Annotated in this window: 54 protein-coding genes (1 of these 54 only partly in view); 41 read left to right on the top strand and 13 right to left on the bottom strand. The window is 72.7% G+C overall.

What is annotated here, in order from left to right:
- Positions 1-402, bottom strand: partial view of a nucleoside deaminase gene (locus tag ACIBG4_RS02850; RefSeq protein WP_397200396.1) — the 5' portion only. It extends 78 nt beyond the left edge of the window; only the first 402 of its 480 coding nucleotides appear in the window; the start codon lies at positions 400-402; its stop codon lies off the left edge, out of view.
- Between the two features lie 151 nt (positions 403-553).
- On the opposite strand from ACIBG4_RS02850, the gene hisD reads away from it, so the two are divergent.
- From hisD to hisF, 9 genes are all read left to right on the top strand, one after another.
- Positions 554-1,861: a histidinol dehydrogenase gene (hisD, locus tag ACIBG4_RS02845; RefSeq protein ID WP_397200395.1), complete on the top strand. Its 1,308-nt coding sequence runs from the start codon at positions 554-556 to the stop codon at positions 1,859-1,861.
- Positions 1,858-2,943 carry a histidinol-phosphate transaminase gene (locus ACIBG4_RS02840; RefSeq protein ID WP_397200394.1) on the top strand — a complete coding sequence of 362 codons (1,086 nt, stop codon included), beginning with the start codon at positions 1,858-1,860 and terminating at the stop codon, positions 2,941-2,943. Before hisD ends, ACIBG4_RS02840 begins: the two co-directional genes overlap by 4 nt.
- Positions 2,940-3,533, top strand: coding sequence for an imidazoleglycerol-phosphate dehydratase HisB (gene hisB / locus ACIBG4_RS02835; RefSeq protein ID WP_397200393.1), 594 nt, complete (start codon positions 2,940-2,942; stop codon positions 3,531-3,533). Before ACIBG4_RS02840 ends, hisB begins: the two co-directional genes overlap by 4 nt.
- Positions 3,530-3,685 (top strand): hypothetical protein, encoded by a 156-nt coding sequence (locus ACIBG4_RS02830; RefSeq protein ID WP_355436853.1) that lies wholly within the window; start codon positions 3,530-3,532, stop codon positions 3,683-3,685. Before hisB ends, ACIBG4_RS02830 begins: the two co-directional genes overlap by 4 nt.
- Positions 3,679-4,311 (top strand): imidazole glycerol phosphate synthase subunit HisH, encoded by a 633-nt coding sequence (gene hisH, locus ACIBG4_RS02825; protein ID WP_310709295.1) that lies wholly within the window; start codon positions 3,679-3,681, stop codon positions 4,309-4,311. Before ACIBG4_RS02830 ends, hisH begins: the two co-directional genes overlap by 7 nt.
- Before the next feature lie 167 nt (positions 4,312-4,478).
- On the top strand, positions 4,479-4,808 hold the full coding sequence (locus ACIBG4_RS02820; RefSeq protein WP_397200392.1) for a hypothetical protein: 330 nt from the start codon (positions 4,479-4,481) through the stop codon (positions 4,806-4,808).
- Positions 4,808-5,536: a bifunctional 1-(5-phosphoribosyl)-5-((5-phosphoribosylamino)methylideneamino)imidazole-4-carboxamide isomerase/phosphoribosylanthranilate isomerase PriA gene (gene priA, locus ACIBG4_RS02815; protein ID WP_310709293.1), complete on the top strand. Its 729-nt coding sequence runs from the start codon at positions 4,808-4,810 to the stop codon at positions 5,534-5,536. Before ACIBG4_RS02820 ends, priA begins: the two co-directional genes overlap by 1 nt.
- A gap of 20 nt (positions 5,537-5,556) precedes the next feature.
- Complete coding sequence (locus ACIBG4_RS02810) at positions 5,557-5,952, top strand: Rid family hydrolase (RefSeq protein WP_310709491.1); 396 nt, start codon at positions 5,557-5,559, stop codon at positions 5,950-5,952.
- Positions 5,949-6,710: an imidazole glycerol phosphate synthase subunit HisF gene (gene hisF / locus ACIBG4_RS02805; RefSeq protein WP_397200391.1), complete on the top strand. Its 762-nt coding sequence runs from the start codon at positions 5,949-5,951 to the stop codon at positions 6,708-6,710. Before ACIBG4_RS02810 ends, hisF begins: the two co-directional genes overlap by 4 nt.
- Before the next feature lie 135 nt (positions 6,711-6,845).
- Here hisF and ACIBG4_RS02800 read toward each other — a convergent pair whose 3' ends face one another.
- The 4 genes from ACIBG4_RS02800 to ACIBG4_RS02785 form a co-directional block, all read right to left on the bottom strand.
- On the bottom strand, positions 6,846-8,207 hold the full coding sequence (locus ACIBG4_RS02800; RefSeq protein ID WP_310709291.1) for a glutamine synthetase family protein: 1,362 nt from the start codon (positions 8,205-8,207) through the stop codon (positions 6,846-6,848).
- Positions 8,208-8,268: 61 nt separating this feature from the next.
- Positions 8,269-8,430, bottom strand: a complete 162-nt coding sequence (locus ACIBG4_RS02795; protein WP_175588658.1) for a hypothetical protein — start codon at positions 8,428-8,430, stop codon at positions 8,269-8,271.
- A 103-nt stretch (positions 8,431-8,533) separates the two neighbouring features.
- A complete protein-coding gene (locus ACIBG4_RS02790) occupies positions 8,534-9,001 on the bottom strand; it encodes an ABA4-like family protein (protein WP_397200390.1) in 468 nt (155 codons plus the stop codon).
- The gene (locus ACIBG4_RS02785; RefSeq protein ID WP_397200389.1) at positions 8,998-9,966 is read right to left on the bottom strand and encodes a hypothetical protein; all 969 of its coding nucleotides are present in this window, start codon (positions 9,964-9,966) and stop codon (positions 8,998-9,000) included. The genes ACIBG4_RS02790 and ACIBG4_RS02785 overlap by 4 nt, the downstream gene beginning before the upstream one ends.
- Positions 9,967-10,060: 94 nt before the next feature.
- On the opposite strand from ACIBG4_RS02785, the gene ACIBG4_RS02780 reads away from it, so the two are divergent.
- Complete coding sequence (locus tag ACIBG4_RS02780; RefSeq protein ID WP_397200694.1) at positions 10,061-10,684, top strand: MerR family transcriptional regulator; 624 nt, start codon at positions 10,061-10,063, stop codon at positions 10,682-10,684.
- A gap of 27 nt (positions 10,685-10,711) precedes the next feature.
- Here ACIBG4_RS02780 and ACIBG4_RS02775 read toward each other — a convergent pair whose 3' ends face one another.
- Complete coding sequence (locus ACIBG4_RS02775) at positions 10,712-11,341, bottom strand: TIGR03085 family metal-binding protein (RefSeq protein WP_310709288.1); 630 nt, start codon at positions 11,339-11,341, stop codon at positions 10,712-10,714.
- Between the two features lie 117 nt (positions 11,342-11,458).
- Between ACIBG4_RS02775 and ACIBG4_RS02770 the strand changes: the two genes are divergently transcribed.
- The 17 genes from ACIBG4_RS02770 (at position 11,459) to ACIBG4_RS02690 (ending at position 29,826) form a co-directional block, all read left to right on the top strand.
- Positions 11,459-13,315, top strand: a complete 1,857-nt coding sequence (locus ACIBG4_RS02770; protein WP_397200693.1) for an ABC transporter ATP-binding protein — start codon at positions 11,459-11,461, stop codon at positions 13,313-13,315.
- A complete protein-coding gene (locus ACIBG4_RS02765; protein WP_397200388.1) occupies positions 13,312-15,099 on the top strand; it encodes an ABC transporter ATP-binding protein in 1,788 nt (595 codons plus the stop codon). The genes ACIBG4_RS02770 and ACIBG4_RS02765 overlap by 4 nt, the downstream gene beginning before the upstream one ends.
- 82 nt (positions 15,100-15,181) lie before the next feature.
- Positions 15,182-15,532: a phosphoribosyl-AMP cyclohydrolase gene (hisI, locus tag ACIBG4_RS02760; RefSeq protein ID WP_310709286.1), complete on the top strand. Its 351-nt coding sequence runs from the start codon at positions 15,182-15,184 to the stop codon at positions 15,530-15,532.
- Positions 15,529-16,302, top strand: a complete 774-nt coding sequence (locus ACIBG4_RS02755) for a Trp biosynthesis-associated membrane protein (RefSeq protein ID WP_397200387.1) — start codon at positions 15,529-15,531, stop codon at positions 16,300-16,302. Before hisI ends, ACIBG4_RS02755 begins: the two co-directional genes overlap by 4 nt.
- 181 nt (positions 16,303-16,483) lie before the next feature.
- Positions 16,484-17,215, top strand: a complete 732-nt coding sequence (locus tag ACIBG4_RS02750) for a DUF4190 domain-containing protein (RefSeq protein WP_397200386.1) — start codon at positions 16,484-16,486, stop codon at positions 17,213-17,215.
- Positions 17,216-17,373: 158 nt separating this feature from the next.
- Entirely contained in the window at positions 17,374-17,925 is a 552-nt protein-coding gene (locus ACIBG4_RS02745) for a CD225/dispanin family protein (protein WP_397200385.1), read from the top strand.
- Between the two features lie 5 nt (positions 17,926-17,930).
- Positions 17,931-18,356 carry a DUF2752 domain-containing protein gene (locus ACIBG4_RS02740; protein ID WP_310709282.1) on the top strand — a complete coding sequence of 142 codons (426 nt, stop codon included), beginning with the start codon at positions 17,931-17,933 and terminating at the stop codon, positions 18,354-18,356.
- Positions 18,357-18,475: 119 nt separating this feature from the next.
- On the top strand, positions 18,476-19,321 hold the full coding sequence (trpC, locus tag ACIBG4_RS02735; protein ID WP_310709281.1) for an indole-3-glycerol phosphate synthase TrpC: 846 nt from the start codon (positions 18,476-18,478) through the stop codon (positions 19,319-19,321).
- 17 nt (positions 19,322-19,338) lie between these two features.
- Complete coding sequence (trpB, locus tag ACIBG4_RS02730; protein WP_397200692.1) at positions 19,339-20,559, top strand: tryptophan synthase subunit beta; 1,221 nt, start codon at positions 19,339-19,341, stop codon at positions 20,557-20,559.
- 167 nt (positions 20,560-20,726) lie between these two features.
- Entirely contained in the window at positions 20,727-21,527 is an 801-nt protein-coding gene (gene trpA / locus ACIBG4_RS02725; protein WP_397200384.1) for a tryptophan synthase subunit alpha, read from the top strand.
- A gap of 175 nt (positions 21,528-21,702) precedes the next feature.
- Entirely contained in the window at positions 21,703-24,897 is a 3,195-nt protein-coding gene (locus tag ACIBG4_RS02720) for an endo-alpha-N-acetylgalactosaminidase family protein (RefSeq protein WP_397200383.1), read from the top strand.
- A gap of 420 nt (positions 24,898-25,317) precedes the next feature.
- Positions 25,318-25,821 (top strand): MauE/DoxX family redox-associated membrane protein, encoded by a 504-nt coding sequence (locus tag ACIBG4_RS02715; RefSeq protein WP_397200382.1) that lies wholly within the window; start codon positions 25,318-25,320, stop codon positions 25,819-25,821.
- On the top strand, positions 25,818-26,579 hold the full coding sequence (locus ACIBG4_RS02710; protein ID WP_397200381.1) for a DsbA family protein: 762 nt from the start codon (positions 25,818-25,820) through the stop codon (positions 26,577-26,579). The genes ACIBG4_RS02715 and ACIBG4_RS02710 overlap by 4 nt, the downstream gene beginning before the upstream one ends.
- 25 nt (positions 26,580-26,604) lie before the next feature.
- Complete coding sequence (lgt, locus tag ACIBG4_RS02705; RefSeq protein ID WP_397200380.1) at positions 26,605-27,711, top strand: prolipoprotein diacylglyceryl transferase; 1,107 nt, start codon at positions 26,605-26,607, stop codon at positions 27,709-27,711.
- Positions 27,708-28,412, top strand: a complete 705-nt coding sequence (locus ACIBG4_RS02700; protein ID WP_397200379.1) for a VIT1/CCC1 transporter family protein — start codon at positions 27,708-27,710, stop codon at positions 28,410-28,412. The genes lgt and ACIBG4_RS02700 overlap by 4 nt, the downstream gene beginning before the upstream one ends.
- Positions 28,409-29,227 carry a hypothetical protein gene (locus ACIBG4_RS02695; protein WP_397200378.1) on the top strand — a complete coding sequence of 273 codons (819 nt, stop codon included), beginning with the start codon at positions 28,409-28,411 and terminating at the stop codon, positions 29,225-29,227. Before ACIBG4_RS02700 ends, ACIBG4_RS02695 begins: the two co-directional genes overlap by 4 nt.
- On the top strand, positions 29,227-29,826 hold the full coding sequence (locus tag ACIBG4_RS02690; protein ID WP_397200377.1) for a hypothetical protein: 600 nt from the start codon (positions 29,227-29,229) through the stop codon (positions 29,824-29,826). The genes ACIBG4_RS02695 and ACIBG4_RS02690 overlap by 1 nt, the downstream gene beginning before the upstream one ends.
- Positions 29,827-29,858: 32 nt before the next feature.
- Here the strand turns inward: ACIBG4_RS02690 and ACIBG4_RS02685 are convergent, their stop codons facing one another.
- On the bottom strand, positions 29,859-30,692 hold the full coding sequence (locus ACIBG4_RS02685) for a MurR/RpiR family transcriptional regulator (RefSeq protein WP_397200376.1): 834 nt from the start codon (positions 30,690-30,692) through the stop codon (positions 29,859-29,861).
- A 65-nt stretch (positions 30,693-30,757) separates the two neighbouring features.
- Here ACIBG4_RS02685 and thrC point away from each other — a divergent pair, with 65 nt between their 5' ends.
- The 4 genes from thrC (at position 30,758) to ACIBG4_RS02665 (ending at position 34,516) form a co-directional block, all read left to right on the top strand.
- Positions 30,758-31,822, top strand: a complete 1,065-nt coding sequence (gene thrC / locus ACIBG4_RS02680) for a threonine synthase (protein WP_397200375.1) — start codon at positions 30,758-30,760, stop codon at positions 31,820-31,822.
- A 135-nt stretch (positions 31,823-31,957) separates the two neighbouring features.
- Positions 31,958-32,512 carry a hypothetical protein gene (locus ACIBG4_RS02675; protein WP_397200374.1) on the top strand — a complete coding sequence of 185 codons (555 nt, stop codon included), beginning with the start codon at positions 31,958-31,960 and terminating at the stop codon, positions 32,510-32,512.
- Positions 32,513-32,543: 31 nt separating this feature from the next.
- Positions 32,544-34,070, top strand: a complete 1,527-nt coding sequence (locus tag ACIBG4_RS02670) for a helicase HerA-like domain-containing protein (RefSeq protein WP_397200373.1) — start codon at positions 32,544-32,546, stop codon at positions 34,068-34,070.
- 23 nt (positions 34,071-34,093) lie between these two features.
- Positions 34,094-34,516, top strand: a complete 423-nt coding sequence (locus ACIBG4_RS02665; protein ID WP_397200372.1) for an SDR family oxidoreductase — start codon at positions 34,094-34,096, stop codon at positions 34,514-34,516.
- A 127-nt stretch (positions 34,517-34,643) separates the two neighbouring features.
- On the opposite strand, the gene ACIBG4_RS02660 is transcribed toward ACIBG4_RS02665, so the two are convergent.
- Both ACIBG4_RS02660 and ACIBG4_RS02655 read right to left on the bottom strand, forming a co-directional pair.
- Positions 34,644-35,111: a PaaI family thioesterase gene (locus ACIBG4_RS02660; RefSeq protein WP_397200370.1), complete on the bottom strand. Its 468-nt coding sequence runs from the start codon at positions 35,109-35,111 to the stop codon at positions 34,644-34,646.
- A gap of 123 nt (positions 35,112-35,234) precedes the next feature.
- On the bottom strand, positions 35,235-35,927 hold the full coding sequence (locus ACIBG4_RS02655) for an MBL fold metallo-hydrolase (RefSeq protein ID WP_397200369.1): 693 nt from the start codon (positions 35,925-35,927) through the stop codon (positions 35,235-35,237).
- A 112-nt stretch (positions 35,928-36,039) separates the two neighbouring features.
- Between ACIBG4_RS02655 and ACIBG4_RS02650 the strand changes: the two genes are divergently transcribed.
- Positions 36,040-36,987 carry a LysR family transcriptional regulator gene (locus tag ACIBG4_RS02650; protein ID WP_397200368.1) on the top strand — a complete coding sequence of 316 codons (948 nt, stop codon included), beginning with the start codon at positions 36,040-36,042 and terminating at the stop codon, positions 36,985-36,987.
- Between the two features lie 50 nt (positions 36,988-37,037).
- On the opposite strand, the gene ACIBG4_RS02645 is transcribed toward ACIBG4_RS02650, so the two are convergent.
- Positions 37,038-37,655 (bottom strand): TetR family transcriptional regulator, encoded by a 618-nt coding sequence (locus ACIBG4_RS02645; RefSeq protein ID WP_397200367.1) that lies wholly within the window; start codon positions 37,653-37,655, stop codon positions 37,038-37,040.
- 88 nt (positions 37,656-37,743) lie between these two features.
- On the opposite strand from ACIBG4_RS02645, the gene ACIBG4_RS02640 reads away from it, so the two are divergent.
- Positions 37,744-38,670, top strand: coding sequence for an SDR family NAD(P)-dependent oxidoreductase (locus tag ACIBG4_RS02640; protein ID WP_397200365.1), 927 nt, complete (start codon positions 37,744-37,746; stop codon positions 38,668-38,670).
- 21 nt (positions 38,671-38,691) lie between these two features.
- On the opposite strand, the gene ACIBG4_RS02635 is transcribed toward ACIBG4_RS02640, so the two are convergent.
- Positions 38,692-39,177: an inorganic diphosphatase gene (locus ACIBG4_RS02635; protein WP_397200364.1), complete on the bottom strand. Its 486-nt coding sequence runs from the start codon at positions 39,175-39,177 to the stop codon at positions 38,692-38,694.
- A gap of 142 nt (positions 39,178-39,319) precedes the next feature.
- On the opposite strand from ACIBG4_RS02635, the gene ACIBG4_RS02630 reads away from it, so the two are divergent.
- Together ACIBG4_RS02630 and ACIBG4_RS02625 are read left to right on the top strand one after the other, a co-directional pair.
- The gene (locus tag ACIBG4_RS02630) at positions 39,320-40,600 is read left to right on the top strand and encodes an RNA-guided endonuclease InsQ/TnpB family protein (RefSeq protein ID WP_397200363.1); all 1,281 of its coding nucleotides are present in this window, start codon (positions 39,320-39,322) and stop codon (positions 40,598-40,600) included.
- Between the two features lie 86 nt (positions 40,601-40,686).
- A complete protein-coding gene (locus ACIBG4_RS02625) occupies positions 40,687-41,355 on the top strand; it encodes a hypothetical protein (protein ID WP_310709261.1) in 669 nt (222 codons plus the stop codon).
- 30 nt (positions 41,356-41,385) lie between these two features.
- Here the strand turns inward: ACIBG4_RS02625 and ACIBG4_RS02620 are convergent, their stop codons facing one another.
- Positions 41,386-42,936, bottom strand: coding sequence for a bis-aminopropyl spermidine synthase family protein (locus ACIBG4_RS02620; RefSeq protein WP_397200362.1), 1,551 nt, complete (start codon positions 42,934-42,936; stop codon positions 41,386-41,388).
- Positions 42,937-43,158: 222 nt separating this feature from the next.
- Here ACIBG4_RS02620 and gltB point away from each other — a divergent pair, with 222 nt between their 5' ends.
- Entirely contained in the window at positions 43,159-47,667 is a 4,509-nt protein-coding gene (gene gltB, locus ACIBG4_RS02615) for a glutamate synthase large subunit (RefSeq protein ID WP_397200361.1), read from the top strand.
- Between the two features lie 14 nt (positions 47,668-47,681).
- Entirely contained in the window at positions 47,682-49,160 is a 1,479-nt protein-coding gene (locus ACIBG4_RS02610) for a glutamate synthase subunit beta (RefSeq protein ID WP_397200360.1), read from the top strand.
- A 224-nt stretch (positions 49,161-49,384) separates the two neighbouring features.
- Here ACIBG4_RS02610 and ACIBG4_RS02605 read toward each other — a convergent pair whose 3' ends face one another.
- Positions 49,385-50,422 (bottom strand): polysaccharide lyase family 1 protein, encoded by a 1,038-nt coding sequence (locus ACIBG4_RS02605; RefSeq protein WP_397200359.1) that lies wholly within the window; start codon positions 50,420-50,422, stop codon positions 49,385-49,387.
- A 297-nt stretch (positions 50,423-50,719) separates the two neighbouring features.
- Here ACIBG4_RS02605 and ACIBG4_RS02600 point away from each other — a divergent pair, with 297 nt between their 5' ends.
- The 4 genes from ACIBG4_RS02600 to pyk all read left to right on the top strand — a co-directional run bounded on the left by ACIBG4_RS02600 (position 50,720) and on the right by pyk (position 55,622).
- A complete protein-coding gene (locus ACIBG4_RS02600; protein WP_397200358.1) occupies positions 50,720-51,919 on the top strand; it encodes a cytochrome P450 in 1,200 nt (399 codons plus the stop codon).
- A gap of 65 nt (positions 51,920-51,984) precedes the next feature.
- Positions 51,985-53,775: a S8 family serine peptidase gene (locus ACIBG4_RS02595; protein ID WP_397200356.1), complete on the top strand. Its 1,791-nt coding sequence runs from the start codon at positions 51,985-51,987 to the stop codon at positions 53,773-53,775.
- 30 nt (positions 53,776-53,805) lie between these two features.
- Positions 53,806-54,156 carry a DUF2784 domain-containing protein gene (locus ACIBG4_RS02590; RefSeq protein ID WP_397200355.1) on the top strand — a complete coding sequence of 117 codons (351 nt, stop codon included), beginning with the start codon at positions 53,806-53,808 and terminating at the stop codon, positions 54,154-54,156.
- 35 nt (positions 54,157-54,191) lie between these two features.
- On the top strand, positions 54,192-55,622 hold the full coding sequence (gene pyk, locus ACIBG4_RS02585) for a pyruvate kinase (RefSeq protein ID WP_310709249.1): 1,431 nt from the start codon (positions 54,192-54,194) through the stop codon (positions 55,620-55,622).
- The last annotated feature ends 607 nt before the right edge of the window (positions 55,623-56,229 follow it).

The following is a 56,229-nucleotide window of genomic DNA, read 5'->3' as shown; positions in this document are numbered from 1 at the left end:
CCGCGGCGCGACCTCGGACACCGGCAGGGGACGCACCGGCGGCTCCGGCACGCCCAGCTCGCTCAGCCAGTCCACGAGCTGCGCCGACGAGGCGACGTACACGATGCGGCCGAGCCCGACCCAGCCGTGCGCGGCGGCGCACATGGGGCAGTGCTCGCCGGAGGTGTAGACGGTCGCGGCGGCGCGCTCCTCCGGGGTCAGGTGGGCGGCCGACCAGCGCGCCAGCTCGAACTCCGGATGCCTCGTGTGGTCGCCCCCGGCCACCCGGTTGTGGTCCTCGGCGAGCACCTCGCCGTCGCCGGACACGAGCACGGAGCCGAACGGCTCGTCGCCCACGGCCAGGGCCTCGGCGGCCAGCTCCACACAGCGGCGCAGGTGCCGCAGCTCGTTCTCCATCACCATGAGAGCTCCATCACCATGACCGGCCTCTTGCATTCCCGGCCTCCCGAATTCGGGGGTCATGGTATCGGCCGGTCCGAGGCTTGACGTGATCTGGATGTCCGGATGGTGGACGGAAGAGGATCCACGGGTGGGACTCCGTAGACTGGGGTGCGTGATTTCCCGTATCGACTTGCGCGGTTCCCTGCCGGGAGACCTGCGCGACGTGCTGCCCCGCGCCGAGCTCGACGTCGAGGCCGCCCTGGACAAGGTGCGGCTCATCTGCGACGAGGTCCGCCATCGCGGGGCCGCGGCCGTGCGGGAGCTGACCGCCAGGTTCGACGGCGTGGAGATCGAGCACGCGCGGGTTCCGCGTGAGGCGCTGCGTGCGGCGCTCGCCGGGCTACGGCCCGAGGTGCGGGCGGCGCTGGAGGAGTCGATCCGCCGGACCCGGCTGGTCCACCGCGACCAGCGGCGCGCCGACGTGACGACGCAGGTGGTGCCGGGCGGCACGGTCACCGAGCGGTGGGTGCCGGTCGAGCGCGTGGGCCTGTACGTGCCGGGCGGCCGGGCGGTCTACCCGTCCAGCGTGGTGATGAACGTCGTGCCCGCGCAGGAGGCCGGGGTGCCGTCGCTGGCGGTGACGAGCCCGGCGCAGAAGGACTTCGGCGGGCTGCCGCACCCGACGATCCTGGCGGCGTGCGAGCTGCTGGGCGTGGACGAGGTGTACGCGGTGGGCGGCGCCCAGGCGGTGGCCATGTTCGCGTACGGCACGGAGGAGTGCCCGTCGGCCACCCTGGTGACCGGGCCGGGCAACATCTGGGTGGCGGCGGCCAAGCGGCTGCTCAAGGGCCGCATCGGCATCGACTCCGAGGCCGGGCCGACGGAGATCGCGATCCTGGCCGACGAGACGGCCGATCCGGTGCACGTGGCGGCCGACCTGATCAGCCAGGCCGAGCACGACGTGATCGCGGCCGCGGTGCTGGTGACCGACAGCGTGGAGCTGGCCGAGGCGGTGGAGAGGGAGCTGCCGGGCCAGGTGGAGGCGACCAAGCACTCCGAGCGGATCGCCGAGGCGCTGCGCGGCCGGCAGTCCGGGATCGTGCTGGTGGACGGCCTCGACGAGGGCGTGGAGGTGGTCAACGCCTACGCGGCCGAGCACCTGGAGATCCACACGGCCGACGCGGCGGCGGTGGCGGCGCGGATCCGCAACGCCGGCGCGATCTTCGTGGGCACGTACGCGCCGGTGTCGCTGGGCGACTACCTGGCGGGGTCCAACCACGTGCTGCCGACCGGCGGCTGCGCCTGTCACTCCAGCGGGCTGTCGGTGCAGACGTTCCTGCGCGGCATCCACGTGGTCGACTACACGCGCGAGGCGCTGGCCGGCGCGGCCGCGCACGTGTCGGTGCTGGCCGACGCCGAGGACCTGCCGGCGCACGGCGCGGCCGTGCGGGCGCGCTTCGGTTGGGGGATCCCCTCATGACGCCGCACGACATGACGTTGAAGGACCTGCCGATCAGGGACGATCTCCGGGGCAGGACGCCGTACGGCGCGCCCCAGATCGACGTGCCGGTGCGGCTCAACACCAACGAGAATCCGTATCCGCCCTCCCCGGAGCTGGTCGAGGACCTGGCCGGGGAGGTGCGCGGCGGGGCGGGCGCGCTCAACCGCTACCCCGACCGTGACGCGCTGGAGCTGCGCGCCGACCTGGCGGGTTATCTGGGGCACGGGCTCGACGCGAGCCGGGTGTGGGCGGCCAACGGCTCCAACGAGGTGCTCCAGCAGATCCTGCAGGCGTTCGGCGGTTACGGCCGGACGGCGCTGGGGTTCGAGCCGTCGTACTCGATGCACCCGATCATCACGACGGGCACGAGCACGGAGTGGATCGGGGGCGCGCGGGAGGACGACTTCTCGCTCGACCCGGCCAAGGCGGCTGCCGCGGTGGAGGAGCACCGGCCGGACATCGTGTTCCTGACCTCGCCGAACAACCCGACCGGCACCGCCCTGCCGCTGGAGACGATCGCCAGGGTGCTGGAGGCGGCTCCGGGCATGGTGGTGGTGGACGAGGCGTACGCGGAGTTCGCGCGGGAGGGCACGCCGTCGGCGCTGAGCCTGCTGCCGTCGCACCCGCGGCTGATCGTGACCAGGACCATGTCGAAGGCGTTCGCGATGGCGGGCACCCGGCTCGGTTACCTGGCGGCCCACCCGGCTGTGGTGGAGGCGCTGCTGCTGGTGCGCCTGCCGTACCACCTGTCGACGCTGACGCAGGCGGCGGCGCGGGTGGCGCTGCGGCATCGCGCGGAGCTGCTGGGCACGGTGGACGCGCTGCGCCGCGAGCGTGACGCCACGGTGGAGTGGCTGCGCGGCAAGGGCTTGACGGTGGCCGACTCCGACGCCAACTTCGTGTTGTTCGGGAGATTTCCCGAGCGCCGCGCGGTCTGGGAGGGCCTGCTGGCGAGGGGCGTGCTCATCCGTGAGGTGGGGCCGCCCGAGTGGCTTCGCGTGTCGATCGGCACCGGCGAGGAGATGGCGGCGTTCCGTGCCGCTCTGGAGGGGGTTCTGTGAGTCGGGTCGGCCGCGTGGAGCGTGTGACGAAGGAGACGTCGGTCCTGGTCGAGGTGGGTCTCGACGGTACCGGGCGGGTGGACGTGGCGACCGGCGTGGGGTTCTTCGACCACATGCTGGCGCAGCTCGGCAAGCACGGGCTGTTCGACCTGACGGTCAAGACCGAGGGTGACCTGCACATCGACGCGCACCACACCATCGAGGACACGGCGCTGGCGCTGGGTGCGGCGTTCCGCGAGGCGTTGGGCGACAAGTCGGGCATCAGGCGGTTCGGTAGCGCGTCGTGTCCGCTGGACGAGTCGCTCGCCCAGGTGACGGTCGACCTGTCCGGCCGGCCGTACCTCGTGCACTCCGAGCCCGACGGCATGGCGCCGATGATCGGCCCCGAGTACGACACGACGATGACCCGCCACATCCTGGAGTCCCTGGTCGCGCAGGCGGCGATCTGCCTGCACGTCCACGTCCCGTACGGGCGCAACGCCCATCACATCGTCGAGGCCCAGTTCAAGGCCCTGGCCAGGGCGCTGCGCGAGGCGTCCGAGCTGGACCCGCGCGCGACGGGGGTGCCGAGCACCAAGGGCGTCCTGTGAGTGAGAACACGCTGGCCATCGTGATGGTGTTCATCGGGCTGTTCCTGGTCGGCGGTGTGTTCTCGCTGTTCAGGCAGGGGCTCAAGGTGGGCGCGGCCGTCTGCGCGGTCGGTGCGGTGCTGGCGATCACGGCGGGGGTGATGTGGTGGTGAAGCGCGTGGTGGTGCTCGACTACGGGTCGGGCAATCTGCGCTCGGCCGAGCGGGCGCTGGCCCGGGTCGGCGCGGACGTGACCGTGACGTCCGACCTGGACGCGGCGATGGAGGCCGACGGCCTGGTCGTGCCCGGGGTCGGGGCGTTCGCGGCGTGCATGGCGGGGCTGCGGGGGGTGCGCGGCGAGCGCGCCGTCGGCCGTCGCCTGGCCGGCGGGCGGCCGGTGCTGGGCATCTGCGTGGGCATGCAGATCCTGTTCGCCAAGGGGGTCGAGCACGGCGTCGAGACCGAGGGCTGCGGCGAGTGGCCGGGCACGGTCGAGCCGCTGGAGGCCCCGGTGCTGCCGCACATGGGGTGGAACACGGTCAAGGCGCCCGAGGGCAGCGTGCTGTTCCGCGGGCTGGACGCCGACACGCGGTTCTACTTCGTCCACTCCTACGGCGTGCGCGAGTGGGAGCTGCGGCCCGGCGACGGGTTCGCCGAGCCGTTGGTGACGTGGGCCGAGCACGGCGTGCCGTTCGTGGCCGCCGCCGAGAACGGTCCGCTCATGGCCACCCAGTTCCACCCGGAGAAGTCCGGTGACGCGGGCGCCGCGTTGCTGACCAACTGGCTCGGCGTCCTGTGAGCGACGGCCGCGCACCTTCCCGGGTGAGAGGCCCCGGTCCATGAGTGCCGTGATTCGTCGGTGCTGTGCCCTGAGTCCTGGTCCCGTGAGTGCTGATCTCGTGAGTCGTGGTGCCGTGAGTCGTGGTGCCGTGAGTCGTGGTGCCGTGAGTCGTGGTGCCGTGAGTCGTGAGTAAGGAGCGGGCGCGCCGCCGCGCCGAGCGCGAGGCCGAGCGGGAGCGCGCCGCGCGGCGCAACGAGGAGCGCCAGTCCCGCGCCTCCCGCCGCCGCGCCCTCGCGGCCCGCCTCACGCCCCGCCCGGTGCGGATCGCCCGTCAGGGCGGCCTGCTCGCCCGCCGCCGCCGCGTCCAGAACACTGTCGTGGCGATCGCGTTCGCGCTCGTCCAAGTGGTGGTATGGGTCGTGTGGGGGTCCCCGGCCGTCAGCTTCGGCGCCCTCGTCCTGTCCCTGTTGCTCGTCCCTGTTGTCGTGACCCTTGCCTTCGACCGGAGGATCTGATGTCGCTCGTACTCCTTCCCGCCGTGGACGTCGCGGACGGCCAGGCCGTACGCCTGGTCCAGGGTGAGGCCGGGACCGAGACCGGCTACGGCGAGCCGCTGGCCGCCGCGCTGGCCTGGCAGGAGGCCGGGGCGGAGTGGATCCATCTGGTCGACCTCGACGCCGCGTTCGGCCGGGGCTCCAACCGGGAGCTGATCACCGACCTGATCGGCCGGCTGGACGTGAACGTGGAGCTGTCCGGCGGCATCCGCGACGACGAGTCGCTGGCCGCCGCCCTGGCCACCGGGTGCCGCCGGGTGAACATCGGCACGGCCGCCCTGGAGAACCCCGAATGGTGCCGCAAGATCATCGCCGAGCACGGCGACCGGATCGCGGTCGGCCTGGACGTGCGCGGCACCACGCTGGCGGCGCGCGGCTGGACCGAGGAGGGCGGCGACCTGTGGGAGGTGCTGGACCGGCTGGAGGCCGACGGCTGCCCCCGCTACGTCGTCACCGACGTCACCAAGGACGGCACGCTGCGCGGACCCAACCTCGACCTGCTGCGCCAGGTGTGCGCCCGCACCGACAGGCCGGTCGTCGCCAGTGGAGGCGTCTCCTCCCTGGAGGACCTCGTCGCGCTGTCGGGCCTCGTGCCTGACGGCGTGGAGGGTGCGATCGTAGGCAGGGCGCTGTACGCCCAGGCGTTCACACTGGAGAGCGCCTTGGCCGCGGTGCGCGGTAGAGGGTAGGAGGGGCCGTGGTGAGCAGCATGAGCATGGAGAGCACCGGTTCGCGGGTGTTTTCGGGCGGCGTGTGGGAGGAGCGTTACGGCTATTCCCGGGCGGTCGTCGTCGGGGACCGGGTCATCGTGTCGGGCTGCACCGCCACGATCGACGGCGAGGTGCGGTACGTGGGCGACGCCTACCGGCAGAGCCTGACGGCCATCGGCATCGCGGTGGACGCGGTGGAGCTGGCCGGACTGACCAAGGAGGACGTGGTGATGGTGCGCTACTACGTGGTGGACCAGCGCCACTTCGACCTGGTCGGCCAGGCGATCGGGGAGGTGTTCGGCGAGGTCCGCCCCGCCTGCACGGGCGTGCGGGTCGCCGGGCTGGTGGACCCGCGGATGCTCGTCGAGGTCGAGATCGAGGCGGTGCGCGCATGACCGTGGCCGTCAGGGTGATCCCCTGCCTGGACGTCGACGCGGGCCGGGTGGTCAAGGGCGTCAACTTCGCCAACCTGCGCGACGCGGGCGACCCCGTCGAGCTGGCCAGGCGCTACGACGCCGAGGGCGCCGACGAGCTGACCTTCCTCGACATCACCGCCTCCTCCGGCGAGCGGGACACGATGCTGGACGTCGTCCGCCGGACGGCCGAGCAGGTGTTCATCCCGCTGACCGTGGGCGGCGGCATCCGCGCGGTCGAGGACGTCGACCGGCTGCTGCGGGCGGGGGCCGACAAGGTTTCGCTCAACACCGCGGCCATCGCCCGGCCGGAGCTGCTGACCGAGGCGTCGCGGCGGTTCGGCGCGCAGTGCGTGGTGCTGTCGGTCGACGCGCGCCGCGCGCCCGGCACGCCGAGCGGGTTCGAGGTGACCACGCACGGCGGGCGGCGCGGCACGGGCATCGACGCGGTGGAGTGGTCGGCGCGCGGCGAGGAGCTGGGCGTGGGCGAGATCCTGCTCAACTCGATGGACGGTGACGGCACCCGCGAGGGCTACGACCTGGAGATGCTGCGGGCGGTGCGGGCCGTGGTGCGCGTGCCGGTGATCGCCAGCGGCGGCGCGGGCCGGCTGGAGGACTTCCCGCCGGCGGTGGAGGCGGGCGCGGACGCGGTGCTGGCCGCGTCGGTCTTCCACTTCGGCACCCTCAAGATCGCGGATGTGAAGGAGACGCTCCGCACGGCGGGCCATCCGGTGCGCTAGACGCGGGCCGTCCGGCCGGGCGTTCCGGGGTGAGCCCCCGGGGCCCCGGCGCGGGCGTCGGCGTGCGGGCACGACGCCATCGCGGTGCGCGGGGGAGAGGCCGCGACGCCTCACAGGGACCGGGGGTGGGGCGCCTCAGAAGACCTTCATGTGCTGGAACAGCTCGTACGCCTCGTCCATGGCCGCGAACGCGGCCGCCTCGGAGCGTTTGACCGCCAGGTAGGCGCTGCCCCGCAGCGGGCCGAGCGCCTCCATGAGCACCTCGTCGGCCTCCAGCGCGTCCAGCGCCTCGTCCAGCGACGCCGGCAGCCGCGGGTAGCGTCCCGGCCGGGTGTCGGGGTCCACGTCTACCGACTCGCCCGGGTCGAGCCTGCGGCGCAGCCCGTCGAGGCCGGCGTGGATGACGGCCCCGAGCGACAGGTAGGGGTTGGCCGAGGAGTCGGACGGCTTGAGCTCCAGGTTGGGCTCGCCGGTCTCGCCCAGGGGTGAGCAGATCCGTACGGCCGCCTCCCGGTTGTCGGGCCCGTGGACGGCGTACGCGCCGGCCCAGGAGCGCGGCGCCAGGCGGCGGAAGCCGTTGACGGTGCCGCAGGTGAGGGCGGTCAGGGCGGGCAGGTGGGCGAGCAGCCCGCCGACGAAGGACTCCAGCTCCCCGCCGTCGCCGGCGAACACGTTGGTGGTCCCCCGCCACAGGGACAGGTGCAGGTGGGCGCCGTTGCCCGCCTGCTCGGCGAGGGGCTTGGGAGCCAGCGTGGCCCACATGGACATGCGCAGCGCCACGCCGCGCACGGTCTCGCGGTAGAGGACGTGGTTGTCGGCGGCGCGCAGCGCGGGGGCATGCCTGATCGACAGCTCCTGCTGGCCCGGGCCGAGCTCGGGGTGGTAGTGCTCGACCCGGAGGCCCTGCGTCTCCAGGGCCCGGATGAGCTTGATCGTGTAGTCGTGGGCCGTGTCGAACCCGGTGCCGGCGTAGCAGAGGGTGTCGTCGATCGGCACGATCCGGTCGGGGCCGCCGGCGGGGTCGGGCAGGCGCCGCCCGAGTGTGAACTCCGGCTCGAACGCGGCCATCAGGGTGTAGCCCTCGGCGGCCAGGGCGTCGATCGCGTCCTTGAGGAACGTGCGCGGGCAGGCCTCCCACGGGGAGCCGTCCTGCCGCCGCAGATCGGAGAGCATCGCGGCGGCGCCCGGTGCGTAGGGGAGCGGGACGTACGTCGTGGGGTCGGGGACGATGCGCACCTCGCCCACCGGACCCATGTGCTCGACGTCCTGCAACTGGTCGAGCATGTTCATCGCCATCATGGCCACCGTGTGCCCGATGCCCGTGGTGAGGCGCTCGGCCAGCCGCGACCGGGACGCCGCCTTGCCGCGGATCACCCCGCCGTGGTCGGCGTACAGGAAGCGGACGAGCTCGACACCTTCGAGCTCGGCCCGCTCCAGGACGCGCCGCACGTGGGGATCAGGCTGGATGATCTTGGTGGCGGTCGGGCGATCTCTCATCCTGCCTGCGTAACACGTTCCGCCGGTACGGGGAAGCGTCCAACGCAGACAGGTGTCCCGCTCACGCTAGAACATTGGTAAAGAAGACGGCCAACTGGTTGGCACCATGGACAATTCCGTCGAACACGCCGTTGACCGCGGACGCGGCCTGGGCCGGCCGGGTGAACAGGTAGAAGATCACGAACGCCACGAGCACGTAAGTGGCTACCTTCTTGACCTGCATGGGGGCCTCCTGCAGTCCATTCCCAGCCGTATATACCCGGATCTGGGCGATCACTGGCATCTTCTATGAAGATGTTCTTGATCCTAACCGGGGGGCTTCCTTCTCACGCCATGCTAGTGATCTCGGGCCCTGTCGCGGAGGTCTCAGAGTTGTTGCCCCCGAACGGCAGGCGCAGCAGGAGGTAGACCGGCAGCCCGATCGGCGACAGCAGGATGGTCAGGATCATGACCGGGGCCATGAGCAGCGGGTGCACGCCCCGCTCCCTGCTGTCCAGGTAGATCCAGCGGCCGAGGAACAGGTCCCAGGCGATGATCTGGGCCCACAGCGCGGCCAGGACCTCGGGGGTGGCGACGAGGGCCGTGAGACCCGCCAGGGACGGCCTGGTCACGACCGGCCAGACGGCGCCGAGCACGGGCACCAGCAGGACCAGGTTCACCGCCAGGGCGGGCAGCACGATGAGCGGGGAGGCGGCCACCCTCCGGGTGAGCGACCAGGCGGGGGCGAGGATCATCAGCGCCCAGAACGGCGCGGCGGCGTAGAAGCTGAGGTCGAACAGGGTCGCGGTGCTCATCGCGCGGCCTCCACGGTGGCTGTGGTGGCGGTGGTGGCGGTGCCGGTGGTGGCGGTTCGCGTCGTGGACCGGCCGGGGGCACGGGTCGAGGCTGCCACTCCGGCGAGCCCCAGCACGACCAGGACGCCCGCCGCGGCCAGGGTCGGCCCGTCGGGGCGCACCAGCGACTGGCCGCGCAGCGCCTGCCACAGGACGAGCGCGAACACACCGGCGTACAGGCCGCCCGCCGTGAGCGTCAGACCCTGCCGTACGCGCTCGGGGGCGAGGACGGGGAAGCGGCGGGACAGGGCCGCGAGCGCGAGCGGCAGCAGCGGGAGGAGCTGGAGGGCGTGCATGCCGACGAAGTGCGGCACGCGCAGGTCGCCGGCGACGGTGCTCCAGCCGAGGAGGGGCAGGCCGGGCCCGCCGTCGGGCGCGCTGACGGTGTGGGCGCCGATGACGCCGCCGGCGAGGCTCTGGCCGGGACGGGGGCCGAGCATGAGGCCGCCGCTCGCGAGGCCCAGCGTGGAGATCACCAGCCCGCAGCGCACGGCCCAGGTGGAGGGCCCGTCGGCCTGGCGGTCGAGGAGCACGGCGACGGCGGCGACGATGTTGGCCACCATGAGGCCGATGATCATGACGCCCATGACGCCGAAGAGCGCGGAGTCGAAGGGAGTGGCGGCGTTGAAGTGGCTGCGGTGCGCGCGGGCCGCCTGGAAGGTGATGACCGCGACCTCGGCGACGCCGGCCACCGCGAGGACGGTGCCGGCCCGGCGGCCCCAGCGGCGGTCGCGGCGCTGCAGGGAGAGCAGCCAGGCCCAGGTGAAGGAGTAGACGGCGACGGACATGGCGAACTTCAGCGGCTTGGCCCAGACGGGCATGCCGTCGAGCGTGCGGTCGTCCAGGACGAGCGCGACCGCGGTGGCCACGGCCAGGACGGACATGAGCCCCGCCGAGACCATCAGCGGTCGGTGCCAGTGCGACACGGGCGTCTCCTCGATATAGATAGCGGATAGTGTCACTCGCTACTATCTATAGCTAAACTCTCCACTGACCACAAGAGGGGAGTCATACGTGCGCATGGCCGAGCTGAGCGCGGACACCGGAGTGCCCGTTCCGACGATCAAGTACTACCTGCGGGAGGGCCTGCTGCCCCCTGGGCGGCCGGTGGGCCGCAACCAGGCCGAGTACGGCACCGCGCACGTCCGGCGGCTCAAGCTCGTCCGCGCGCTGGCCGAGTACGGCGGCCTGAGCATCGCCGCGATCCGCGAGCTGGTCCAGCACCTGGACGACCCGGACACCAGCGGCAACGACCTGCTGGGGCTGGGTCAGCTCACGGTCACCGCCCGGCAGGAGCCCCAGCCGGGGCCGCACCTGGAGGAGGCCCGCCGGATCCTCGACGACATCTGCGCCCGCCACGGGTGGAAGGACATGCGCGACCACCCCGCGTACGCCACGGTGGCGGGAGTGATCGCCAGCCTGCAGGATCTCGGCCGCGCGGACATGCTCGGCGTGCTGCCCGAGTACGCCGCCGCCGCCGAGCGGATCGCCGAGGCCGACATGACCGTCGTCGGCGACCTGAGCGACCGGGAGCGGGCGCTGGAGGTGGTGGTGCTCGGCACGCTCGTGGGCGACACCCTGCTCACGGGACTGCGCCGGCTCGCCCAGGCGCACGTCGCGCTGCGCGCCTACGGGGAGGACTGAGACAGGGTCCGCGGGGGCCGGGGGCGGTCAGATGCCGAGGCGGGCGCTCTTGAGGCGGGAGATCGCCTCGGGGTCGCCCGTCAGCTCCACCCGCGTGTGCTCCTGCCGGCCGAAGCAGAACAGCAGCAGCTCCGCCGCCGGCCCGGTGACCTCCACCTTGGGGCCGATCCTCGGGCCGCCGAGCGCCACGCCGCCGCCGGTCCGGTGCAGCACCACGCCCACCGGCGAGCGGCGCAGCATCAGCTTCCCGCCGGCCGAGACCCGCTTCCACATGAGCCGTTCGAGGTCCTCGGGCATCTGGCGCGGCTCCCAGGCGGGCTGGGCGCGGCGCACGTCCTCGTGGTGGACGAACATCTCCAGCGTGTTGACCGCGTCGTCCAGGAACGGCACGAGCCCGTAGACGCCGCCCGGCCTGCGCACCAGGCCGACCAGCTCCGGGTACGGGTGGCGCGCCTTCAGGGCGGACTGGACGGCGGCGGTGTGGCCCGCCAGCGGTTTGAGCGCGATGCCCGCCGCCGCGTCGAGCCGGCGCTCCCGCAGCACCAGGTGGGCGGCCAGGTCGTAGGTCGTCCACCCGTCGCACAGGGTCGGGGCGTCCGGGCCGAGCCGGTCCAGCAGGTCGCACAGGGCCGCGCGTTCGCCGCGAGCGTGAGTCACGTTCTCCAGCTTACCCGCGGGAATAACGGCATGATCGGGCGTGATTGGGTCTTAGGGACAAAGCAGCCGCGACGGAAGGAAACCCAACGAGTGGCGAGCAAGGTGACCTCGGCCGTCATGCGTCAGGGACTACGTGTCCTCGGCGTGGCCATCAGCGCGGAGAAAGCGGTCTTCACCGCCGCCGTCCTGTCCAGCGCCGTGTACGGGGGCATGACGGTCGGCTCCGCCTGGGCGTTCGGCTGGGCCACGGAGAACGTCGTGCTGCCCGCCTTCTCCACCGGCTCCGTCACCACGGGCGTCCTGTGGACGGGCGTGCTGCTCATCATGGGCGCGGCGCTGCTCAAGGCGATCGGCGTCGCGGGCCGGCGCATCCTGGCCGGGCTCATGCAGTACCGCATGCAGGCCCGCTCCCGCCGCGAGGTGACCAAGCAGTACCTGCGGCTGCCGCTCGCCTGGCACCACCGCCACCCGACCGGCCAGCTGCTGTCCAACGCCAGCTCCGACGCCGAGGCCGCCTGGGCGCCGCTCGCGCCGCTGCCCATGGCCGTGGGCGTCGTCGTCATGCTGGTCACCGCGGCCGTCGCGATGGTCCTCACCGACCCGGCGCTCGCCGCGGTGGGCTTCCTGATCTTCCCGGCCATCGCCGTGCTCAACCTCGTCTACCAGCGCCGGCTCAGCCCGCTCGCGACCCGCGCCCAGCAGTTGCGCGCCGAGGTCAGCGAGATCGCGCACGAGAGCTTCGACGGCGCCCTCGTCGTCAAGACCCTCGGCAGGGAGGCGCTGGAGACCGAGCGCTTCCGCCGCCGCGCCGAGGAGCTGCGCGACGCCAACATCGCCGTCGGGCGGGTCCGTGGCCTGTTCGACCCGATGCTGGAGGCGCTGCCCACGCTGGGCGTGCTCGCGGTGCTCGCCGTCGGCGCCGCGCGGCTGGCCTCCGGCTCCATCGACGCGGGCGACCTCGTGCCGGTCGCCTACCTGTTCACGCTGCTCGCCTTCCCCATCAGGGCGCTCGGCTGGGTGCTCGCCGAGCTGCCGCGCAGCGTGGTCGGCTGGGAGCGGGTGCGGGCCGTGCTGGAGGCGCGCGGCTCCATGGAGTACGGCGCCACCGCGCCGCCCGCGAGCTCCGGCCCCGCCCGGCTGGAGGCCGCCGGCCTGTCCTACTCCTACGGCGCCGGCGAGGTGCTGCGGGACGTCGCCTTCGAGGTGGCGCCGGGACGCACCGTCGCGCTGGTCGGCCCGACCGGCTCCGGCAAGTCGACGCTGGTGCAGCTCCTCGTCCGGCTCGTCGATCCGGCGCGCGGGCGGGTGCTGCTCGACGGCGTGGACCTGCGCGAGCTGCCGTACGGCGCGGTCGCCGAGTCGGTGGCGCTGGTGCCGCAGCAGACGTTCCTGTTCGACGACACCGTGCGCGGCAACATCACGCTCGGCCTGCCCATCGCCGACGAGGACGTGTGGGCCGCGCTGCGCCTGGCGCAGGCCGACGGGTTCGTGGCGCGGCTGGAGTCCGGCCTGGACACCCGCGTGGGGGAGCGGGGCGCCACCCTGTCGGGCGGGCAGCGGCAACGGCTCGCGCTGGCCCGCGCGGTCGCCCGCCGGCCGCGGCTGCTCATCCTCGACGACGCCACCTCCAGCGTCGATCCGCAGGTCGAGGCCCGCATCCTGCACGGCCTGCGCGACGCGGCCTCCTCCTCCAGCGTCGTGGTCGTCGCCTACCGGATGGCCACGATCGCGCTGGCCGACGAGGTCGTCTACCTCGACCGGGGCCGCGTCGTGGACCACGGGACGCACGAGGAGCTGATCGGGCGCTGCGAGGGCTACCGCAACCTGGTCACCGCCTATGAGCGCGAGGACGCCGAGCGCGCCGCCCTCTCGGCCGAGGAGGAGGAAGCCGCCGCCGCCCGCAGCGCGGCCGTGCGGGAGGAAGCCGAGCAGGCCGCCGTCGCGGCCGCCGAGGAAGAGGGGATCATCGCGTGAGCGACGCCCGGGGCATCGGCGCAGGCGCCGAGCGATCGGCGCTGGCCACCATCCGTCATGGGCTGTCCCTCACGCCCGAGTTCCGCAAGGGGCTCGCCGGGACGCTCGCCCTGGCGGTGGTGGCCACGGCCGGCAAGGTCATCGTGCCGGTCGCGGTGCAGCAGACGATCGACACCGGCCTGAAGAACTCCTCGCCCGACGTCTCGTACGTGACGCGCGCCGTGCTGCTGTGCGCGGCGGCCGTCGTGCTGACCGCGCTGGCCGGCTACGTCATGAACGTCCGCCTCTACAAGGCGACCGAGTCGTCTCTGGCGACCCTGCGCGTGCGCGGCTTCCGCCACGTCCACGACCTGTCGGTGCTCACCCAGAACACCGAGCGGCGCGGCGCGCTGGTCTCCCGCGTCACCAACGACGTGGACCAGATCAGCACGTTCATGCAGTGGGGCGGGCTGATGATCATCGTGTCGCTCGGCCAGGTCCTCGTCGCCAGCGTCCTCATGCTGGTCTACTCCTGGCAGCTCACGCTCGTCGTGTGGGCGTGCTTCCTGCCGCTGATGGTCGCCCTGCCGCGCTTCCAGCGGTGGCTGTCGGGCGCGTACACGACGGTCCGCGAGCGCACCGGCGACATGCTCGCCGCCGTCAGCGAGTCCGTCGTCGGCGCCGCCGTCATCCGCGCGCACGCGGCCGAGGGGCGCACCGCCGAGCGCGTCGACACGGCGGTGGACGCCAACAAGGCGGCCCAGACCAGGGCGCAGACCATCGTCGGCTTCGTCTTCCCGCTGACCGAGATCGTGGCCGCCCTGGCCATCTCCGGGATCGTGCTGCTCGGCGTCCGGCTCGGGCTGTCCGGCGACATCACGGCCGGGCGGCTGGTGGCGTTCCTGTTCCTCGTGACGCTGTTCGTCTCCCCGATGCAGACCGCCACCGAGGTGCTCAACGAGGCCCAGAACGCGGTCGCCGGCTGGCGGCGCGTCCTCGGGGTGCTGGACACGCCGCCCGACGTCGCCGACCCCGGCCCCGGCGGCGTGGAGCTGCCGCGCGGTCCCATCTCCGTCGCCTTCGAGGGCGTCGGCTTCGCCTACCCCGGCGGGCCGCCCGTGCTGCGCGACGTCACGGCGGAGATCCCGCCGCGCTCCCGCATCGCCGTCGTGGGGGAGACCGGGTCGGGCAAGACGACGTTCGCCAAGCTGCTCACGCGGCTCATGGACCCCGTCTCCGGGCGCGTCACCGTCGACGGCCACGACCTGCGGGAGGTGCGCTTCTCCTCGCTGCGCGAGCGCATCGTGATGGTGCCGCAGGACGGGTTCCTGTTCGACGGCACGCTGGAGGACAACGTCCGGTACGGCCGGCCGGGCGCCACCCGCGAGGAGATCGAGCTGGCCATGACCGAGCTGGGCCTGGCCGACTGGGTGGACGGCCTGCCGGCCGGGCTCGGCACGCCCGTGGGGCAGCGCGGCGAGTCGCTGTCGGCCGGTGAGCGGCAGCTCGTCGCCCTGGCCCGCGCCTACCTCGCCGACCCCGACCTGCTGCTGCTCGACGAGGCCACCTCCGCCGTCGACCCGGCCACCGAGGTGCGCCTGGCCCGGGCGCTGGAAGGTGTCACCCGTGGGCGTACGGCCGTCTCCATCGCCCACCGGCTGTCCACGGCGGAGAACGCCGACGAGGTGCTGGTGTTCGACGGCGGCCGGCTGGTGCAGCGCGGGCCGCACGACGAGCTCGTCCGGCAGGAGGACGGCGTCTACGCGGCCCTGCACGCCTCCTGGGTCTCCGCCGCCCGCTCCTGAGCGCCGGGCCGCACCGGAGGGAGGTCTCGTCCGGCCTGCCGCCGGTGCGGCGGGCGGTCATGACGGCTGGTTGAATGGCGGCATGTCCCTCGACCCGAAGGTCGCCGAGCGGCTCAAGCGCAACGGCGACGGGCTGGTGCCCGCGATCGTCCAGCAGTACGACACGGGCGAGGTCCTCATGCTCGCCTGGATGGACGACGAGGCGCTGCACCGCACCCTCACCACCGGCAGGGCCACCTACTGGTCGCGCAGCCGCGCCGAGTACTGGGTGAAGGGCGCGACCTCCGGTCACGCGCAGCACGTCAAGGCGGTGTCGCTCGACTGCGACGGCGACACGCTGCTCGTCCAGGTCGACCAGGTGGGCGCCGCCTGCCACACGGGCGACCGCACCTGCTTCGACGCCGACCCGCTGGAGGTGTCGGCCACGCCATGACCGGTCCGCACGACCCCGGCCACAGGGACGCCGCCCGAGCCGCCGAGCCCTCGCGAGCCCCTCATGCCTCCGAGACCGCAGGGGACCCCGCGACCCAGGCCGACGCAGGGGCCCGCGAGCCTCTGGAGACCACCCGCGCCTCCGGCTCCCAGGACGCCGCTGGGGCCCCGCCGGCCTCCCCGAGGGCGCGGGGGCGTGGCCGTGAGCTGTGGCGGTGGGTGGCCCTGACGGCCGCCGGCTGCGCGCTGGTGCTGTTCGCGGCCACCCGCGCCTGGATCACGGTGCGGGCCGGGCACGCCACCGGCGTCCCGGGCGGCGCGGGAGCCGATCCCGTGACGCCCTCCGGCGGCGACCTGGCCCCCGTCCTGACGCCGTTGGCGCTGGCCGGGCTCGCGGGCGTGGTGGCGGCGCTGGCCTCGAAGGGGCTCACGCGCCGCCTGGTGGGGGCGTTGCTGACGCTGTGCGGGCTGGGCGCCGGGCTCGCCACGTGGCTGGCGGTGGCCGGCGACGCCCCGACGGTGTGGCTGCGCGAGCACGACGCGCTGCGCGGCCTGGGCTCCTTCACGTGGGAGGTCGTGGCGGCCTGGCCGGCGCTGTCCGCGATCGGGGCGGCGCTGATGGTCGCGGGCGGGGTGCTCGCCGCCGTGCGCGGCCCCCGCTGGGCGGGCATGTCCGACCGCTACGAGCGGACCCCGGCGGCCGGGCGCCCACGGGTGTCCGACGACCGCGCTCTGTGGGACGCCCTCGACCGGGGCGACGACCCCACCTGAGGCTCCAGCACCTGCCCGGCGGCGCCGGTTTCGTCCTGGAACGACCTCTCTGAGGCGTCTGTCGCAGTCGCGGCTGTCGCGCCGAGGTTACAACTCGCCGTCGGTGTCCCCGCCCGGCGGACCGCCGTTCCCCTTGTCAATAAGCTGCCCCTGAAACGGGCCACGACGACGGAGGATCGACATGGGCTACGGGGACCAGAGCGGCAGCGGAGGATACGGTTCTCAGCCGCCCGGTGGAGGATACGGTCAGCAGCCTCCGAGCACGGGCGGCCCCGGCCAGCCGCCGCCCGACGGCGGCTACGGCCAGCCGCCGGGCGGCGGCCAGGGCTACGGCCAGCAGTCCGGCAGCGGCGGATACGGCGGGGGGTACGGCGGCCAGTCCGCGAGCGGGGGCTACGGCGGGCAGCCGTCCGGCGGCCACGGCCAGCAGGGCTATGGCCAGCAGGGTCACAGCCAGCCGGGGTACGGCCAGCAAGGCTATGGGCAGCAGGGCTACGGGCAGCAGGGCTACGGGCAGCAGGGTTACAGCCAGCCGGGGTACGACCAGCAGGCGTACGGCCAGCAGGGCTACGGCCAGCAGGGCTACGGCCAGCAGCCGTACGGGCAGGCCCCCTACGGGGCGTACGGCGCTCCCCAGCCCCGCACCACCAACGGCCTGGCGGTCACCTCGCTCGTCCTCGGCATCGTGGGCCTGGTGTTCTGCGGCCTGACCAGCATCCCCGGCGCGATCGTCGGCCACATGGCGCTCAGCCGGATCAAGCGGACGGGCGAGGAGGGGCACGGCATGGCCATGGGCGGCCTGGTCACGTCGTACATCACGATCGTGCTCTGGGTGGTCCTGTGGTTGCTGTTCGGCAGCATGTGGCTGGCGCTCATGGGCCTGGCCACGGCCGGCGCGGCAGGGTCGTCCTGACCTCTCCCCACCTCTGGTGAGCCGCGTGACCCGATCACGGATACTTCCGGTCTGATCACAAATTGTCCGCAAAGTGGACGTATACCCACGTCCGAGATGGTTTGTCGCTAGGCTGCCGCGCGCAACTCGCCTGAGATGAACACATGAGGAGTCACAGCATGAGCTACGGGAACCAGGGCGACGGCGGCTACGGCGCCCAGCCCCCGGGCGGCGGTTACGGCCAGCAGCCCCCGAGTGGTGGCGGCGGTTACGGCCAGCAGCCTCCGAGCGGCGGCGGCTATGGTCAGCAGCCTCCGAGCGGCGGTGGTTACGGTCAGCAGCCTCCGAGCGGCGGTGGCTATGGTCAGCAGCCCCCGAGCGGCGGCGGTTACGGCGGTGGCTACGGCCAGCAGCCCCCCGGCGGCGGCTACGGCCAGCCCGGCGGCTACGGCGCCCCGCAGACCCCGCCGGACAACCACCTGGTCGCCGCCATCCTGACCACGCTGTTCTGCTGCCTCCCCCTCGGCATCGTGTCGATCGTGAAGTCGTCGCAGGTCAACTCCAAGTGGCAGGTCGGCGACTACCAGGGCGCGGTGCAGGCGTCGGAGGAGGCCAAGACCTGGTGGAAGCGCTCGCTGATCGTGGGCATCATCTGGTGGGTCCTCGTGATCATCGGGTACGTCGTCCTCTTCGTGATCGTCGCGGCGAACGCCCCGAGCACCACGTACTGATGGGTATGGCGAACATCGAGTGGCGCGGCCACGACCGGCTGCGGTCGGTGCTCGCGCCACTCGGCGTCGCCGCCGCCACGGGCGTGGTCTTCGCCGTGGTGGGCACGATCGACCCCAACGAGCCGGGTCACTACCCGACGTGCCCGTTCCTGTGGGCCACCGGCCTGTACTGCCCCGGCTGCGGCACGCTGCGCACCATCCACGCGCTGGCCCACCTCGACCCCGTCGCCGCCGTGGGGCTCAACCCGCTCGCTGTCGCGATGATCCCGTTCCTGGTGTTCTGGTGGGGACGCTGGCTGGTGCGCGCCTGGCAGGGCCGGCCGCGCAGGACGACGCTGGCCCATCCGGCATGGCTCTGGGCGTTCCTCGCCGTGGTCCTGCTCTACTGGCTGGTGCGAAACCTTCCCTTCGGGGCATTCCTCGCGCCCTAGCCGGGGCCGGTGGCCGAGCGACGCCGCCGGGGCCGATACCATCGCAAAGACAGGCCGGGAGCGGACGCGACGCGAACTTCCTGCCATCCCCTACTGCCGACCGGAGGGATCCCAAGCGCGTGAGTGAGCGGACGGAAGGACCGAGCGTCCTCGACGACATCCTCGACGGGGTGCGTGCCGACCTCGCCGCACGCCAGCAGGCCGTGTCGCTCGACGAGCTCAAGCGGCAGGCCGAGCGGGCTCCCGCCCCCCGGGACGCGCTCGCGGCGCTGGGCGGCTCCAGGGTCTCGGTGATCGCCGAGGTCAAGCGTTCCAGCCCGTCCAAGGGCGCGCTCGCCGCGATCGCCGACCCCGCGGCGCTGGCCGCCGACTACGAGGAGGGCGGCGCGCACGTCATCAGCGTGCTCACCGAGCGCCGCAAGTTCGGGGGCAGCCTCGACGACCTCGCCTCGGTCCGCGCCCGGGTCGACATCCCCATCCTGCGCAAGGACTTCGTCCTCACCTCCTATCAGCTCTGGGAGGCCCGGGCCCACGGCGCCGACCTGGTGCTGCTCATGGTCGTGTGCCTGGAGCAGGAGGCGCTGGTCTCGCTGATCGAGCGGGCCACCTCCATCGGGCTGACGCCGCTGGTCGAGGTCCACACCGAGGAGGAGCTCGACCGCGCCGTCGCGGCGGGCGCCCGGGTCATCGGTGTCAACGCGCGCAACCTCAAGACACTCGAGGTCGACCGCGACGTCTTCGCCAAGATCGCGCCCAAGATCCCGGATAATGTGATCAAGATCGCGGAGTCGGGCGTCCGCGGACCGCATGACCTGCTCGCCTACGCCCGCGCCGGCGCCGACGCCGTGCTGGTGGGCGAGAGCCTGGTCACCGGCAAGGATCCGCGCAAGGCGGTGGAGGCGCTGGTGACCGCCGGCGCCCATCCGGCGACGCGCCCCGACCACGGAGCAGAGGGACAGCAGTGACACACGAGGGCTCCATCCTGACCGCCGCCGACCTGGCCGGCAACGGCGTCCACGGCGACGATCCCGACAGGAACGGCAAGTTCGGCGTCTTCGGCGGGCGCTACGTGCCGGAGGCGCTGATCCCGGCGCTCGACGAGGTGGCCTCCGTCTACGAGAAGGCCAAGACCGACGCGCAGTTCCTGCAGGAGTTCGACCACCTGCTGCGCACGTACGCGGGCCGGCCCACCACGCTGACCGAGGTGCCGCGCTTCGCCGAGCACGCCGGCGGCGCGCGCATCATCCTCAAGCGCGAGGACCTCACCCACACCGGCGCCCACAAGATCAACAACGTGCTCGGCCAGGCGCTGCTGACCAAGCGGCTCGGCAAGAAGCGCGTCATCGCCGAGACCGGCGCCGGCCAGCACGGCGTGGCCACGGCCACCGCGGCGGCCCTGCTCGGCCTGGAGTGCGTCATCTACATGGGCGCGGTCGACTGCGAGCGCCAGGCCCTCAACGTGGCCCGCATGAAGCTCCTCGGCGCCACCGTGGTCCCCGTCCACAACGGCTCCTGCACGCTGAAGGACGCGATCAACGAGGCGTTCCGCGACTGGGTGACCAACGTCGACACCACCCACTACCTGTTCGGCACCGTGGCCGGACCGCACCCGTTCCCCGAGATCGTGCGCGACTTCGCGCGGATCATCGGCGTCGAGGCGCGCCGCCAGATGCTGGAGCTGACCGGCGCGCTGCCCGACGCGATCTGCGCCGCCGTCGGCGGCGGCAGCAACGCGATCGGCATCTTCCACGCCTTCATCGGCGACGGCGACGTCCAGCTCCACGGCTACGAGGCCGCCGGCCACGGCCTGGACAGCGGCGAGCACGCGCTCACCCTCACCGCCGGCTCCGTCGGCGTGCTGCACGGCTCGCGCACCTACGTCCTGCAGGACGAGGAGGGCCAGACGATCGAGTCCCACTCGATCTCGGCCGGCCTCGACTACCCGGGCGTCGGCCCCGAGCATGCCTGGCTGAAGGACACCGGCCGCGCCACCTACCACGGCGTCACCGACGACCAGGCGATGGCCGCCTTCTCGCTGCTGGCCAGGACCGAGGGCATCATCCCGGCCATCGAGTCGTCCCACGCCCTCGCCGGGGCGCTGGACCTCGGCCGGGAGCTCGGGCCCGAGGCCACGATCCTGGTCAACCTGTCCGGGCGCGGCGACAAGGACATGGGCACGGCGATGAAGTACTTCAACCTCTGACACCGGCCCACCCCCTCGCGGGGCCGTGAGCCGGCTCCGCGAGGTCTCCTCCGCCCCAGGCGCGGCCCGGGCGGGGTCTCCTTCGCCCGGCGCGGGCGGGGCCCTGGTGACGGCATGATGGGAAGGTCGGCGGCGAAGCGGCCTCCGACCACCGAGAACGGACGATCATGACTACTCTTCAGACGGTGTTCGCCAAGGCGAAGACGGACAACCGGGCCGCGCTGGTCGGCTACCTTCCCGCGGGCTTCCCGTCCAAGGACGGCGCCATCGCCGCCGCGGCCGCCCTCGTCGAGGCGGGCTGCGACGTCATCGAGATCGGCCTGCCCTACTCCGACCCGCTCATGGACGGGCCGACCATCCAGGACGCCGTCCACCGGTCGCTGATCAACGGCACCCGCATCGCCGACGTCATGCGCACCGTCGAGGGCGTGGCCGCCACCGGCGCGGCGACGCTCGTCATGACGTACTGGAACCCGATCGACCGCTACGGCGCCGAGCGGTTCGCCCGCGACCTGGCGAGCGCCGGCGGCGTCGGCACCATCACGCCCGACCTGACGCCCGAGGAGGCGGGCCCGTGGCGCGAGGCCTCGGCCGCCGCGGGCATCGACACGGTGTTCCTGGTGGCGCCCAGCTCCACCGAGGAGCGCATCCAGGCGGTCGTCGACTGCTGCACCGGGTTCGTGTACGCCGCGTCGCTCATGGGCGTCACCGGAGCCAGGGAATCCGTCAACGTCGCGGCCGAGGGCCTGGTCAAGCGCACCCGTGCCCACACCGACCTGCCGGTGTGCGTCGGGCTCGGCGTCGGCACGGGCAAGCAGGCGGCCGAGGTCGCCGGCTACGCCGACGGCGTCATCGTGGGGTCGGCGTTCATCCGCCGCATGCTCGACGCGCCGGACGAGGCCGCCGGCCGCGCCTCGATCGGCGAGCTGGCCCGCGAGATGTCCCAGAGCGTCCGCTCCCGCGCCTGACCTCCCGGCTCCGCCCGCCCTTCTGGCGGACCTGTCGTCGCTGACGACACGCCCGGGCTCGCGCCGATGAGGTGCGGCCCGGTCGTGTCCGTCCCATGCCGATGGTGGCGCGTCTTGACACGTGCGAGTCGGGAGATGTCAGTATCTCGGGGAGAGTCTCCGACGAAGGACACGTATGCGCCGTCCCGCCGCGCTCGCAGCCGCCCTCGCGTTATCCACCGTCTTCTCCCCCCTCGCTTCCTTCCCCGCGCTCGCATCCCCGCCGGCACCCACGCCCGCCCCGGCGCCGCCGACGTACGAACTGGCCTCCCCCGAACCGGAGCCGGAACCGGAGGCAGAGCCGGAGCCGGACCCCGAGTCGTCGGGTGGCACCACGATCCAGGGCCTCGCACCCCGGCCCACCACCGTGGCCACGCCCTTCACGATCTCCTCCGACCGGCTCACCGTCGATCTCGACCCGGCCTTCCCGCGCGTCCTCGGCTACACCGACCGCGCCACCGGGGCCACGCTCGGCGGCAGCACCGGCGTGCCCGCCGTGGTGGTGAACGGGCAGCCCTACGACGTCACCGTCCGGCAGGCCGGTCACGACGCCGCGAGCGCCCGCTACCGCCTCGCCTTCCCCGAGTTGCCCGGCGTGCGCCTGACGGCGAGCGTCAGCGTCCGCGGCCGGGTGACGACGTTCGCCGTCGACGAGGTCGCCGACACCGCCGCCTTCCGCGTCAACACGATCGACCTGCCCGGCCACGACCTGGTCTCGGTGGCGAGCGACCAGCCGGGCGCGGCCACCGCGTTCACCCGCCTCGACCCCGACTCCACCCGCACCGCTGACGTGTTCGCCGCCGTGACCGGGGCGACCCCGGCCGACGCCGCGCCGGTCGGCGCCACGTACGCCATCGTGAACACCGGCCGGCTGGCCGCCGCCGTCGAGTCCGACTCCAGCTACGACCGGCCGGCCGGCCCCACCGGCAAGGACGCCGCCCGCCTCTGGCACCAGGCGAGGAAGGACGCCGACGGCACTGTCAGGGTCGGCGTGTGGAGCGGCCAATGGACCCACCGGGCCACCGGCTCCCCGTTCACCGAGGAGCGTCCCTGGGCCAGGGTCGTGGTCACCGGCGACGCCAACGGCGACGGCGACCTCGACTGGCAGGACGGCGCCGTCGCGTTCCGCGAGATCGGCGTCAAGGCCCCGGGCGCGGACAGCACCAAGGACCGGGTCGTCACGCACATCCCGTTCAACTTCTCCAGCCAGGCCACCCACCCGTTCCTGCGCACCCTGGACGACGTCAAGCGCGTCTCCCTGGCCACTGACGGCCTCGGCCAGCTCGCCATCCTCAAGGGCTACCAGTCGGAGGGCCACGACTCGGCCCACCCGGACTACGGCGGTCACTACAACGAGCGCGCCGGTGGCCTGGACGACCTCAACACGCTGCTGAGAGCCGGCCGGCGGTGGAACGCCACGTTCGGCGCCCACATCAACGCCACCGAGGCACACCCGGAGGCCCGCGCCTTCGGCCAGCCGCTCGCCGACCCGAAGGCCAAGGGCTGGGACTGGCTCGACCAGGCGTACCTGATCGACCAGCGCGGCGACCTGACCCGCGGCACACTCGCCGCGCGGCTCAGACGGCTGCGCCAGGAGACCGACCCGAACCTCGCGCTGCTGTACGTGGACGTGTTCCGGCCGTTCGGCTGGGTCGCCGACCGCACCGGGCGCGAACTGCGCGAGCAGGGCTTCCAGGTGGCCACCGAGTGGTCGGACAAGCTCGAACGCTCCTCCCTGTGGTCTCACTGGGCGAATGACCTCAACTACGGCGGCGCCACCAACAAGGGACTGAACTCACAGATCATCAGGTTCATCCGCAACGGCGAGAAGGACGTCTGGAACGCCCATCCCATCCTGGGCAACGCCCGGATCGTCGAGTTCGAGGGATGGACCGCGGAGAACGACTACACCGCCTTCTCCCGCAACATCTGGGAGAACAACCTGCCCGCCAAGTTCCTGCAGCGCCACCAGATCCTCGACTGGAACGCCGACGAGATCGTCTTCTCCGGCGGGGTGCGCGGCACCACGGCCGCCGGCCGGCGGCACCTGTACGCGGGCGGCCACATGGTCCTCGACGGCGGCGCGTACCTGCTGCCGTGGGACGGGCGCCTCTACCACTACAACGCCGCCGGAGGCGAGACCACCTGGGACGCCGACCGGCCGCTGACCGTCTACCGGCTCACCGACCAGGGCCGGGTCCGGACCGGGACCGTGACCCCGGTGGACGGCCGGATCACGCTGCGCGCCGAGCCCGGCGTGCCCTATGTGCTCTACCCCGGCCGCGCGCCCGCCCTCCCGGACCCCGCGTGGGGCGAGGGGAGCGGCGTTCGCGACCCCGGCTTCGGCGACGACCGGCTCCGCGCGTGGACGACCGGTGGAGCCGTCGGCGTCGAGACGAACGCGCTCGGCCACCGCGTCGCCCTGCTCGGCGGCGACGCCCCGGCGAGCCTCGAACAGCGGCTGACGGGACTGCGCCCCGGCGTCCCCCACACCGTGTCGGCCGCCGTGGAGATCGAGCCCGGCCGCACCCGCCCGACCACGCTGGAGGTCACCGGCCCCGGCCTGCGCCGGAGCGTGACGCTCACCCGCTCGACGGCCAGGAACTACATCGCCTCCGACGAGAAGCACGACACCTTCTTCCAGCGGGTGCCGCTGCGGTTCACGCCCCGGGGGTCCTCCGTGACGCTCCGGATCGCCGCCGGCGACGGCTCCGGCCGGGTGCGCGTGGACGACGTGCGGCTCATGCGGACCGCCGCGCCGGGGCCGGTGGAGACGTTCGAGTCGCCGGAGCCGGGATGGGGGCCGTTCGTCAAGGGCGACGCCGGAGGCGCCTTCGACGCCCGCACCCACCTGTCCGAACGGCACGAGCCGTACACGCGGGCGGGCTGGAACGGCAAGGCGGTCGACGACGTCATCGCCGGCCGGTTCTCGCTCAAGGCGCACGAGGAACGGCGTGGCCTGGTCTACCGCACGGTCCCGTGGACCGCGCGGTTCGAGCCGGGCCACGCCTACGAGGTGTCGTTCCGGTACCAGAGCGCGCTGGCCGGCGCCTACACCTGGGTGACCGGCTACGACAAGGGCGGCGAGTCCGTCGAGACGCGCGGCACGCCTTTGCCGGAGCGGCGCGTCACGACCCGGTTCGCCGAGCGGGTGGTGGCCGGCTGCGGTGACGTGTGGGTGGGGCTGCGCTCGCTCCAGGCAGAGCAGGAGGGGGCCGACCTCGTCCTGGACGACTTCGCCGTCAGGGACCTGGGGGAGGCCCCCGAGACCGGGGCGTGCGCGCCGCCGGCCGACACGCCGGGGTTCCAGCAGGAGCGGCGGGTGAGGTGACCGTCCGGTTCACCGGCCGCGAGGACGTGCGGCGGGCGAGGTGACCGGCCGGTTCCCACCGGCCGCGAGGACGTGCGGCGAGCCGGGTCCCGCGAGGCGACGGCGCCGTGCGAGCTGACGGCCGGCCGCCGTGGTGGCCGTTATGTCTAGCTTGTGGTGGACGACGGCGGAGACGGCGTGGGAAACGACCACGCTGACCGGGAAGGCACGCGTTTCCGCTGCTAGCCTGGATCAGGCCCGGGACGTCGCGAAACTCCAGGCGGAGCCACCTTTCCGCCTTAACCGACGCTTATCGGCTCCGTGATCGGATGGTCTCCGGGCAACCCGCGCGCATCCCGGCGCGGCCGCAGCGTGGAGACGAGGAGAGGGCCCGTGATCGCGTCGTCTGTGTCACTGCCAGCGAGATCAGCGATACCCTTGGTGACGACCGCCGCCCGGCTCGTCCTGGGCGGGGTGCTGATCGCGGCCGGCTGGCTGAAGATCGGCAACCCGTCCGACAGCGTCGTGGCGGTCAAGGCGTACCAGCTGCTGCCCGACTCGGTCGCCACGACGGTGGGCTACGGCCTGCCGATCCTCGAGATCGTGGTCGGCGTGCTGCTGGTGGTCGGCCTGATGACCAGGGTGGCCGGGGTGGTCGCCGCGCTGCTGATGCTGGCCTTCGTCTTCGGCATCGGCTGGGCGTGGGCCCACGGTCTGCGCATCGACTGCGGCTGCTTCGGCGGCGGCGGTCAGCTCGGCGTCGGGCAGGAGCCGTCCTACCTGCTCGACATCCTGCGCGACTTCGGCCTCGTGCTGCTGGGCGCCTGGATCGTCCGGTTCTCGCCGGGCGCCTTCGCGCTCGACTCGCCGCTCGGCCTGGCCGGCGACACGGGGCAGCGCGGGCAGGGCGACGGCGACCGCGCCGACACGGAGGGGGAGGCATGACCATGAGCAAGGGGGAGCGGATGAAGTCGGCACGCGAGAAGATCAAGGAACAGCAGGCCGTGGAGCGCGTGCGTGAGCGGCGCAGGCGCACCATGACCTACGTCACCGTGGGCGTCGTCGCGGTGGCCGCCGTCGGGGCCGGCTGGCTGTACGCGGCGAGCAGGTCGCAGTCGGAGGAGGCCGCGAGCGGCACGCAGGCGCCGGTCACCGTGCAGCCCGACGGCTCGGTGGTGATGGCCATGGCGGGCGTCGACAAGCCCGTCCTGGACGTCTACGAGGACTTCCAGTGCCCCGCCTGCAAGCAGTTGGAGACGGTCAGCGGCCAGACCTTCAAGAACCTCGCCGCCGAGGGCAAGGCCAAGGTCGTCTACCACCCGATCTCGATCTTCCAGCAGGAGCCCACCAAGGGCAACTCCCAGCGGGCCGCCGCCGCCGCCCGCTGCGTCGCCGACGGCCGGCAGTGGCTGGCCTTCCACGACCTGCTCTACAAGAACCAGCCGTCGGAGACCGTCAAGGGCTTCACCACCAGCGACCTCGTGAGCTGGGGCAAGGAGGCCGGCGTCACCGCCTCCGGCTTCGAGCAGTGCGTCACCTCGCAGCAGCACGCCCAGGCCCAGAGCGCGTACAGCGCCAAGATCATCAAGGAGCAGAAGATCCAGGGCACGCCCACCGTGAAGCTCAACGGCACGGACCTGCCCAACAATGTCGCCTTCGCGCCTCAGCAGCTACGCGATCAGGTCACGAAGGCGGCCAAGTAGTCCGGTGTCCGCTACCCTCACCGACATGCCCCTTGCCTCGATTCCCAGCCCTGCCCAGGGGGTCTGGTATCTCGGAATCATCCCGATCCGGGCCTACGCCCTGTGCATCGTCGCGGGTGTGATCTTCGCCGTCTGGTTGAGCGAGCGCCGCTGGCGCGCCCGCGGCGGCCAGAAGGGCACGATCATCGACATCGCCGTGCCCGCGGTGATCTTCGGCCTCATCGGCGGCCGCCTCTACCACGTCATCACCGACTGGCAGACCTACTTCGGCGAGCGCGCGATCAAGCCCGCCTACAAGGCGCTGTTCATCTGGGAGGGCGGCCTCGGCATCTGGGGCGCGATCGCCCTCGGCGGCGTCGGCGTGTGGATCGCCTGCCGCCGCCGCGGCCTGTCGCTGAGCGCCGTGGCCGACACGGTGGCGCCGGGCATCGCGTTCGCGCAGGCCATCGGCCGCTGGGGCAACTGGTTCAACCAGGAGCTGTACGGCAGCCCGACCACGCTGCCGTGGGGGCTGGAGATCGACCAGATGCACGGCGGGGAGCCGGGGGTGCTCTACCACCCGACGTTCCTGTACGAGTCGCTGTGGGACCTGGCGCTGGGCTTCGGGCTGCTGCTGATCGGCAGCCGGCTCACGCTGCGCCACGGCCGGCTGTTCGCGCTGTACGTGGCGGGCTACACCCTGGGACGGTTCTGGATCGAGGGGCTGCGGATCGACCCCGTGGGCGGGGTGGACCACGCCGTGATGTTCCTGGGGCTGCGCCTCAACCAGTGGACCGCGCTCGTGGTCTTCGTCGGGGCGCTGATCTACTTCTGGGCGACACGCAACAAGGACGCCGTGGAGCACGTGGTCCCGCCGCAGGCCCACTCCCTCGAAGGACTCGCAGGACTCGAAGGCGAGGACGGGCAGGCGGCGGACCCCGCCCACCCCGCCGACCAGGCGGACGAGACCGAGGCTCCGGCGGCCTCCTCCCCGGGAGACGACGAAGAGACGGGCGGCTCCGCCCGTACGGGTGCCGTGGAGCCGGGGGAGCGCCCGGAGGGTAGCGTTGATCCCGAGGGCGAGCCGGAGGCGGAGGGGCCGGACCGGGCGCCCGGTGAGCACGCCAGGGCAGAGGAGAAGCACGCGCGATGACCGGACGCGCGGAGATCCACCACCAGCATCGCGACGTCACCGGCGGCTGGCTGCGGCCGTCGGTGTTCGGCGCCATGGACGGCCTGGTGTCCAACTTCGCGCTCATCGCCGGTGTCGCCGGCGGCACCTCCGACACCAAGGTCGTGCTGCTGGCCGGGGGCGCGGGCCTCGCGGCGGGTGCGTTCTCCATGGCCGGCGGCGAGTACGTGTCGGTGGCCAGCCAGCGCGAGCTGGCCCTGGCCGAGATCGCCGTCGAGCGCCGCGAGCTCCAGCACAACCCCGAGGCCGAGCAGGCGGAGCTCGCCCAGGCCCTCGTCGACAAGGGCGTCCGGCCCGACACCGCCGCCGAGGTGGCCGCCCAGATCTCCCGCGACCCCGAGGTCGCCCTGGAGGTCCACTCGCAGAACGAGCTCGGCGTCGATCCCCACACCCTGCCCTCGCCCAGGGTGGCGGCCCTCTCGTCGTTCCTGTCGTTCGCGGTCGGCGCGATCCTGCCGCTCGTCCCCTACCTGTTCGGCGTCACAGGTCTGCTGCTGTCGGCCGTGGTGTCCTGCGTGTCGCTGTTCGCCGCGGGCGCGGTGGTGTCCACGGTGACGGCGCGCAGCTGGTGGTACACCGGCCTGCGCCAGCTCTTCGTCGGCGCGCTGGCCGCCGGGCTCACCTTCGCCCTGGGCAGCCTGATCGGGGCGTCCGGGCTGTGACCACCACCAAGCAGGCGCCGCGCAAGCGGCGCCGCCCGCCGCGCTCGGACTGGCAGCTTCCGCTGCTCACCGACCTGGGCCTCGCCCCCAAGCAGCAGAAGATCATTGTGATCGTCGCCACGGTCATCGGCGTCGTCGCCGCCTCGTACGCGCTCGTCGTCGCCGTGACCTCGCTCGGCAGCGGCTACATCTCCAAGCGGGAGCCCGGCGGCACGGTCGGCGGCGACGCGCTGCTGCCGGCCACCTACCACGCCTGGGCCTCGCCCAAGCTGTTCGAGCCGGTCCTCGACCGGGCCAAGGACGCCAAGCCGCTCACCGACAAGGAGGTCTTCGCCCAGAAGACCCTCACCGGCGAGAAGAAGCTCACCCTCAAGCTCGCCGCCCACCGGCTCGACGCCGACTGCGCGGCCGCGGTGTGGGGCGAGGAGCTGCGCGAGCAGGTGGCCGACGCCGAGTGCAGCCAGGCCGCGCGCGGCCTCTACACCAGCTCCGACGGGCGCTACATCGGCCAGTACACCTTGCTCAACCTGCGCGACGGGCAGGCCGCCGGGCAGCTCGTCGACGCGCTCAACCTGGGCTACCGGGGCGGCTGGGTCCAGCCGCTGGCCGCCGGCGCGACCGCGTTCCCCCGGGGCGGCCACTCCGAGGGCGCCGGCTACGCGCTCGGCCACTACGTCGGCCTGGTGTGGCTGGCCAAGACGGACGGGTCCGAGCCGACCGCCAAGGACGACTTCGTCTCCCTCGCGCTGGCGCTGCGCGGCGCCGAGAAGGCCGTCTACCGGCGGGTCGTCACGATCACGGGACCGAGGTCCTGATGCGGCGCCGTCTCATCGTGGCACCGGCGGCCGTCGCCGGGCTCGCGGTGGTCGCCGCCGGGGCCTGGCTCTGGCTCGGCCGTGACCAGCCCCGGCCGGCCGCGCTCCGCAGTGAGCGAACCTCCGCCCTGTACTCCGTCATCGACTCCCGCCAGGCCGACGCGCGGCCGTTGACGGTGGACGAGGTCTTCACCGCCGGCACCGCCACCCTCGGCACGCTGCGGCGCGTGTCGGCCGAGCAGCTCGACGACTGCGAGGACGCGCTGTGGGGGGTCTCCGCCGCCGGGTGCACCCAGGCGCTGCGGGCCACGTACGAGGGACCGCAGGGGGTGGCGGGCCAGTTCGTCATCTTCAACCTGGCCGACGGGCGGGCCGCCGACGCCCTCGTGGCGGCGCTCGGCAAGAACGGTTTCGTCCGCCCCGCGGCGTCCTTCGACGCCGCCCGCAGCCGGGCCGCGGCGCGGGCGATGGGCCACTACGTCACGGTGAGCTGGGTGGGCACGTCGGAGGGCGGGAAGGGCGCGGACCTGGTGAGCGCGCTCATCTCCCTCGACCGGCTCGGCCACGTGGTCCAGTCCCGCGTCCTCGCCGCCGCCTGACGCGCCCCGGGCCTTCCGGGGCTCCTACGCGGTCAGGTGGCCTCCGAGGACAGCTCCCGCGTGAGCGTGTCGAGGTCGGCGAGCCGGGGGGAGGCGTCGAGACGGGTGGCCGTGGCGACGAGGATGAGCTCCGTGACCGCGATCTCGTGGGTGAGGGGCGCGATCGGCCCGGCCGCCTCGCGGGGCAGCCGTACCAGCACCTCGGCCTCGTCGGCCAGTGGCGACTCCCAGGCGTCCGTGACCAGGATCAGCCGGGCTCCGCGCCCCCGCGCCGCCCGGACGAACCGGGCCGTGTCGGGGGAGTAGCGGCGGAAGTCGTAGGCGACCACCACGTCGGAGGGTCCCAGGTCGAGCAGGGCCCGTGCGCGGGCCGGCGGTGTCTCGGGGACGCGGCGCGCTCCCGGGCGGAGGCCGGCGAGCTGGCGGACCAGGTAGTCGGCGGCCAGCTCGCTCAGCGGCCCGCCCAGCGCCCACACGCCGCCCGCCGCGGCCAGCCGGGTCGCGACCGCGTCCAGCAGCGGCCCGGTCACCGCCGCCAGGGCGCCCTCCAGGCCGGCCCGCAGCTCGTCGGCGGCGCGGACGGGGTCGGGCGGCCGGGTGACGAACTCCCGCAGCCGTGACCGGTCCGCCTCCCGGGCGCCGGCCCGTACCGCGGCCTGGAACTCGGCGAAGCCGGCGAAGCCCAGCCGGCCCACCAGACGGGAGGCGGTCGGCGGGCTGACGCCGGCCCGCTCGGCGAGGGCGCGCAGCGAGCCGAGCGCCGCGAACGGATAGTCGTCCAGGATCACCCGGGCGATCGCCCGCTCGCCCGGAGGAAGCTCGGAATAGACCTCACCGAGGCGGGCCGCCAGCGCGTCGGACTCCATGTTGACAGATGTTACACCAGACCCGATTTGGTCAGGTGGATGAAACGAATGTTATGGTCACGGGTATGGGCACCTGGCATGGACTGATCGACAGCGCCTACCGGCGCTGGCTCCCCGTCACCGACGACACCCCCTCCGTCTCCCTCCACGAGGGCAACACCCCGCTGCTCCGCTCCGCCCACCTGTCGGCGCTGACCGGCTGCGACGTGTGGCTGAAGGTCGAGGGCGCCAACCCGACCGGGTCGTTCAAGGACCGTGGCATGACCATCGCGGTCAGCCGGGCCGCCCAGGCGGGCGCCGAGCTGGTCATCTGCGCCTCCACCGGCAACACCAGCGCCTCGGCCGCCGCCTACGCCGCCCGCGCCGGGCTCGCCGCCGCCGTCCTCATCCCGCGCGGCGCCGTCGCGCTCGGCAAGCTCGGCCAGGCCGTCCGGTACGGGGCGCGTATCGTGGAGATCGACGGCACCTTCGACGACTGCCTGCGCGTCGCCCGCGAGCTGGCCGCCCACCACCCCGTCGCGCTGGTCAACTCCGTGCGCAACGAGCTGCGGCTGGCCGGGCAGCGGACCGTGGCGTACGAGATCGTCGACGCCCTCGGCGACGCGCCCGACCTCCACTGCCTGCCGGTGGGCAACGGCGGCAACATCACCGCCACCTGGCGCGGCTACCGGGCCTACGCCGCCGAGGGCCCGGCCACGCGCACCCCTCGGATGTGGGGATTCCAGGCGGCGGGCGCCGCCCCCCTCGTCCTGGGCGCGCCCGTCGCCGAGCCCGCCACGGCGGCCAGCGCCATCCGCGTCGGCAACCCGGCCACCTGGGACGGCGCCGTCACGGCCCGCGACGAGTCCGGCGGCCTGATCGCCGCGGTGACCGACGAGCAGATCTTCGACGCGTACCGCATGATCGCCCGCCATGACGGCGTCTTCGCCGAGCCCGCCTCGGCCGCGGGCGTCGCCGGCCTCCTCGACCAGCACGAGCGCGGCAACCTGCCCGCGGGGCGGCGCGTCGTCATCACCCTCAGCGGCGACGGCCTCAAGGACCCGGACGCCTCCCTGCGGGACGGCTACACCTCCACGCGGACGGGAGCGGCGACGGGCGAAGTGGCCCGCGCCCTGAACCTGGCCGCCTGACCCGGTGCCCGGATAAAACCGCTTGTCGTCGGGAGAGCATGAGGAAACGCGCATTTTAGCCACCCCCGCGTGTCGCCGGTTGGGGCAAGGGGAGGAATTCCCACGCAGCGTCGCCCGCGTGAAAGGAATGCCGCCATGGGCCAGGATGCCGATGTGCTGATCATCGTGCCCGCGCCTCAGCAATTCCAGGACGCCACCGGCATCGCGTGGTGCACGGCGTCCGACGGCGACTCAGGTCTGGTCATCTCCGGCTTCAGCCAGGACGGAAAAGAGGTGGGAACCCTCACGGCGGGGTTCTCGGACGGCATCGAGCTGGTCATCGCCGAAGGCTCCGAGCAGACCACGCTCACGGGCAGCATCTCGGCGCCGCAGGGCTACACCTACGAGGTCGACGGCCAGGAGGTCGGGCAGTGGGGGAGCTTCTCCCTCCACAACACCGAGGCCGGCGGCAATCCCGCCTTCACGGAACTCCTCCAGAACTGGGCTTTCGTGGGCGACTCGTTCATCACCGTTGGATACGCGCTCCAGAACGAGAACATGCGGAGTTTCTCCTGCCGGGCGCTCGCCACGGGGATGCTTCTGGAGGGCGTCAGATTCATTGTCGACCAGGACAACTTCCAGGAATGGAGCAGAATAGGGGACGCCGCCCTCACTTACCTCGGCAACGATTGCGGCTCCGCCTCCATGTGAGAATGCGCGGTCGATCCAGGCGGGGGGAGCGATGAAGGGGTACGACTTCGAGGGGCCGGCGCTGGAACTCGGCGCGCTGGTGCGCGCGGACGGCGCCGCCGATCCGGCGGAGCGGATCAGGATCCCCCTGAGCATGCTCAACCGGCACGGACTGGTGGCCGGCGCCACCGGAACCGGGAAGACCAAGACCCTCCAGCTCATGGCCGAGCAGCTCGCGGCCCAGGGAGTCCCCGTCTTCCTCGCCGACATCAAGGGCGACCTGTCCGGGCTCGCCTCGCCGGGCACGGCCTCCGACCGCGTCACCCGGCGTGCCGCCGAGGTCGGGCAGACCTGGCAGCCCGTGGCCTGCCCGGTGGAGTTCTTCTCGTTGGGCGGGCTCGGGTCCGGCATCCCGATCCGCGCCACCATGACCGCCTTCGGGCCGACCCTGCTGGCCAAGGTCCTCGGACTCAACGAGACGCAGGAGTCGTCACTCGGACTGATCTTCTACTTCGCCGACAAGCACGGCATGCCGCTGCTCGACCTCAAGGACCTGATCGCGGTCATCCGGTATCTGACCGCCACGCCGGAGGCGCTGAGCGGGATCGGCGGGCTGTCGGCGGCGACGGCCGGGGTCATCCTCCGCGCCTTGACCAACTTCGAGGCGCAGGGCGCCGAGGCGTTCTTCGGCGAGCCGGAGTTCGACGTGCGCGACCTGCTCCGGGTGACGCCGGACGGCCAGGGGACGGTCTCCGTCCTCGAACTGCCTGCCGTACAGGACCGGCCGCAGCTCTTCTCCACCTTCCTGATGTGGCTGCTCGCCGACCTCTTCCACGAGCTTCCCGAGGTGGGCGACGCCGACAAGCCGAAGCTCGTGTTCTTCTTCGACGAGGCGCACCTGCTGTTCGACGACGCGTCCAAGGCGTTCCTGCAGTCGATCGCCCAGACGGTGCGGCTGATCCGGTCGAAGGGCGTGGGCGTGTTCTTCGTGACCCAGACGCCGAACGACGTGCCGGGCGACGTGCTGGCCCAGCTCGGCGCGCGGGTGCAGCACGCGCTGCGCGCCTTCACCCCGCAGGACGCCAAGGCGCTCAAGTCCACCGTCTCGACCTTCCCCGCCTCCTCCTACGACCTGGAGCGGCTGCTCACCGAGCTCGGCATCGGCGAGGCCGTCGTCACGGTCCTGTCGGAGACGGGCGCGCCGACCCCGGTGGCCTGGACGCGCCTGCGCGCCCCTCGGACGCTCATGGCGCCGTCGAGCCCGGACGTGATCGCGAACGTCATCGCCGCCTCGCCGCTCCAGCAGAAGTACGGCACGGCGATCGACCGCCAGTCCGCCTACGAGATCCTCGCCGCGAAGCTGGCCCCGGAGCGGCCCGCCGAGACTCCTGCGGCCCCCTCCGGCCAGACCCGGCGCGAGCCGGAAGGGCAGCGGGAGCGGGAGGAGCCGAAGCGGTCCGTGCTGGACAACGTGCTGGAGTCGAAGGAGCTCCGCTCCCTGGCACGGTCGGCGGCGTCCGCCTTCGGCCGGGAGATCACCAGATCCATCTTCGGCACCGCTCGCCGCGGCCGACGCTGAGCCGTTGTCTCGCGTTCGCTCCGGTGACGATCCCGAGGGACGCACCGTCGAGCGTGGGAGGAGGGCGTCTTCCCAGCAGCCGGACACGGCCGGCTCGATGGACGCCGTCGGCCCGTAGCGGACAGGCGGGACGGCCGGCGGGCGCGACTTACCCGGCGGCCAAGGGCGCGCTGGAGGCGGCCGCGAAGGTGCTCGCCGTCAGGGAGGCCGGGCACGGCGTGCTCACGAACGTCGTACGGCCCGGCTTCACCCTCACCGACCGGGTGCTGTCCACGCCGTGGCTCGGGCAGGGCGCCGTGGACGCCGGGAGCGCGGAGACGCCGACGGGACGTATCTGCACGCCGGAGGACGTGGCGTCGGCGGCGGCCTACCTCGGCTCGGCGGCCAACAGGCACGTCAACGGCGAGATCCTGTCGGTGGCGGGCGGCCGGCACCCCACCCGCTAGGAGGACCGGGGGCGCGGGGCCGCCGTGGTCGAAAGGGGGCCTGCCCCGGGTCCCGGTCGGTGGAAAGCGGGCCTGCTCCGGGCCGGCGGAAGGGGACGGGGCTCGGCAGCGGGGGGGTGGGCCGCGGTCAGTGGCGGATCGTCTGGATGTAGGCGGTCGCCGTGCCCGTGGCCACCGGCCTGCCGTCGGGGCCGGTCAGCTCGCCCGCGAGGAAGCACACCTCCCTGCCGCGCCGCACGACCCGGCCCCGCCCCACGAGCCGTCCCGGACGGGCCGGGCGGAGGAACTGGACGTGGAGGTCGAGCGTCGGCGCGAACCGGTCGGCCGGCAGCGTGAGGGCCAGCGCCGGACCCATGGTGTCGTCGAGCATCGCGGCCAGGAAACCGCCCTGGATCACGCCCACGGGGTTGGTGAACCGCTCACCGGCCTCGAACGCCACCTCGATCGTGCCCTGCTCCGGGTCCACCGCGATGAGCTCCCATCCCAGGGTGGCCGCCGCGGGCGACGGCGGGACGCGCCCCGCGATCACGTCCCAGATCGTCCCGCGCCGGTCCGTCCCCGCATCTGTGGCGTGTCGGCCGGTCTCCGTGTCCATGGGACGCATTCAACAGCGCGCCACCGACATTTCTCCGGCCGGCACCCGAGAAGGCTCACGTGGGCGGCTCCCCCCTCGACCGTCAGGACGGCGGGGGCTCGGGTGGGTCCGGGGTGAGGAGGCTCAGAGGGCGGCCGCGGCGGCGGTCAGGGCGGCGCCCGCGTCCGGGATCGGCTCGCCGTGCCCGACGCAGGCGACCTTCACGTCGAGCCGCGCCAACCGGGCGAACGAGCGGAGCACCTCGGCGCGGTCCAAGTTGAACACCCCGGGCAGCACCCGCCCGCCGACGTGCGCCACGGTGTCCCCGGTGAACAGCACTCCCGGCCCGGGCAGGTGGACGGCGATGCTGCCGTCGGTGTGCCCCGGCGTGGCGATCACCCGGGCCCCGCCGCCGAAGGCGATCACGTCGCCGTCCTCCAGCTCGCGGTCCACGCGGCAGGGCGGCGCGGGCGGTAGCAGGTGGGCGCCCAGGTGGCGGTGCAGGGCGCGTTCCTCGTCGGTGAAGGCCGGCGCCGGGCCGGGCACGTCCCCGCGGATCACCGGCGCCTCCCGCCGGTGCGCCATCACGCTCACCTCGCCCCAGCCGGCGATCTCCGCCGCCGCGCCGCAGTGGTCCTCGTGGAAGTGGGTGAGCACGACCTGCCGCACGTCCGTCGTACGGCGGCCGAGCCGGCCGAGCGCCTCGGCGATGTCCGGGCCCGAGGTGGCGATGCCGGTGTCGACGAGGGTCAGCGCGCCTTCGTCGTCCCACACGTACATCTGCCCGAACTCCAGCACCACCAGGTGCAGCTCAGGGCGGATCTCCACGATGTCCACAGCGATGTCCCCCTCTCGTCGGAGTCCCAGCGAAGCGGCCGGCCGGTCCCGTGTCCAACAGCGGTTCACGCCGGATTGACAACCGGTGGTTGTCGGTCCAGGCTCGTCCGGCATGGAGGCGGACATCCACGGCCTGCGGGCGTTCGCCGTCGCCGCCGAGGAGTTGCACTTCGGGCGGGCGGCGGCGCGGCTGCACCTCAGCCAGCAGGCGCTGTCCAAACGCGTCCGCCGGCTGGAGGACGCCCTGGGGACGCGGCTGTTCGAGCGGACCACGCGCAGCGTGGAGCTGACCGCGGCCGGACGGCGGTTGCTTCCCGCGGCGGTGGAGGCCCTGGCCGCGTTCGACCGCGCCGTGCGGGGCGCCCGCGCGGACGACGAGCCGCTGCGCGTCGACGTCTACGACGAGCGGTTCACCCCGTTGCGGATGCTGCGCGAGGCGGCTGAGCCGGACCCGCCCCTGCGGGTCGAGCTGAGCATGAGACAAGGGCTGTCCGTGGCGCTGCCCGCCCTGCGGCGCGGGGAGCTCGACGCGGCGTTCGGCCGGGTGCACGACACGCCGGGTCCGTGGCCGGCCGAGCTGGCGTGCCGCCTCGTACGGCTGGAGCCGCTGCACGCCTTCCTGCCCGAGGACCACCTCCTGGCCGGCAGGGCGGTGCTGAGCCCCGCGGACCTGCGAGAGCACGGCATCGCCATGCCCGACCCGGCGGGCGCCGCGGAGTGGCGCGGCTACCTGAGGCGGCTGTGCGAGCGGTTCGGCCTCCCGCTCCGCTTCACCGAGCCGGCCATCGGGCAGCGGCACCTGGTGGAGGGGTTCCTGCGCGAGAAGGCCGCCGTCGGGCTGGGGGAGAGCAGCATCGACGCGTCCGGCAGCGAGCTGCGCCGGGTCCCGATCGCCGATCCGGAGATCCTGATGCCGTGGTCGATCGTCTGGCGCCGGCACGACCCGCGCCCGCCGCTGCGGACGCTGCTGCGGCGCCTGGGCCGCGGCCCCGCGCTCCCCGCGCCGGGCGACCCGCGGCGGTGGGTGCCGGACACCGACCGCCGGCCCGTGGACGCCTGACCGGCCCGTGCGGGTTCGAGCGTGACGGCCGCCGGGCGAGCCCTGAAACCTCAGCTCGGACGGCTCGCCTCCATCGGACGCTGGGCGGCGAGGGCGCGGGCGGCGGCGACCACGGCCGCGCGGCGGCGTGCGAGGGCGGCCCGCTCGTCGTCCTCGTCCAGCACCAGGCGGCAGAGCTGCGGCACCGCGAAGTTCCACGCCACCAGGCCGAGCAGCGTGAACATCCAGTCCTGCGCGGCGCGGGTGCGCGCCGGCTCGTCCAGGTCCGCGGCGACGCCCGAGCCGACCAGGTCGCGCACGTTGTCCCGGTACGCGGCGCGTCGCTCGTCCTCGCCCTGGAGCGGGCCGGCGCCGTTCTCCAGCGCCTCCCACAGCAGCATCCGGATCAACTCCGGATGCTGCTGGTACCAGTCGAAGAGCTGCCCGACGGACTCGCCCAGCGCGTTCGGGTCGATCGAGCCGGTGTGGCACACCTCGTCCACCTTGGCGCGCACGACCGCGCCGAACAGCTTCTCCTTGCCGCCGAAGTACAGGTAGATGGCCTGCTTGTTGGCCCTGGCGGCGGCGGCGATCCGCTCGACCCGCGCCCCGGCCAGGCCGCAGGCGGCGAACTCGGCGGTGGCGGCCTCGAAGATGCGCCGCCGGGTGGCCTCCGCGTCGTAGCCCATGCCCTGAATTAAACCATCCAGTTGACACTGGTGGCGGAATGCGGGCAGGGTCTAAACCAACCAGATGGTTTACTTTCGGAGGAACGTCATGACGACCGCCATCGCCACCCCACCCGCTCCCTCTTCCATTCCCGTACGCTCACCGCTGCCCACGGGCCTCGGCGGCTCGACGACCGTCGTCGTGGGCGGCAGCTCGGGGATCGGCCTGGCCGCGGCCACCCTGCTGCGCGGACTCGGCGGCCGGGTGGTGCTGGTCGGCCGTGACCCCGCACGGCTGGCCGCGGCGGTCGCCCGCGTCCGCGAGGCGGCGGGCTCGTCCGCCGCCGACCAGGCCCGGAAGGACGACCAGGCCCGGGAAGACGGCCAGGCCCGGGAAGACGGCCAGGGCCAGGCCCGGGGAGACGACAAGGCGCAGGGGGACGGTGACGCGCCGGCGGACGACGGGGTGCTCGGCGTGGCGGCCGACGGGGGCGACGAGGAGGCGCTGGCCCGTGCCTTCGACGGGGCCGGCTCCGTCGACCACGTGCTCGTCACGAGTGGCGGCCTGGTGGCCTTCGGGCCCGTCACCGAGGTCTCGGCCGGCGACGTCCGCGCGGTCTTCGAGGAGCGGGTCTGGGGCGCCTTCACCGCCGCCCGCCTGGCGGCCGGGCGGCTCCCCGCGGGCGGCTCGATCACGTTCAGCTCGGGTACGTACGCGCTGCGCCCGACCCCCGGCATGACCGGCCCGCTGGCGGCCATCGGGGCCGTCGAGACCTTCACCCGCGGGCTCGCCGTCGAGCTCGCGGCCCGCCGGGTGCGGGTGAACGCCGTCCGCTACGGCGTGATCGACACGCCGCTGATGCGCGGCGCCTCGGGGCTGGCCACCGACGCCGCCATCGCCGCCGCCGGCTCGGGCACCCTGCTCGGCAGGTACGGCACCGCGGAGGAGGCGGCCGCGTCGGCCCTGTTCCTCATGGCCAACCCGTACGTCACGGGGCAGGTGATCACCGTGGACGGCGGCCAGAGCCTCGTGTGATGGGGGGCACGGGGCGAGGGGTCAGCGGCCCTCGCCGGCCCGGCGCACCGCCTCGCCGATGATCTCCTCGGCGCACTGCCGGGGCTCCCAGCCCCGGGTGCTGCTGCTCTTGCCGGGCTCCAGGTCCTTGTACACGTCGAAGAAGTGGCCGATCTCGTTGAGCACGTACCACTGCACGTCCTCCAGGTCGCGCACGTGGTCCGCGCGCGGGTCGCCGGCCGGGACGCAGAGGATCTTCGCGTCCGGCCCGCCCTCGTCGGTCATCCAGAACGCCGCGATCGGCCGCGCGCAGATCACGCACCCGGGGAACGTGGGCGTCTCCAGGAGCACCATGGCGTCCAGCGGGTCGCCGTCCTCGGCCAGGGTCTCCGTGACGTACCCGTAGTCGTAGGGGTAGGCGGTCGCGGTGAACAGCAGCCGGTCCAGCCGGATCCGCTGGATGGCCTGGTCCATCTCGTACTTGTTGCGCGACCCCCCGGGCGTCTCCACGACCACGTCGACCCGCATGCGGCACCCCCTTACGGCGCTCCTCCCATGATAGGACGGCGCCTCGCGGGCGAGCGGATCGCGCCTGGGGCCTCTTGCTGTTAGCGAAGTCATCAGTATTTCAACGCTGCAACTGGGATCGTTGGCGTGTGAAGCTTTCCGAGTGGGCGCGGTGAGCGTCCGGCAGGGCTACCGTGTCGAACTGGCCCCGACTCGCGAGCAACGTGCACGGCTCGGGCAGCACGCGGGCCTTTCCCGGGTGGTGGAGAACTTCTGCCTGGAGAAGGTGAAGGCTGCGCTTGAGCAGCGCGAGGCTGAGAAGACCTACGGCATTCCCGCCGCAGATCTGACTCCAGTCCCGTGGTCGGCTCCTGCGTTCGAGTGCCTGTGGCGTCTTGAGCATCGTGACCGCTACCCGTGGTTCGCCGGGGAGAGACTGTCATCGAGGGTACCGAAGGAGGCGTGCAGGGTCCGGGCGGCCGGGTTCAAGAACTTCTTCGACTCCAGATCCGGTAGACGCAAAGGTCGGAAGGTCGGCTTCCCGGGCTGGCGCAAGCGCAAGCAGGGCTCGAGGTTCCGCTACGACGCTGACCGCGCCCGTCCCGAGACAGCTCGAACGGTCAGGCTGCCAGGCGTTGGCAGGGTGCACACGCTCGAGGACATGTCGTGGCTGGCCGATCGCATCGCGGACGGCCAGGCTCGGGTCATCGGCTCCACGGTCCGCGAGCAGGCGGGCCGCTGGTGGGTGTCGTTCCAACTCGAGATCGACCGGACCGGCATCAACACCAAGCGCGCAGTCTCGAGCGACGCGCCAGCGTGCGGGATCGATGTCGGAGTGAAGACGTTCGCCACGATCGTGGACGACGACGGCACTGTGACGCAGATCGACGCTCCCAGGCCGCTCAAGGCCGCGCTCCGCAAGGTGCAAAAGGCGGGCAAGGTGATCTCGAGGAAACGTCTCGGCTCAAGCAACCGGGCCAAGGCCATCAAGAAGCTTGCCAAGGTCCACCTTGAAGTGGCCAACCGGAGGGCGGACTTCCTGCACAAGACGACGACGATGCTCGCGAGATCCAAGCGAGCCCTCGCTGTCGAAACCCTCAACGTCGCCGGGCTCGTGAAGAACCGGCGGCTCGCTCGAGCGATCTCCGATCTCGGGTTCGGCGAGTTCTTTCGCCAACTCGAGTACAAAGCCGCGTGGTACGGATCGAGCGTGTGGGCGGCGGACCGCTGGTTCCCGTCCTCGAGGCTGTGCGGTGGCTGCGGAGCCATCAACCGGGAGTTGACGCTAGCCGACAGGTCGTGGACGTGCGGTTGCGGCCTCAGTCACAACCGGGATGTCAACGCCGCCCGCAACTTGCTCAACGCCATGACTCTCGAGCAGGACGCCGCATGGATCCACGTCGCCGGGCAGTTCCCCGGAGACGTTAACCGCCTGTGGAGGTGACGTAAGACCTCGAGCGATCGGGGCAGATGCCGGCGAAGCAGGAATGAGGATCACTGATTCTCCGAACGGTCCCTACCATGGGCGGTATGGACGATCTCCCGGTCTACGACGTGGTGCTCCTCCCGCCGCCGGACGTCAACGCCCGCTCCGCCGAGCTGAGCCGGAGATGCGCCGAGCCGGCCCCCACCGAGTTCGTCCTGCGCGAGGACGGGCCGTACCCGCACGTCTCGCTCTACATGGCCAATTTCACGGCGGCCCGGTGCGCCGCCGCGGTCGAGCGGCTGCGCGACATCAGCGCGCGCACGCCCGCGCTCCATCTGGTGGCCGACCGGTTCGCGGGCAACGAGCACGGCATGTTCGAGCTGTTCTACGTCAAGACCGGCGCCGTCACACGGCTGCAGGAGGACGTCATCGCCGCCCTCGCCCCGTTGCGCACCGGCCTGCGCCGCCTCGACCCGGTCGGCCGCGTGCTCGCCGACCACCGGCTCACCGCCCCGCCCCCCGCCCGCGACAACCTCGACAGGTACGGCTACGACGAGGTGGGCGACCTGTTCCGCCCGCACGTCACGATCACCCGGTTCCGGGAGCGGGGACGGCGGGCCGAGGACGGGACCCTGCCGCCGGCCGAGTCGTTCACCGCGACGTACGACACGCTGGCGCTGTGCGTCATGGGCGAGCACGGGACGTGCACGGAGCTGGTCGAGACGTTCGCCCTGGCCGCCGACCCGGTCCAGCCGTCCCCCGTCGCGTCGTAGGAGGTCACGCGGTCGGCCGGCGCGCGCCCGTCAGCCGGGAAGGGTGCCGGACAGGGCCCTGACCGTGGCGGCCACCTGGGCGGGGAGGCTCTCGAGGCGGTGCAGGGGCGCCTCCAGCGGCGTCAGGCCCTCCGCCCACGGGGCCGTCTGCCGGATCAGGGCGCGGGCCTCGTTCTTGGTGAGCGTGGCGCCCTGCTCGCGGGCCAGGGCGATGAGCGCCTCGCGCCAGGTGTTGGCCAGCCGTCCGTGGGCGTTGTCGAGGATGCGCCGCAGCGCCGCTCCCGCCGCGTCCGCGGGCTGCGGCTGCCGTACCGCCTCCACCACGTCGCCGGCGCCGGTCGTCGCGTACACCGCGGACAGGAACTCCGGCAGCGGCCCGGCCTGCTCCGCGAGGCGGGCCCGCACGTGCTCGGCGCGGGTGGCCAGGAGCAGGCGCGGCAGCGCCGCCTCCAGGCCGGGCGGCACCGCGACGGCCACCCGGCGGACGGCGGCGGCGTAGGGCTTGGCGAGCCACGTGGTGATCTTGACCCGCGGCTGCGGCAGCTCCTTGGGCCAGTCGCCGACCAGCAGGTCGGCCCCCTCGGCGGCCTCGGCCGGGACCGGGGAGACCGGCGCGGCGGACTCGACCGACTGCGGGCCCTGCGTGTAGATGGCGGTCGAGAGCCGCTCGACGCGGGCGGCCACCGCGGGACGGGTGCGGGAGGTGGGCCGCAGCACGTACAGGTCGGCGGCCGAGCCGATGGCCTCCGCGCCGTCGTAGCGGTTGAAGTCCGGATAGATCGCCTCGTAGGCGAGGTTGAGCGCTGACAGCGCCCCCTGCACCTTCAGGGCCAGCGCCGGCGTGCGCTCGCTCGCCCCGTACGCCAGCAGCACCCGCCCGTCCGGCTTGACGCCCTCCAGGGCGCGGGCCACGAACAGCCCCACCCCCTCCGGCGTGTACGGCGGGTCGGTGACGGCCAGGTCGTGGTCCGTCGCGGACGGCGGCAGGCCGAGCCGCAGGTCGGCCCAGCGGGTGTGGACCCCGAGGTCCTGGGCGTCGATGTGGCGCAGGATGCGCTCGTCGATGTCGACGACGGTGACGTCGGTCTCGGGGTGGACGAGCTTGACGGCCAGCGAGGTCAGGTCGTGGTCGCCCACGCACAGCAGCCGCGCGCCGGGCAGCCAGAACCGGGCGCCGAGCAGCAGCGCCCGGCGCAGCACGGTCTCGGGGGTGGCGGCCACGTGGTCGAGCGCGTGCCGTGAGCGCGGGCCGGACGCGACGAGCTCCGTCAGCCGCTCCAGCACGTGCCGGTAGTGGGGCAGCAGGTGGGCGACCGGGTCCTCGGGCGGCGGGGCCATGGCCAGCAGGTCCTGGTAGCCGGGGGAGTCGGCGGGCGGCACCCGGAAGCGCTCGTCGCCGGAGCGCTCCAGCCGCACCTCGCGCAGCAGCGCCTCGATCGTCCGCCGCGAGGTGGCGGTCTCCCGGACCAGGTCCGCCAGGGTCCACCACTGGCCGTCGCACAGGAGGGTGAGGGCGTGCCTGAGCCGCCTGCTGTCCACCCCGGCCTCGGTGAGCAGCCGCTCCACTCCGTCACGGTCCATGCCTGAAACCCTATCGGCCCCGCGCAAGGGAATTCGGGGCATGGTTTACGGTGTTGCCCGAGTGGATATGCCCAGCTCCAGATAGGTGCAATGTTCGCAATGCGGACAGAGCGGGCACCATGTGAGATGGGTGCGGTAACCTCTACGCACAACGCAGCAGGGCCAACGTCGTCCCCGCCTGTTGAGCAGTTCTGGACAGACGATGACGACGGGAGGGATTCAATGCCTGCTGCCCACCTCGGGTTTCCTGAGCCCCAGGGCCTTTACCACCCCGCCAACGAGCATGACGCCTGTGGCGTGGCCATGGTGGCCGACGTCGCCGGCCGCCGCGGGCACGGGATCGTGGTCAAGGCGCTGACGGCGCTCCTCAATCTCGACCACCGGGGGGCGAAGGGTAGCGAGCCGGACACCGGCGACGGAGCCGGCATCCTCACGCAGATCCCCGATGCCTTCCTGCGCGGGAGCGTGGACTTCGCGCTGCCCGAGGCCGGTCGCTACGCCGCCGGCATGGCGTTCCTGCCGGCCGGCGAGGACGAGCGCGCCGCCGCCGTGCGGCTGATCGAGCAGCTCGCCGCCGAGGAGAGCCTGACCGTGCTCGGCTGGCGCGAGGTGCCGGTCGACCGGGCCCTTCCCGGGCCGAGCGCGCGGGCGGTCATGCCGCACTTCGCGCAGCTGTTCGTCGCCGGCCCGGCCGGCGAGTCGGGCATCGAGCTCGACCGCCTGGCCTTCTGCCTGCGCAAGCGCGCCGAGCACGAGGCCGGCGTGTACTTCCCCTCGCTGAGCTCCCGGACGATCGTCTACAAGGGCATGCTCACCCCCGAGCAGGTCGAGCCGTTCTTCCCCGACCTGGCCGACGAGCGCTACGAGACGGCGATCGCGCTGGTCCACTCGCGCTTCTCCACCAACACGTTCCCGAGCTGGCCGCTGGCCCACCCGTACCGCTACATCGCGCACAACGGCGAGATCAACACGGTCAAGGGCAACCGCAACTGGATGCGCGCCCGCGAGGCGATGCTGTCCTCCGCCCACATCCCGGGCGACATCTCGCGGCTCTTCCCGATCTGCGACCCGGACGGCAGCGACACCGCCAGCTTCGACGAGGCGCTGGAGCTGCTGCACATCGGCGGCCGGAGCCTCCCGCACGCCGTGCTCATGATGATCCCGGAGGCGTGGGAGAACCACACCGAGATGGACCCGGCCCGCCGGGCCTTCTACGAGTTCCACTCCTCGATGATGGAGGCGTGGGACGGTCCCGCCTCGATCACCTTCACCGACGGCACGCTCGCCGGCGCCGTCCTCGACCGCAACGGCCTGCGCCCCGGCCGCTTCTGGGTGACCGCCGACGGCCTGGTCGTGCTGGCCTCCGAGGCCGGCGTGCTCGACTTCGCCCCCGGCGACGTGGTGCGCAAGGGCCGCCTGCAGCCCGGCCGGATGTTCCTCATCGACACCGCCCGCGGCAAGATCATCGAGGACGACGAGATCAAGGCCGAGCTCGCCGCCGAGCTGCCGTACGAGGACTGGCTGCACGCCGGCCTGGTGCGCTTCGAGGAGCTGCCCGCCCGCCAGCGGGAGGTCCCGACCCACGAGGCGCTGGTCAAGCGGCAGCAGACCTTCGGCTACACCGAGGAAGAGCTGCGGATCATCCTGTCGCCGATGGCGAAGACGGGCGCCGAGCCGATCGGCTCGATGGGCACCGACACGCCCGTCGCGGTGCTCAGCGAGAAGCCGCGGCTGCTGTTCGACTACTTCACGCAGCTGTTCGCGCAGGTCACCAACCCGCCGCTGGACGCCATCCGCGAGGAGCTGGTCACCTCGCTGGCCAGCGTGCTCGGCCCCGAGGGCAACCTGCTCGACCCCGGCCCCACCTCCTGCCGCCAGCTCGTCCTGCCGTACCCGGTGATCGACAACGACGAGCTCGCGAAGATCATCCACATCAACGACGAGGGCGACCTGCCCGGCTTCCACCCGCACGTCGTCTCCGGCCTCTACCAGGTGTCGGGCGGCGGCGAGGCGCTGCTGCACCGCCTGGAGGAGATCCGCGCCGAGGTGTCCGAGGCGATCGCGGAGGGCGCGCGCATCATCGTGCTGTCCGACCGCGGCTCCTCGGCCGAGCTGGCGCCCATCCCGGCGCTCCTGCTGACCGGCGCGGTGCACCACCACCTGATCCAGGAGAAGACCCGCACCAAGATCGGCCTGGTCATCGAGACCGGCGAGGCCCGCGAGTGCCACCACATGGCGCTGCTCATCGGCTACGGCGCCGGCGCGGTCAACCCGTACCTCGCGATCGAGACCGTCGAGGACCTCGTCGAGACCGGCGTCATCCCGGGCGACAAGCGCAAGGCCGCGCGCAACCTCATCAAGGCGTACGGCAAGGGCGTCATCAAGGTCATGTCCAAGATGGGCGTCTCGACCGTGGCCTCCTACACCGGCGCGCAGATCTTCGAGGCGCTCGGCCTGAGCCAGGAGGTCATCGACTCCTGCTTCACCGGCACCACCTCCCGGCTCGGCGGAGTCGGCTTCGACGTGCTGGCCCGCGAGGTCGCCGAGCGGCACCGCCACGCCTACCCGCACGTGCCCAACGCGCACCGCAGGCTCCAGGTCGGGGGCGAGTACCAGTGGCGGCGCGAGGGCGAGCCGCACCTGTTCAACCCCGAGACGGTCTTCAAGCTGCAGCACGCCACCAGGACGCGCCGCTACGAGATCTTCAAGGAGTACACCGAGATGGTGGACTCCCAGGCCGAGCGGCTCATGACCCTGCGCGGCCTGTTCACGTTCAAGACCGGCCGGACGCCGATCCCCATCGAGGAGGTCGAGCCGGTCTCCGAGATCGTCAAGCGGTTCTCCACCGGCGCGATGTCGTACGGCTCGATCTCGATGGAGGCGCACGAGACGCTCGCCATCGCGATGAACCGGCTCGGCGGCAAGTCCAACACCGGCGAGGGCGGCGAGGACCCCGAGCGCCTCTACGACCCCGAGCGCAGGTCGGCCATCAAGCAGGTGGCCTCCGGCCGGTTCGGCGTCACCAGCGAGTACCTCGTCAACGCCGCCGACCTGCAGATCAAGATGGCCCAGGGCGCCAAGCCCGGTGAGGGCGGCCAGCTGCCCGGCCACAAGGTCTACCCGTGGGTCGCCAAGACGCGGCACTCCACGCCAGGCGTCGGCCTCATCTCGCCGCCGCCGCACCACGACATCTACTCCATCGAGGACCTCGCCCAGCTCATCCACGACCTGAAGAACTCCAACCCCGCGGCGCGCGTGCACGTCAAGCTCGTCGCCGAGGTCGGGGTCGGCACGGTCGCGGCGGGCGTGTCCAAGGCGCACGCCGACGTGGTGCTCATCTCCGGGCACGACGGCGGCACCGGCGCCTCCCCGCTCACCTCGCTCAAGCACGCGGGCGCGCCCTGGGAGCTCGGCCTGGCCGAGACCCAGCAGACGCTGCTGCTCAACGGGCTGCGCGACCGCATCGTCGTGCAGGTCGACGGCCAGCTCAAGACCGGCCGCGACGTCGTCATCGCCGCCCTGCTCGGCGCCGAGGAGTACGGCTTCGCCACCGCTCCGCTCGTCGTGTCCGGCTGCGTCATGATGCGGGTCTGCCACCTCGACACCTGCCCCGTGGGCGTCGCCACGCAGAACCCCGAGCTGCGCAAGCGCTTCAGCGGCAAGCCCGAGTTCGTGGTGAACTTCTTCGAGTTCATCGCCGAGGAGATCCGCGAGTACCTCGCCGAGCTCGGCTTCCGCTCGCTGGACGAGGCCATCGGCCACGCCGAGCTGCTCGACGTCTCCGCGGCCGAGAACCACTGGAAGGCAGCCGGCCTGGACCTGTCGCCGATCCTGCACCGGCCGGAGCTGCCCGAGGGCACCCCGCTGCGGCGCACGATCGAGCAGGACCACGGCCTCCAGCACGCCCTCGACAACACGCTCATCCAGCTCGCCGAGGGAGCGCTCAACGACGGCACCCCCGTCACGCTGGAGCTGCCCATCCGCAACGTCAACCGCACGGTCGGCACCATGCTCGGCCACCAGGTGACCAAGCGGTACGGCGGAGCCGGCCTGCCCGACAACACGATCGACATCTCCTTCACCGGCTCGGCGGGCAACTCGCTCGGCGCGTTCCTGCCGCGCGGCGTCACGCTGCGGCTGACCGGCGACGCCAACGACTACCTCGGCAAGGGTCTGTCCGGCGGCCGCATCACGGTCCGCCCGCACGACGAGGCGCCGCTCGACGGCCACATCATCGCCGGCAACGTCGCCCTGTACGGCGCGACCTCCGGCGAGGTGTTCGTCCGCGGCGTCGTCGGCGAGCGGTTCTGCGTGCGCAACTCGGGCGCCACCGCCGTCGTCGAGGGCGTCGGCGACCACGGCTGCGAGTACATGACCGGCGGCAGGGTCGTCGTCCTCGGCCCGACCGGCCGCAACTTCGCGGCCGGCATGTCCGGCGGCGTCGCCTACCTGCTCGACCTGCGGCCCGAGCGGGTCAACCGCGAGATGGTCGCCGTGGAGGAGCTCACCGAGGAGGACGCCGAGTTCCTGCGCGAGACGGTCGAGAAGCACTTCGCCGAGACCGGCTCGCCGGCGGCCAAGGAGCTGCTCGCCGACTGGCAGTCCGCGCTCGGCCGGTTCGGCAAGATCATGCCGACCGACTACAAGAGGGTCCTGCTGGCGGCCGAAGCCGCCCGCGTCGAGGGCCGCGACGTCGACGAAGCGGTCATGTCCGCTGCGGTTCAGGGTTAAGGGAGGCGTAACCGATGGCCGACCCCAAGGGGTTTCTCACGTACGACCGCGAGCTGCCGGCGCGCCGCCCCGTGGACGTCCGCATCAGCGACTGGCAGGAGGTCTACCAGGACTTCCCGCAGGAGAAGCTGACCAAGCAGGCGGCCCGCTGCATGGACTGCGGCATCCCGTTCTGCCACAACGGCTGCCCGCTCGGCAACCTCATCCCCGAGTGGAACGACCTGGTCTTCCGCACCGACTGGCGGGAGGCGATCGAGCGGCTGCACGCCACCAACAACTTCCCGGAGTTCACCGGCAGGCTCTGCCCGGCTCCGTGTGAGGCGGCGTGCGTGCTCGGCATCAACTCCGACCCGGTGGCGATCAAGCGGGTCGAGGTCGAGATCATCGACCGGGCGTTCGCCGAGGGCTGGGTGACGCCGCAGCCGCCGGTCCGCAGGACCGGCAAGCGCGTCGCGGTGGTCGGCTCCGGCCCCGCCGGGCTGGCCGCCGCCCAGCAGCTCACCCGCGCCGGGCACGACGTGGTGGTGTTCGAGCGGGCCGACCGCGTCGGCGGCCTGCTGCGCTACGGCATCCCCGAGTTCAAGATGGAGAAGCGGCACATCGACCGCAGGCTCGCCCAGATGCGCGCCGAGGGCACCGAGTTCCGCACCGGCGTCAACGTCGGCGTGGACGTCACGGCCGCCGAGCTGCGCGAGCAGTTCGACGCGGTCGTGCTGTCGGGCGGCGCCACCCAGTGGCGCGACCTGCCCGTCCCGGGCCGCGAGCTGAACGGCGTGCACCAGGCGATGGAGTACCTGCCGCTGTCCAACAAGGTCCAGGAGGGCGACCTCGCCGAGGCGCCCATCACGGCCAAGGACAAGCACGTCGTGGTGATCGGCGGCGGGGACACCGGCGCCGACTGCATCGGCACGGCCATCCGCCAGGGCGCCCGCTCGGTCACCCAGCTGGAGATCATGCCGAGGCCGCCGGCGTCGCGGCCCGGCAGCCAGCCGTGGCCGACGTTCCCCATCCTGTTCAAGATGGAGAGCGCGCACGAGGAGCTGGAGAGCGGCGCCGGAGACCGCGTCTACGCGGTCTCCACCACCGCGTTCGTCGGCGACGAGGCCGGCAACGTCCGCGCGCTGCGCCTGGTCGAGGTCGAGGGGCCGCAGAACGGCTTCAGCCCCGTCCCGGGCAGCGAGCGGGAGATCCCGGCCGAGCTGGTCACCCTCTCCATGGGCTTCCTCGGCCCGGAGAAGGGCGCCCTGCTGGAGGACCTCGCCGAGGTCGCCGGCGACGGCTTCTACGACCCCCGGGGCAACGTGGCGCGCGACAAGACGTACATGTCCAAGGTGGACGGCGTCTTCGTCGCGGGCGACATGGGCCGCGGCCAGTCGCTGATCGTCTGGGCCATCGCCGAGGGCCGCGCCGCCGCCTCCGGCGTGGACCGGTACCTCACCGGCGAGACGGCCTTGCCGTATCCGATCCTGCCCACGGCGCGCCCGCTCGTCTGACGCGCCCTTTGCCGCACGGCGACGCCCGCCCGGACCTGGTCCGGGCGGGCGTTCCGGCGTGTGCGGGACCTGTCAGGCCGGCGGCTTCTGGCGGACGCGGACGTGGCGGAACGACTGCCCCCACATGGTGCCGGCCGCGGCGGCCGTCAGCGTGCGGGTGACCACGCCGTCCACCGACCACGTGATGGAGCCGGTCGCGCAGTCGGCGAGCTCGCGGTCCGCCGTCAGAGCGGCGCGCCCTGCCCGGCCGCGACCGCGAGCTTGCCCGCGCCCGCGCCGGCCCGCACCGCCGCCGGGACGCTCTGCGCGGGGTCCACCGTGTACGGGTAGTACGTGCGCGGCTCCACGACCGTGCCCGCCGTCTCCGGCGTGCCCGAGCCGACGAAGACGTTGCCGCGCTGGACGGCCCGCCCGGGGCCGCTGTCGGCGTACCCGCCGGCCGAGTGGAGCGGATGCGCGACATTCTCGAAGTAGTTGCCCTCGACCAGCACCCCGGCGTTCTCCGTCGAGGCCACGCCGTACAGCTCGTTGCTGAGAAAGTAGTTGTTGAGCACGTGCACCGGCTCGCCGAACCGGACGCGCGGATGCCGCTGGCGGCTGTGGTCGAAGAAATTGTGGTCGATGGTCACCTTCAGGTGGCCGACGTCGGTGCCGGCCGCCCCGTCGGAGTGACTGATCAGCATGCTCTTGTCGGAATGGTCGAAGTGGTTCCAGGAGACGGTGACATAGTCGGCGCCCCGCACGATGTCGACCGAGCCGTCCACCGCGCCGGAGAAGGTGTTGTGGTCGATCCAGATGTGGTGCGACTGCTGCCCGATGTTGACGGCGTCGTCCTCGGCGTCGGTGAAGCGGAGGTTGCGCACGATCACGTTGTACGACCGGTAGAAGTCGAGGCCGCCGCCGGTGATGTGGTCGGAGGAGCCGACGCCCACGATGGTCTTGTTCGGGCGGACCCCCTGCTTGCTGGTGATGGAGATGGTGCCCGACACCTGGATGACCAGGGGTTCGAGGCTGTCGATGTACTCCAGGAACTGGGCGGCGTTCGTCGCGGTGACGGTCCGGCCGCCCGCGCCGCCGGTGGTGCCGTTCTGCCCGAGGGCGTTGACGGAGGCGAAGCCGAGCGGCACGTCGGCGGCGGCCGCCGGCGCGCTGTTCCGGGCCGTGCCCTGGACGGGGTGGGAGACGGTCAGGGCGAGAAGGGCGGCGGCTCCGGTGATCGCCGCTCGCCGGAAGGCGGGGAGTTTCCGCGTGTTGAATGCCATGGTGCCTTTCCGTCCTTTCGGGCCGTCGTCAAACGGGGCGAATTATCGCTCAAGTCGGGAAAGCGGTTTCCTGAAACGCATCGTAAAGAGCCGGGGCGCTTTTGCGAAGGCTTCTCGCGCGAAAGCCGGAGCGCGCCGGGACGGGACGGCGGCGCGGCCGGGCCCCCACCTGTCCGAGCGCTCCCGTGAGCCCACGGGGCGGGGCCTGAAAGTTGCAGTTCCGGGGTTGTCAACCTATCGCTTGGTTGGTTGAGTGGGGTGGCACAGGCGGCAGCCGGCGAAGGGGCGGGAGCAGCAGTGCCAGGTCATCCGGTCAACGACGCCATCGACCTCACCAGCGGCGCCTTCTGGGGCCGCGACCCGCACGCGGAGCTGCGCTGGATGCGGGAGAACGCCCCCGTCTACTGGGACGGGCAGGTGTGGGGCGTCGCCTCCTACCGCGACGTCCGCCACGTCTCGCTGAACCCCCGGACGTTCTCCAGCGCGCAGGGCATCCGGCCCGACTCCGGCCCCCTCCCCATGATGATCGACATGGACGACCCCGCGCACCACCTGCGCCGCCGGCTCGTCAGCAGAGGCTTCACGCCGCGCCGTGTGACGGGCCAGGCCGAGCGGATCAGGCGGCTGTGCGACCAGATCCTCGACCGGGTGTGCGAGCGGGGGGAGTGCGACTTCGTCTGGGACATCGCCGCCCCGCTCCCGCTGATCGTCATCGGCGACGCCCTGGGCGTGGCGCCCCAGGACAGGGACGCGCTGATGCGCTGGTCCGACGACATGCTGCGCGGCCTGGTCGGGCAGTCCGACAGCGAGCTGCTCGTGCGGGCCGGCGAGGCATTCGAGCAGTACGAGGCGTACGCGGGGCGGGTGATCGCCGACCGGCGCGCCTGCCCCCGCGACGACCTCATCAGCACGTTGGTCCACGCCCAGGTCGACGGCGACCGGCTCGACCACGACTCGCTCGTCTACGAGAGCCTGCTCATCCTCATCGGCGGCGACGAGACCACGCGCCACGTCCTGTCCGGCGGCGTCTACCAGCTCCTCACCCACCCCGGGCAGCGCCAAGCGCTCGCCGAGGACCCCTCCCGCATCCCGGCGGCGGTCGAGGAGATGCTTCGCTGGGTCTCGCCGATCAAGAACATGAACCGCACCGTCACCGCGGACACGGAGCTGGGCGGCCGGCGGCTGCGCGAGGGCGAGCAGGTGCTGCTGCTCTACCCGTCGGCCAACCGCGACGAGACCGTCTTCGCCGACCCGTACCGCTTCGACGTGGCACGCACTCCGAACGACCACATCGCCTTCGGCTTCGGCAGCCACTTCTGCCTGGGCAACAGCCTGGCCCGGCTGGAGGTCCGCACGATGGTCGAGCGGCTGCTGCGGCGGTTTCCCGACATGGAGCCTGCCTCCGGGGGAGAGCCCGCCCTCCGTCCCGCCAACTTCGTCTCCGGGTACGAGACGATGCCCGTGCGCTTCACCCCCGGGCCGCCGGTCGGCGCCTGAGTTGCATCCTCGGCCATGTGCCGGAAGGATGCGAAATCTGCGCAAGCGCGGCGAATGGGGGAAGAATGCGGCGACTTGTCTCGGGCCTGGCGGCCGTCACCGCGGTCGCCGCGCTCACAGCGTGCGGGCCCGCGAGCACGCCCGCCGCCGCGCCGATGGCCTCCTACCTCGTCTTCTACGCCGGCGGACGGCAGGACGACGCCAGGGCCGCCGTGAGCCGCGCCGGGGGCGACGCCGTCGGCGGCGACGCCCGGCTCGGCTACCTGCTCGCCGAGGGCGGGGGAGACGCCTTCGTCGACGCGCTGGGCGACGACCCGGCCGTCGTGGGCGTGTCCACCGACCGCGCGATCGGCTACGCCTCCTCCACCGGCGCCTCCTGGCGCGGCTTCCCCTCCGGCCGTACCGCGGCGGCGCCCCCGGCCTCAGCCGCCTCTGTGAACGGCGGCTCTGTGAACGCCGCCTCTGCGAACGGCGGCTCCGTGAACGCCGCCACTGTGAATGCCGGCTCCGTGAATGCCGTCTCCTCTTCGGCCGGCGACTCCCGGGGAGCCTTCCCCGACGGGCCGTCGATCGCGACCGGCGAAGCCTCCGGCGAGCCGCTCGCCTCCCGTCAGTGGGACATGCGGATGATCGGCGCCGACAAGGCGCACGCCAAGACCAACGGCAGCAGGAAGGTGCTCGTCGGCATCATCGACACCGGCGTCGACGGCACCCACCCCGACATCGCGCCCAACTTCGACCGCGCGCTCAGCCGCAACTTCGTCACCGACCGGCCCAAGGACGGCAACGGCGACACCCTCGACGGCCCGTGCGAGGTCAGCGGCTGCAAGGACCCGGTCGACCGCGACGACGACGGACACGGCACCCACGTGGCCAGCACCATCGGCTCGCCCATCAACGGCATCGGCATCGCCGGCGTCGCGCCCGGCGTCCGGCTGGTCAACATCCGGGCCGGCCAGGACTCCGGCTACTTCTTCCTCAAGGCCAGCCTCGACGCGCTCACCTACGCCGGCGACATCGGCGTGGACGTCGTCAACATGAGCTACTACGTGGACCCGTGGCTGTTCAACTGCGCCCACAACAAGGCCGACAGCAAGAAGGAGCAGCTGGAGCAGCGCGCCATCATCACCGGCATGCAGCGGGCCCTCGACTATGCCCGCAAGAAGGGCGTCACGCTCGTCTCCGCCCTCGGCAACGGCGCCACCGACCTCGGCAGGCCCAAGGTCGACCGGGACAGCCCCGGCTACCCGCGCGGCGACGAGAAGGTCCGCAAGATCGACAACTCCTGCCTCAACGTGCCGGCCGAGTCCAAGGGCGTCATCTCCGTCTCCGCCGTCGGCCCGTCCGGGCGCAAGGCCATCTACAGCGACTACGGAACCGAGCAGGCCGACCTGTCCGCGCCCGGCGGCGACACCCTCGACGGCAAGGGCACCTCCGCCGTCCGGGGGATCCTGGCCGCCGCGCCCGAGTCGGCGCTGCGCGCCGCCGGCAAGCTCGACGGCTCCGGCAAGCCCAAGTCCGCCGAGATCGTCCGCAGCTGCGCCAAGGGCGCCTGCTCGTACTACCAGTACCTGGAGGGCACCTCCATGGCCGCACCCCACGCCACCGGCGTCGCGGCCCTGCTGGTCAGCCGCTTCGGCAAGCCCGGCAAGGGCGGCGTGGGACTCGACCCCGCCACCACCGAGCGGCTGCTCTACCGCACCGCCCGGCAGAAGGCCTGCCCCAGTCCCCGCGCGTACGTCTACAAGGTGTACGGCGAGACCGAGACTCAGACCTGCGAGGGCGACGCCGCCAAGAACGGCTTCTACGGCCACGGGATCGTGGACGCGCTGAAGGCCGCCACCGTCGAGAAGTAGGCCACCGTCAAGAAGTAATAGCGTGGAGTAATGACGTATCGCCTGGTCGCTGACCTTGCGATGGTGGTGCACTTCACGTTCCTCGCCTACGTCGTTGTGGGCGGGTTCGTCGCCTGGCGGTGGAGGCGCACGATCTGGGCCCACCTGGCAGTCGTATGCTGGGCACTGCTGTCCGTCACCGCGGGCGTCGACTGCCCGCTGACGGTCCTGGAAGACTGGGGCCGCCGTGGGGCCGGCCTGCCGGCTCTGCCTCGCAGCGGCTTCATCGACCACTACATCGAGGGAGTCATCTACCCGGAGCAGTATTCCGGCGTGGTCCGCCTGGCCCTCGCGGCCGTCGTGACGGTGAGCTACGCGGGCTACGTTCTCCGTCGTCCATGACTGCCAAGTGGTCTGTACCAATTAAGGTAGGACTCGTGACTCGTCGCGCGAAAATCGTTTGCACCCTAGGCCCCGCCACCTCGTCCCCTGAGCGCCTGCGCGAGTTGATCTCCGCCGGCATGGACGTGGCACGCTTCAACCTGAGCCATGGCACCCATGAGCTGCACCGGGAGATCTACGACCGGGTCAGGGAGGTGGCGGCCGACCTCGGCCGAGGTGTAGGCGTGCTCGCCGACCTGCAGGGACCCAAGATCCGCGTCGGCAAGTTCGAGGAGGGGCCCGTCCGGCTGGGCTTCGGCGACGTCTTCACCATCACCACCGAGGACGTTCCCGGCGACCGCGAGCAGGTCTCCACCACCTACAAGGGCCTGCCCGGCGACGTGCGCCCCGGCGACACGATCCTGGTCGACGACGGCCGCCTCGTGCTGGAGGCGACCCGGGTCGACGGCGACCGGGTCGTCACCCGCGTCGTCATCGGCGGCATGATCTCCGACAACAAGGGCCTCAACCTGCCGGGCGTCAACGTCAGCGCGCCCGCGCTCACCGACAAGGACGAGGCCGACCTGCGCTGGGCGCTGCGCACCGGGTGCGACATGATCGCCCTGTCGTTCGTCCGCCGCCCCTCCGACGCCGACGTGGTGCGCAACATCATGGAGCAGGAGGCCGTCCGCCTGCCGCTGCTCGCCAAGATCGAGAAGCCGCAGGCCGTCGACCGCCTGCCCGAGATCGTCGAGGCGTTCGACGGCATCATGGTCGCCCGCGGCGACCTCGGCGTGGAGCTGCCGCTGGAGCAGGTGCCGATCGTGCAGCGGCGCATCATCGAGCTGTGCCGCGAGAAGGCCCGCCCGGTCATCGTCGCCACCCAGATGCTCGACTCGATGATGAACGCGCCCCGCCCCACGCGCGCCGAGGCGTCCGACGTCGCCTACGCGGTCATGGACGGCGCCGACGCGGTCATGCTCTCCGGCGAGACCTCGGTCGGCAGCTATCCCATCGAGTCCGTGTCCACCATGGACCGCATCGCCCGCGCGGCCGAGGAGCACTCGCTGCGCGCCACCCACTCCCTGGAGCGTCTGCCGGAGACGACGGGCGGCGCCATCGCCCGCGCCGCCGCCGAGGTGGGCGCGATAGTCGGCGCCAAGGCGCTGATCGCGTTCACCATGTCGGGCGAGACGGCCCGCCGCCTGGCCCGCTACCGCTCGCCGATCCCGCTGATCGCCTTCACCTCCGCCCCGCATGTGCGCGGCCAGCTCTCGCTGACGTGGGGCGTGGAGACGTTCCATGTGCCGTTCGTCCACCACACCGACGACATGGTGCGTCAGGTGGAGGCGTCGCTGCTGTCGCTCGGGCGGCTGGAGAAGGGCGACAAGGTCGTCATCGTGGCCGGCTCGCCTCCCGGCACGCCCGGCTCCACCAACGCCCTGCGCGTCCACACCATCGGCTCCGCCGTCTCCCACGCCAACTAGCCCGGTCGCGGCCCGCTCCACCCCGGCATGCCTTGGCGTGCCGGGGTGGTGGCCCGATGCGCCTACGGCAGGGGTATGCGGCTGACGGCCTTCACCGACATCTCCCTGCGCCTCGTGATGCGGCCGGCCGGCGCCCGTTCCGCCGCGTCCTGGTCCTGCACGCCGACACCTCGCAGGCGGCCCACGCGCTGCGCGCCGACATGGCCCGCCTGGCCGACGGACTGCCGGCGGGCGAGCGCGTCTTCTGGTACGAGGACCTGGGAGGCGAGGACGCCGGGCAGGGCGCGCGGGCCGGGCGGATGGACCTGGCCGGCGTCGAGATCCCCGAGAGGCCGTCGCCTACCTGTGCGGGCCGCTGCCGTTCATGCGCGACGCCCGCGCCCAGCTCATCGCGGCGGGCGTCACGCCCCGCGACGTCCACCACGAGGTCTTCGGCCCCGACCTGTGGCTGGCGCGCGGCCAGGAACAGGACTGACCGGGAGCAGGGCCGCGCAGCCGGGGGGCGGGGCCCGCCGGCCCCCCCGCCCGCCCCGCGCCGGTGGGGGGGACGGCGGCGGGGCGCGCCAAGCCCCCGCCCCAGCGCCGCCCCGCCCCCCCCCCCCCCCCC

It is taken from the genome of Nonomuraea sp. NPDC050383 (assembly GCF_044459125.1).
GTDB lineage: Bacteria > Actinomycetota > Actinomycetes > Streptosporangiales > Streptosporangiaceae > Nonomuraea.
Note: the sequence above shows the minus strand (reverse complement) of the source record. Positions and strands in the feature narration are given on the sequence as shown.

Coding starts and splice junctions, on each gene's coding strand:
- priA (WP_310709293.1), top strand. CDS start 4,808: ATGTCGCTCGTACTCCTTCCCGCCGTGGACGTCGCGGACGGCCAGGCC.
- thrC (WP_397200375.1), top strand. CDS start 30,758: ATGGGCACCTGGCATGGACTGATCGACAGCGCCTACCGGCGCTGGCTC.
- ACIBG4_RS02700 (WP_397200379.1), top strand. CDS start 27,708: ATGACCGGACGCGCGGAGATCCACCACCAGCATCGCGACGTCACCGGC.
- ACIBG4_RS02685 (WP_397200376.1), bottom strand. CDS start 30,692: ATGGAGTCCGACGCGCTGGCGGCCCGCCTCGGTGAGGTCTATTCCGAG.
- ACIBG4_RS02720 (WP_397200383.1), top strand. CDS start 21,703: ATGCGCCGTCCCGCCGCGCTCGCAGCCGCCCTCGCGTTATCCACCGTC.
- ACIBG4_RS02750 (WP_397200386.1), top strand. CDS start 16,484: ATGGGCTACGGGGACCAGAGCGGCAGCGGAGGATACGGTTCTCAGCCG.
- hisI (WP_310709286.1), top strand. CDS start 15,182: ATGTCCCTCGACCCGAAGGTCGCCGAGCGGCTCAAGCGCAACGGCGAC.
- ACIBG4_RS02755 (WP_397200387.1), top strand. CDS start 15,529: ATGACCGGTCCGCACGACCCCGGCCACAGGGACGCCGCCCGAGCCGCC.
- ACIBG4_RS02770 (WP_397200693.1), top strand. CDS start 11,459: ATGCGTCAGGGACTACGTGTCCTCGGCGTGGCCATCAGCGCGGAGAAA.
- ACIBG4_RS02670 (WP_397200373.1), top strand. CDS start 32,544: ATGAAGGGGTACGACTTCGAGGGGCCGGCGCTGGAACTCGGCGCGCTG.
- ACIBG4_RS02810 (WP_310709491.1), top strand. CDS start 5,557: ATGAGCATGGAGAGCACCGGTTCGCGGGTGTTTTCGGGCGGCGTGTGG.
- ACIBG4_RS02795 (WP_175588658.1), bottom strand. CDS start 8,430: ATGCAGGTCAAGAAGGTAGCCACTTACGTGCTCGTGGCGTTCGTGATC.
- ACIBG4_RS02645 (WP_397200367.1), bottom strand. CDS start 37,655: ATGGGCTACGACGCGGAGGCCACCCGGCGGCGCATCTTCGAGGCCGCC.
- ACIBG4_RS02660 (WP_397200370.1), bottom strand. CDS start 35,111: ATGGACACGGAGACCGGCCGACACGCCACAGATGCGGGGACGGACCGG.
- ACIBG4_RS02640 (WP_397200365.1), top strand. CDS start 37,744: ATGACGACCGCCATCGCCACCCCACCCGCTCCCTCTTCCATTCCCGTA.
- ACIBG4_RS02650 (WP_397200368.1), top strand. CDS start 36,040: ATGGAGGCGGACATCCACGGCCTGCGGGCGTTCGCCGTCGCCGCCGAG.
- gltB (WP_397200361.1), top strand. CDS start 43,159: ATGCCTGCTGCCCACCTCGGGTTTCCTGAGCCCCAGGGCCTTTACCAC.
- ACIBG4_RS02780 (WP_397200694.1), top strand. CDS start 10,061: ATGGCCGAGCTGAGCGCGGACACCGGAGTGCCCGTTCCGACGATCAAG.
- lgt (WP_397200380.1), top strand. CDS start 26,605: ATGCCCCTTGCCTCGATTCCCAGCCCTGCCCAGGGGGTCTGGTATCTC.
- ACIBG4_RS02790 (WP_397200390.1), bottom strand. CDS start 9,001: ATGAGCACCGCGACCCTGTTCGACCTCAGCTTCTACGCCGCCGCGCCG.
- ACIBG4_RS02840 (WP_397200394.1), top strand. CDS start 1,858: ATGACGCCGCACGACATGACGTTGAAGGACCTGCCGATCAGGGACGAT.
- ACIBG4_RS02635 (WP_397200364.1), bottom strand. CDS start 39,177: ATGCGGGTCGACGTGGTCGTGGAGACGCCCGGGGGGTCGCGCAACAAG.
- ACIBG4_RS02620 (WP_397200362.1), bottom strand. CDS start 42,936: ATGGACCGTGACGGAGTGGAGCGGCTGCTCACCGAGGCCGGGGTGGAC.
- ACIBG4_RS02610 (WP_397200360.1), top strand. CDS start 47,682: ATGGCCGACCCCAAGGGGTTTCTCACGTACGACCGCGAGCTGCCGGCG.
- ACIBG4_RS02710 (WP_397200381.1), top strand. CDS start 25,818: ATGACCATGAGCAAGGGGGAGCGGATGAAGTCGGCACGCGAGAAGATC.
- ACIBG4_RS02595 (WP_397200356.1), top strand. CDS start 51,985: ATGCGGCGACTTGTCTCGGGCCTGGCGGCCGTCACCGCGGTCGCCGCG.
- ACIBG4_RS02605 (WP_397200359.1), bottom strand. CDS start 50,422: ATGGCATTCAACACGCGGAAACTCCCCGCCTTCCGGCGAGCGGCGATC.
- ACIBG4_RS02745 (WP_397200385.1), top strand. CDS start 17,374: ATGAGCTACGGGAACCAGGGCGACGGCGGCTACGGCGCCCAGCCCCCG.
- ACIBG4_RS02625 (WP_310709261.1), top strand. CDS start 40,687: ATGGACGATCTCCCGGTCTACGACGTGGTGCTCCTCCCGCCGCCGGAC.
- ACIBG4_RS02800 (WP_310709291.1), bottom strand. CDS start 8,207: ATGAGAGATCGCCCGACCGCCACCAAGATCATCCAGCCTGATCCCCAC.
- trpA (WP_397200384.1), top strand. CDS start 20,727: ATGACTACTCTTCAGACGGTGTTCGCCAAGGCGAAGACGGACAACCGG.
- ACIBG4_RS02675 (WP_397200374.1), top strand. CDS start 31,958: ATGGGCCAGGATGCCGATGTGCTGATCATCGTGCCCGCGCCTCAGCAA.
- ACIBG4_RS02740 (WP_310709282.1), top strand. CDS start 17,931: ATGGCGAACATCGAGTGGCGCGGCCACGACCGGCTGCGGTCGGTGCTC.
- ACIBG4_RS02690 (WP_397200377.1), top strand. CDS start 29,227: ATGCGGCGCCGTCTCATCGTGGCACCGGCGGCCGTCGCCGGGCTCGCG.
- ACIBG4_RS02590 (WP_397200355.1), top strand. CDS start 53,806: ATGACGTATCGCCTGGTCGCTGACCTTGCGATGGTGGTGCACTTCACG.
- hisF (WP_397200391.1), top strand. CDS start 5,949: ATGACCGTGGCCGTCAGGGTGATCCCCTGCCTGGACGTCGACGCGGGC.